Source organism: Pseudomonas sp. B21-010 (assembly GCF_024749325.1).
Taxonomy (GTDB): Bacteria; Pseudomonadota; Gammaproteobacteria; order Pseudomonadales; family Pseudomonadaceae; genus Aquipseudomonas; species Aquipseudomonas kilonensis.
The window spans coordinates 3,725,016-3,782,686 of sequence record NZ_CP087198.1; the positions used below are offsets into that span (position 1 = coordinate 3,725,016).

Annotated in this window: 48 protein-coding genes (2 of these 48 cut by a window edge); 29 read left to right on the plus strand and 19 right to left on the minus strand. The window is 55.9% G+C overall.

What is annotated here, in order from left to right:
* Positions 1-533, plus strand: partial view of a glutathione-dependent disulfide-bond oxidoreductase gene (gene yghU, locus LOY50_RS16240; protein ID WP_258688386.1) — the 3' portion only. Its footprint begins 307 nt before the window's first position; only the last 533 of its 840 coding nucleotides appear in the window; the start codon falls outside the window, past its left edge; its stop codon occupies positions 531-533.
* Between the two features lie 87 nt (positions 534-620).
* Here the strand turns inward: yghU and LOY50_RS16245 are convergent, their stop codons facing one another.
* Positions 621-986 (minus strand): histone-like nucleoid-structuring protein, MvaT/MvaU family, encoded by a 366-nt coding sequence (locus LOY50_RS16245; RefSeq protein ID WP_258688387.1) that lies wholly within the window; start codon positions 984-986, stop codon positions 621-623.
* 206 nt (positions 987-1,192) lie between these two features.
* On the minus strand, positions 1,193-1,897 hold the full coding sequence (locus LOY50_RS16250) for a hypothetical protein (RefSeq protein ID WP_258688389.1): 705 nt from the start codon (positions 1,895-1,897) through the stop codon (positions 1,193-1,195).
* Between the two features lie 662 nt (positions 1,898-2,559).
* On the opposite strand from LOY50_RS16250, the gene LOY50_RS29150 reads away from it, so the two are divergent.
* From LOY50_RS29150 to LOY50_RS16275, 6 genes are all read left to right on the plus strand, one after another.
* Complete coding sequence (locus LOY50_RS29150; RefSeq protein ID WP_406590864.1) at positions 2,560-3,351, plus strand: competence protein CoiA; 792 nt, start codon at positions 2,560-2,562, stop codon at positions 3,349-3,351.
* Between the two features lie 174 nt (positions 3,352-3,525).
* Positions 3,526-3,846: a His-Xaa-Ser system protein HxsD gene (gene hxsD / locus LOY50_RS16255; RefSeq protein WP_258688391.1), complete on the plus strand. Its 321-nt coding sequence runs from the start codon at positions 3,526-3,528 to the stop codon at positions 3,844-3,846.
* A gap of 5 nt (positions 3,847-3,851) precedes the next feature.
* Positions 3,852-5,333, plus strand: coding sequence for a His-Xaa-Ser system radical SAM maturase HxsB (gene hxsB / locus LOY50_RS16260; RefSeq protein ID WP_258688394.1), 1,482 nt, complete (start codon positions 3,852-3,854; stop codon positions 5,331-5,333).
* Positions 5,334-5,335: 2 nt separating this feature from the next.
* Positions 5,336-6,574, plus strand: coding sequence for a His-Xaa-Ser system radical SAM maturase HxsC (gene hxsC, locus LOY50_RS16265; protein ID WP_258688396.1), 1,239 nt, complete (start codon positions 5,336-5,338; stop codon positions 6,572-6,574).
* Positions 6,561-7,175, plus strand: a complete 615-nt coding sequence (hxsA, locus tag LOY50_RS16270) for a His-Xaa-Ser repeat protein HxsA (protein WP_258688398.1) — start codon at positions 6,561-6,563, stop codon at positions 7,173-7,175. The genes hxsC and hxsA overlap by 14 nt, the downstream gene beginning before the upstream one ends.
* 206 nt (positions 7,176-7,381) lie before the next feature.
* Positions 7,382-8,047, plus strand: coding sequence for a toll/interleukin-1 receptor domain-containing protein (locus LOY50_RS16275; RefSeq protein ID WP_258688399.1), 666 nt, complete (start codon positions 7,382-7,384; stop codon positions 8,045-8,047).
* A 511-nt stretch (positions 8,048-8,558) separates the two neighbouring features.
* Here LOY50_RS16275 and LOY50_RS16280 read toward each other — a convergent pair.
* Entirely contained in the window at positions 8,559-8,828 is a 270-nt protein-coding gene (locus LOY50_RS16280) for a hypothetical protein (RefSeq protein WP_258688401.1), read from the minus strand.
* Between the two features lie 246 nt (positions 8,829-9,074).
* On the opposite strand from LOY50_RS16280, the gene LOY50_RS16285 reads away from it, so the two are divergent.
* Together LOY50_RS16285 and LOY50_RS16290 are read left to right on the plus strand one after the other, a co-directional pair.
* Complete coding sequence (locus LOY50_RS16285; RefSeq protein ID WP_258688402.1) at positions 9,075-9,353, plus strand: hypothetical protein; 279 nt, start codon at positions 9,075-9,077, stop codon at positions 9,351-9,353.
* Complete coding sequence (locus LOY50_RS16290; RefSeq protein WP_258688404.1) at positions 9,350-10,249, plus strand: nucleotide-binding protein; 900 nt, start codon at positions 9,350-9,352, stop codon at positions 10,247-10,249. The genes LOY50_RS16285 and LOY50_RS16290 overlap by 4 nt, the downstream gene beginning before the upstream one ends.
* 84 nt (positions 10,250-10,333) lie before the next feature.
* On the opposite strand, the gene LOY50_RS16295 is transcribed toward LOY50_RS16290, so the two are convergent.
* A complete protein-coding gene (locus LOY50_RS16295; RefSeq protein WP_258688405.1) occupies positions 10,334-10,990 on the minus strand; it encodes a hypothetical protein in 657 nt (218 codons plus the stop codon).
* A 495-nt stretch (positions 10,991-11,485) separates the two neighbouring features.
* Entirely contained in the window at positions 11,486-14,035 is a 2,550-nt protein-coding gene (locus LOY50_RS16300; protein ID WP_258688407.1) for an AAA family ATPase, read from the minus strand.
* A gap of 271 nt (positions 14,036-14,306) precedes the next feature.
* Between LOY50_RS16300 and LOY50_RS16305 the strand changes: the two genes are divergently transcribed.
* Positions 14,307-17,561: an SNF2-related protein gene (locus LOY50_RS16305; protein WP_258688408.1), complete on the plus strand. Its 3,255-nt coding sequence runs from the start codon at positions 14,307-14,309 to the stop codon at positions 17,559-17,561.
* Between the two features lie 94 nt (positions 17,562-17,655).
* On the opposite strand, the gene LOY50_RS16310 is transcribed toward LOY50_RS16305, so the two are convergent.
* The 5 genes from LOY50_RS16310 to LOY50_RS16330 all read right to left on the minus strand — a co-directional run bounded on the left by LOY50_RS16310 (position 17,656) and on the right by LOY50_RS16330 (position 25,684).
* Entirely contained in the window at positions 17,656-18,477 is an 822-nt protein-coding gene (locus tag LOY50_RS16310; protein WP_258688410.1) for an abortive infection family protein, read from the minus strand.
* Between the two features lie 79 nt (positions 18,478-18,556).
* Positions 18,557-18,763: a hypothetical protein gene (locus tag LOY50_RS16315; protein WP_258688411.1), complete on the minus strand. Its 207-nt coding sequence runs from the start codon at positions 18,761-18,763 to the stop codon at positions 18,557-18,559.
* Positions 18,764-18,843: 80 nt separating this feature from the next.
* Entirely contained in the window at positions 18,844-23,187 is a 4,344-nt protein-coding gene (locus LOY50_RS16320; protein ID WP_258688412.1) for a hypothetical protein, read from the minus strand.
* A gap of 175 nt (positions 23,188-23,362) precedes the next feature.
* Positions 23,363-23,821: a hypothetical protein gene (locus LOY50_RS16325; protein WP_258688413.1), complete on the minus strand. Its 459-nt coding sequence runs from the start codon at positions 23,819-23,821 to the stop codon at positions 23,363-23,365.
* Positions 23,822-24,517: 696 nt separating this feature from the next.
* Positions 24,518-25,684, minus strand: coding sequence for an AAA family ATPase (locus LOY50_RS16330; protein WP_258688414.1), 1,167 nt, complete (start codon positions 25,682-25,684; stop codon positions 24,518-24,520).
* Between the two features lie 454 nt (positions 25,685-26,138).
* Between LOY50_RS16330 and LOY50_RS16335 the strand changes: the two genes are divergently transcribed.
* The gene (locus tag LOY50_RS16335) at positions 26,139-26,666 is read left to right on the plus strand and encodes a hypothetical protein (RefSeq protein ID WP_258688415.1); all 528 of its coding nucleotides are present in this window, start codon (positions 26,139-26,141) and stop codon (positions 26,664-26,666) included.
* 998 nt (positions 26,667-27,664) lie between these two features.
* On the opposite strand, the gene rnhA is transcribed toward LOY50_RS16335, so the two are convergent.
* Both rnhA and LOY50_RS16345 read right to left on the minus strand, forming a co-directional pair.
* Positions 27,665-28,117 carry a ribonuclease HI gene (gene rnhA, locus LOY50_RS16340; protein ID WP_003180633.1) on the minus strand — a complete coding sequence of 151 codons (453 nt, stop codon included), beginning with the start codon at positions 28,115-28,117 and terminating at the stop codon, positions 27,665-27,667.
* An 88-nt stretch (positions 28,118-28,205) separates the two neighbouring features.
* Complete coding sequence (locus LOY50_RS16345) at positions 28,206-28,964, minus strand: class I SAM-dependent methyltransferase (protein WP_214512740.1); 759 nt, start codon at positions 28,962-28,964, stop codon at positions 28,206-28,208.
* A gap of 65 nt (positions 28,965-29,029) precedes the next feature.
* Here LOY50_RS16345 and gloB point away from each other — a divergent pair, with 65 nt between their 5' ends.
* The 10 genes from gloB to LOY50_RS16395 all read left to right on the plus strand — a co-directional run bounded on the left by gloB (position 29,030) and on the right by LOY50_RS16395 (position 41,225).
* Entirely contained in the window at positions 29,030-29,797 is a 768-nt protein-coding gene (gene gloB / locus LOY50_RS16350) for a hydroxyacylglutathione hydrolase (protein WP_258688417.1), read from the plus strand.
* Positions 29,798-29,896: 99 nt separating this feature from the next.
* Complete coding sequence (locus tag LOY50_RS16355) at positions 29,897-31,348, plus strand: transglycosylase SLT domain-containing protein (protein ID WP_258688419.1); 1,452 nt, start codon at positions 29,897-29,899, stop codon at positions 31,346-31,348.
* A gap of 239 nt (positions 31,349-31,587) precedes the next feature.
* Positions 31,588-33,420, plus strand: a complete 1,833-nt coding sequence (locus LOY50_RS16360; protein ID WP_408980812.1) for an extracellular solute-binding protein — start codon at positions 31,588-31,590, stop codon at positions 33,418-33,420.
* On the plus strand, positions 33,417-35,270 hold the full coding sequence (locus LOY50_RS16365; RefSeq protein ID WP_258688420.1) for an extracellular solute-binding protein: 1,854 nt from the start codon (positions 33,417-33,419) through the stop codon (positions 35,268-35,270). The genes LOY50_RS16360 and LOY50_RS16365 overlap by 4 nt, the downstream gene beginning before the upstream one ends.
* Positions 35,271-35,274: 4 nt before the next feature.
* Positions 35,275-36,348, plus strand: a complete 1,074-nt coding sequence (locus LOY50_RS16370) for a microcin C ABC transporter permease YejB (protein ID WP_092198160.1) — start codon at positions 35,275-35,277, stop codon at positions 36,346-36,348.
* Position 36,349: 1 nt separating this feature from the next.
* On the plus strand, positions 36,350-37,369 hold the full coding sequence (locus tag LOY50_RS16375) for an ABC transporter permease (protein ID WP_046062782.1): 1,020 nt from the start codon (positions 36,350-36,352) through the stop codon (positions 37,367-37,369).
* A gap of 1 nt (position 37,370) precedes the next feature.
* Entirely contained in the window at positions 37,371-38,981 is a 1,611-nt protein-coding gene (locus LOY50_RS16380) for an ABC transporter ATP-binding protein (protein ID WP_003202738.1), read from the plus strand.
* 19 nt (positions 38,982-39,000) lie between these two features.
* Entirely contained in the window at positions 39,001-39,795 is a 795-nt protein-coding gene (gene fabI / locus LOY50_RS16385; RefSeq protein ID WP_003202751.1) for an enoyl-ACP reductase FabI, read from the plus strand.
* Between the two features lie 291 nt (positions 39,796-40,086).
* On the plus strand, positions 40,087-40,392 hold the full coding sequence (locus LOY50_RS16390) for a transposase (RefSeq protein ID WP_038858942.1): 306 nt from the start codon (positions 40,087-40,089) through the stop codon (positions 40,390-40,392).
* Positions 40,389-41,225, plus strand: a complete 837-nt coding sequence (locus LOY50_RS16395) for an IS3 family transposase (RefSeq protein ID WP_258688422.1) — start codon at positions 40,389-40,391, stop codon at positions 41,223-41,225. Before LOY50_RS16390 ends, LOY50_RS16395 begins: the two co-directional genes overlap by 4 nt.
* A 140-nt stretch (positions 41,226-41,365) precedes the next feature.
* Here LOY50_RS16395 and LOY50_RS16400 read toward each other — a convergent pair whose 3' ends face one another.
* A complete protein-coding gene (locus tag LOY50_RS16400; protein WP_253475642.1) occupies positions 41,366-42,328 on the minus strand; it encodes a diguanylate cyclase in 963 nt (320 codons plus the stop codon).
* A gap of 138 nt (positions 42,329-42,466) precedes the next feature.
* On the opposite strand from LOY50_RS16400, the gene LOY50_RS16405 reads away from it, so the two are divergent.
* Positions 42,467-43,291 carry an AraC family transcriptional regulator gene (locus LOY50_RS16405; protein WP_214512747.1) on the plus strand — a complete coding sequence of 275 codons (825 nt, stop codon included), beginning with the start codon at positions 42,467-42,469 and terminating at the stop codon, positions 43,289-43,291.
* An 85-nt stretch (positions 43,292-43,376) separates the two neighbouring features.
* Here the strand turns inward: LOY50_RS16405 and LOY50_RS16410 are convergent, their stop codons facing one another.
* Positions 43,377-43,964, minus strand: a complete 588-nt coding sequence (locus LOY50_RS16410) for a LysE family translocator (protein WP_253475645.1) — start codon at positions 43,962-43,964, stop codon at positions 43,377-43,379.
* A 142-nt stretch (positions 43,965-44,106) separates the two neighbouring features.
* Between LOY50_RS16410 and LOY50_RS16415 the strand changes: the two genes are divergently transcribed.
* Positions 44,107-45,561, plus strand: coding sequence for a TrkH family potassium uptake protein (locus tag LOY50_RS16415; RefSeq protein ID WP_258688425.1), 1,455 nt, complete (start codon positions 44,107-44,109; stop codon positions 45,559-45,561).
* A 77-nt stretch (positions 45,562-45,638) separates the two neighbouring features.
* Here LOY50_RS16415 and LOY50_RS16420 read toward each other — a convergent pair whose 3' ends face one another.
* A complete protein-coding gene (locus LOY50_RS16420; RefSeq protein ID WP_253475651.1) occupies positions 45,639-46,139 on the minus strand; it encodes a hypothetical protein in 501 nt (166 codons plus the stop codon).
* A gap of 145 nt (positions 46,140-46,284) precedes the next feature.
* Here LOY50_RS16420 and LOY50_RS16425 point away from each other — a divergent pair, with 145 nt between their 5' ends.
* The 3 genes from LOY50_RS16425 (at position 46,285) to LOY50_RS16435 (ending at position 48,672) form a co-directional block, all read left to right on the plus strand.
* Complete coding sequence (locus LOY50_RS16425; RefSeq protein ID WP_258688428.1) at positions 46,285-47,367, plus strand: bifunctional transcriptional activator/DNA repair enzyme AdaA; 1,083 nt, start codon at positions 46,285-46,287, stop codon at positions 47,365-47,367.
* 23 nt (positions 47,368-47,390) lie between these two features.
* Positions 47,391-48,008 (plus strand): DNA-3-methyladenine glycosylase, encoded by a 618-nt coding sequence (locus LOY50_RS16430; RefSeq protein ID WP_258688429.1) that lies wholly within the window; start codon positions 47,391-47,393, stop codon positions 48,006-48,008.
* A 175-nt stretch (positions 48,009-48,183) separates the two neighbouring features.
* Positions 48,184-48,672 carry a GFA family protein gene (locus LOY50_RS16435; protein ID WP_253475661.1) on the plus strand — a complete coding sequence of 163 codons (489 nt, stop codon included), beginning with the start codon at positions 48,184-48,186 and terminating at the stop codon, positions 48,670-48,672.
* A 149-nt stretch (positions 48,673-48,821) separates the two neighbouring features.
* Here LOY50_RS16435 and LOY50_RS16440 read toward each other — a convergent pair whose 3' ends face one another.
* The gene (locus LOY50_RS16440) at positions 48,822-49,427 is read right to left on the minus strand and encodes a tRNA-(ms[2]io[6]A)-hydroxylase (protein ID WP_253475664.1); all 606 of its coding nucleotides are present in this window, start codon (positions 49,425-49,427) and stop codon (positions 48,822-48,824) included.
* Positions 49,428-49,605: 178 nt separating this feature from the next.
* Between LOY50_RS16440 and LOY50_RS16445 the strand changes: the two genes are divergently transcribed.
* Complete coding sequence (locus tag LOY50_RS16445; protein WP_253475667.1) at positions 49,606-50,469, plus strand: universal stress protein; 864 nt, start codon at positions 49,606-49,608, stop codon at positions 50,467-50,469.
* A gap of 163 nt (positions 50,470-50,632) precedes the next feature.
* Here the strand turns inward: LOY50_RS16445 and LOY50_RS16450 are convergent, their stop codons facing one another.
* Complete coding sequence (locus LOY50_RS16450) at positions 50,633-51,103, minus strand: DUF1289 domain-containing protein (RefSeq protein WP_214512754.1); 471 nt, start codon at positions 51,101-51,103, stop codon at positions 50,633-50,635.
* 408 nt (positions 51,104-51,511) lie between these two features.
* On the opposite strand from LOY50_RS16450, the gene acnB reads away from it, so the two are divergent.
* Positions 51,512-54,121, plus strand: coding sequence for a bifunctional aconitate hydratase 2/2-methylisocitrate dehydratase (gene acnB, locus LOY50_RS16455; protein ID WP_253478577.1), 2,610 nt, complete (start codon positions 51,512-51,514; stop codon positions 54,119-54,121).
* A gap of 630 nt (positions 54,122-54,751) precedes the next feature.
* On the opposite strand, the gene LOY50_RS16460 is transcribed toward acnB, so the two are convergent.
* Both LOY50_RS16460 and LOY50_RS16465 read right to left on the minus strand, forming a co-directional pair.
* The gene (locus LOY50_RS16460; protein WP_258691284.1) at positions 54,752-54,895 is read right to left on the minus strand and encodes a hypothetical protein; all 144 of its coding nucleotides are present in this window, start codon (positions 54,893-54,895) and stop codon (positions 54,752-54,754) included.
* Between the two features lie 175 nt (positions 54,896-55,070).
* The gene (locus tag LOY50_RS16465; RefSeq protein ID WP_214513030.1) at positions 55,071-56,351 is read right to left on the minus strand and encodes a serine/threonine transporter; all 1,281 of its coding nucleotides are present in this window, start codon (positions 56,349-56,351) and stop codon (positions 55,071-55,073) included.
* 967 nt (positions 56,352-57,318) lie between these two features.
* On the opposite strand from LOY50_RS16465, the gene LOY50_RS16470 reads away from it, so the two are divergent.
* Positions 57,319-57,671, plus strand: the 5' portion of a protein-coding gene (locus LOY50_RS16470; RefSeq protein WP_253475673.1) for a 2-hydroxyacid dehydrogenase. Its footprint extends 601 nt past the window's final position; only the first 353 of its 954 coding nucleotides appear in the window; it begins with the start codon at positions 57,319-57,321; its stop codon lies beyond the right edge, outside the window.

Sequence of the window (57,671 nt, forward strand, 5' to 3'; positions counted from 1 at the left end):
CACTGCTGGATCGCAGTGCAGAGCCAGCCATCCGCGTGTTTGAGTCCGGTTCGATCCTGCTTTATCTAGCAGAAAAGTTCGGCGCCTTCCTGCCCACGGATCTCGCGGGACGTACTGAAACCCTGAACTGGTTGTTTTGGCAAATGGGAGCGGCGCCCTATTTAGGTGGCGGCTTCGGGCACTTCTACGCCTATGCACCAGAGAAGCTCGAATACCCGATCAACCGCTTTACGATGGAGGCCAAGCGGCAGCTTGATGTCCTCGACCGCCGCCTTGCTGAAACGCCCTACCTCGCCGGGAATCGCTACACCGTCGCCGATATCGCGGTCTGGCCCTGGTATGGCCAACTGGTGCGGGACAACGTGTACTCAGCCGCCGAATTTCTTTCTGCGCACGAATACACTCATGTGCAGCGCTGGGCGGAGGAAATCGCTAAGCGCCCCGCGGTAATCCGTGGGCAGCGAGTTAACCGTACGTGGGGCGATGAAGAGACCCAGGTGCCAGAACGGCATGAGGCCAACGACTTGGGCTAGTTCCGTGGCACTCCCTGTCTCTTCAGCTGGAATACGACACCAACGCAAAGGGCCTTTAAAAGGCCCTTTGTTGTACTCAAATCAAACTCACTTGGTCAGCCAAGATTCGACCGTAGCGGAGCCATGTTGAGCTTTCCACTCCTTCAGAGTCTTGTGGTTACCGCCTTTGGTTTCGACGACTTTGCCAGTGTGAGGGTTTTTATAGACCTTTACTTGGCGAGGCTTGCGGGTAGGAGATTTAACCCCGGACGCTGGTGCACGACGGGCACTGTGCGGATCAAGCAAAGTAATGACGTTAGGCAAGCTATAACCATACTCAGCGAGCAAAGCGCGCAGCTTCGATTCGAATTCAATTTCGCGCTTTAAGCCAGCATCGCCCTTCAGCGCTTCGAGAGCCTGGAGTTGCTCTGCCAGGTGCTTTTCGAGTTGACGGAATTCAGCGAGTTTAGACATGGGGAATCTCTAAGTGATTAGACCTTTTACGCTACACCAAAAACAACGATTTACATAAAGTAAAATTTCCATCCATGCACAAAAGGTCCCCCTCCGAGTACCGCGCTTTTATTTCAATCCCACTTGTTTATGTGCCAAAGGGACAAACGCCCTTTGGCTGGGCCTTAGTGGTCGACGCTAATCCCACGTGCCTCCATGCGAATGGCTCACTTCCAGGTGAGCATGGATATACCAACTCCTACTGACGCAGCTCCCCAAGCTCCACCCATTGCAGCGGCGGCTCCAGCGGGACCTGCAACTCCAATCATGATCACAGTCAAACCAGCATCGCCGACAATAATTGACATCCCCCTGAAATTTTTAGCCCTAATGGCGGCCTGCTCATTCGCGATCCGGGCTTCCGACGCCGCCGTTTCAGTAACCTTTAGCTCCGCTGCGCTATCACAGAGCTGCTTCTTAAATTTTTCAGTGAGTTCGAGTATTTCCGTGGCTTTAATTCCCCTTGTGACGGAGCCCCGATGATCTCTCATTGCCGATAACAGAGACTCCACTGCTTTATTGTCCAAACCGGCATCCAAAAGGGCCTGTTTCTCCACAGGAACAAATGATAGGTCAAAGAGGTTTTCCTGTTCCGCCCATGCTTTTCGTAAAGCCAAGGATTCGTCACTGTGCTTTTCGAGATGATCAATGGCGAGAGTGAAATTGGGATCCTTGACGAGGCGCGTTAGCGCGGCACACCCTTCACTATTGATTTCAATCAAAGTACCTCTATCGAGAACAGGTGATTTTGATGTAAGTATCTCGATTCGATTAGTTGCGTTTGTCATATAAGGGAATGGGTATGATACACCTTCCGCTGCGGCGTTCGTAGCGAAGAGAAAGAGGAGGGAATAGATGATTTTCGATTTCATTTTGATATCCAAGAGCGCTATGGCTCAATTGTCGTTTTGGGTACGCGCACCATGGTGTTTTTGACTCAATCGGCAGTCTCACTAACGCCACTTACTGGAAGTAATCGAGCAACTATGGATATTCAAAAAACAAAGATAAAATCAGCCAATAGCTTAAGAACCCACTTGAACGGTCCGATGGCCCTACGCATTTTTTGTAAAAAATCCATATAAAGGTGCACTATAGCTACCACCTAAATTTCTCATCAAGTTGACATGAAGCGTAGCAGCTAAAATCATCCTGTTAGACCAAACTAAAAATTCAATAATAATTATTCTTAATAAGCCTCAAATTCCATATCACCACTTCACCAACTTGTTACAGCTGCTTAACACTTGCATTGACATTCAGACTCCAAGATTGGTCCTACTTAAGCATCCCGATTCTCTAGCACTTTTCGTTGCAACCTCTGAGCCGTGCCGGCTTCGCAGGGTAAGCTCATTGATATCCCTAGAAAGCGCCCTGTAGATCCGGTAGGCGTTTGGCAACGCTTCCAATTTCTCTCGCATGCACGCTGCTAAGCCCCTTAAAGAAAAATTAGCAACCTAGCCGTTGGTCGAAACGTGCTTCCTGTACAACACTAGGCCTAACCACCTTTGGGCAATTCGGGAGATTTACTGATATGGAAATCGCTCTGGCGGATGGCGTCCGAGTGCTCCCCTCGCCCGGTTTGCAAGGGAGGTGCCAAGCTTGTGGTGCGCCTATGACCGCAAAATGCGGCGAGCAGAACGTCTGGCACTGGGCTCACAAAGGACGGCGTGTATGTGATCCGTGGTGGGAAAATGAAGGTGAGTGGCACCGTGCCTGGAAGCGATACTTCCCTGAGGATTACCATGAAGTCGTGCAACACGACCTCACAGGTGAGAAACACATCGCCGACGTCAAATTGCCTAGCGGCCTCGTGATCGAGCTACAACATTCAGCCATGTCACCCGAAGAAATGCGTAGTCGGGAGGATTTCTACGGCAACATGGTCTGGATCGTAGATGCAGAACCTTTTAGAAAAAACCTACACATCTTTTACCCCCTCCCTGACCCCGCCGAGCCTTTTGCCGCGGACCTTTCATTCGTATCCCCTCTCCCGGAGTGGCGCGACCACCAACGTCGAAGTGACACAGGCTTTGGCCCACTTATGTTCTTCCGGCGCTCGGAACGAGTGGAAGGCACAAACATGCAACTTCTCCATTTCGGACCTGAAATCGCCGAGCACTTTCCTGCGACATATAGAGGGCATCATATGTACCTCTGGATGAGACCCCGGGATGTTTGGTATCAAACCTCTAAGCCTACATACCTAGACTTAGGGAATGACCTCCTCGCCTTGCTTGGTCCTTACGGGCCTTGGGAAGACACCATCATGTGTTTGCAGCTCATTGCTAAGCAGGACCTGATCACGGATTTATCAAGCCGATAGTCGAGTTACGAATGGCGTTTAACGAGGACCAGCAAGCAATAACACAGCACGCTCAGTATCATTTCCCGCGCTGACAAAGGGGAAACCGCCAATCTTAAGCCCTCGGCTAATATTTGGTTACAAATAGTGGCATTAAGCCGCTCAGGCGGTCATCATCCTCCCACCGAAATGTGAATGGATTCGAAAAAAATGGGCTGGGAAGTCACGGTTTCCGTCGACAGCGAGATCTATCCGCTTAGCGTTGTGCAAAGATCCGCTTACGCACTTGCTCAGAATCTGATGATACAAATCAGGCAAGCAGAAAATCTGATTCATCTCGACGCTGCCCCGACCTTGTTGGCAGGTGGAACGGGATCTGTCACATCGGCGCAGCACGCTCGGGAATTAATTCTCCGCAGCCTTAACGACTTTTCATTGCGTGCACAAATTCAACACGAGACCTCAGGTTTGCGGGAGCTACTCGCGGCAGCGGCGCTTCGCGGTGCTGGGGTGTGAGCGCAATGTTGATCGCCAAAGATTCAAGCTATCGATTGCTGCCGTTTCGATTTGCTCGCCTTGACGACAATGACACCGAAAGTATTCTGCTGACCGCCGAAACAGGCGAATACCTTTTCGTCTCTGAAAAGCAGCTAAAGGACCTTGTTCACAAGACCGTGAAATCAGGCTCCGCTCACTACAAAGACCTCCTTGCCCGACACTTTATCTTCGAACCGGACGGACACAACCCTATTCCTGAGATAGCGGCTCAATACCGCAGTCGTAAAAGCTTCGTGCTTGATGGGCCGGCGCTACACATATTTGTTGTCACGCTGCGCTGTAACCACACGTGCCAGTACTGCCAAGTTTCACGAGCCCCACTGGGAGGCGCCGGACATGACATGTCAGCAGAGCATGCAGAGCTGGCGGTCGAGCGATTGTTCGAATCACCCTCCCCCGTAATCACAGTTGAATTTCAAGGTGGTGAGCCCCTATTGGCGTTTGATCGCGTCCGTCAAATTGTCGATCTGGTGGAAGCCCGGAATGTCGCTGAACAGCGAAGCATTCAGTACGTGATCACAACGACGCTTCACCACCTGAATGAGGACGTCCTGGATTTCGCGGAACTACACAACATCCAGTTTTCGACATCCCTCGACGGCCCCGCATTTCTACACAACGCCAATCGACCAACTTCTACGAAAGACTCATATGAACGAACGGTCGAAGGAATAGAGCGTGTGCGAACAAGGCTCGGTCACGATGCAGTATCGGCGTTAACGACAATCACCTCGAAAAGCTTGGATCACGCGAAGGCAATCATCGATGAATACGTTGCTCTTGGGTTCAGTAGCATCTCTTTGCGCCCCCTAAGCCCGTACGGATTCGCCAAGACATCCGCGAAACGTCTGGACTATTCGATGTCCAAGTTCATCGATTTCTACATGGAAGCTTTGTCTTATCTGGTGAAGCTAAATGGTCAAGGGACGTTCATTTCAGAGGGCTACTCATCGCTCCTCCTGAACAACATTCTTACCCCGTTTGCATCTGGCTATGTTGACCTGCGTTCGCCCCTCGGCGCTGGGCTAGGAACTCTCGTCTACAACTACGACGGTGATGTTTACCCTTCGGACGAATCCCGCATGTTTCTCGAAATGGGGGAAGACGGATTCAAGCTCGGCAGCGTAACGCAGCCTTTGAAGAAGCTGCTTCAATCTCCAGTGATCGAGATGTTGCTATCCGCGGGGGTAGCTGAAGCATTACCTGGATGCTCGGATTGCGCACTGGTTCCCTACTGCGGTGCTGATCCGATCGAGCATTTCGCTCGCCATGGCGATCCAATCAGTCACCGCTCTTTCAGCAGTTTCTGTGAGAAAAATACCGCACTGCTCACTCATCTATTCCGCTTGCTGCGTGATGGTGACAACGAGACGCAAAAGATTTTGATGTCATGGCTAGCACGCCGCTCACTCAGCGACCTCCCCTCTGCCGGCTACAGGGGCTGACCATGCTACGTCTAGACACTCAGTTTGAAATCCAAAACGTCGCTACCCCCAAACTGTTTAAAGTCATCACACCTGAAGAGTTTGTCTCCAAAGGTACCGCCAGTTGCGCTGGAGAAGCATCTTTTGATGACCTGATGTTGTGGTTGGACGAATCGTCCACCGGCAACCTCGATCAGTGGCTATCAGTGCCAGTCGGAGGTTTTTTACTACCGCGTAACTCGCGCGAATTTGATCATGTCAGCGCAGCCCTGCTGACGAATCCAAAAGATCTGCTAGTGGTGCAACCGGGCGACGTCATTGTCGTGAGTCCTGGTTCGAATGTCGTGCGCGTCCTTTTCCGCCGTGGTGCAAATAGCAACCTTCTGTTCATGACGGATCGTTGCAATAGCTTGTGTTTGATGTGCTCTCAGCCTCCCAAGGATGTCGACGACCGTTGGCACATCGACGAAAATCTGAAGCTGATCGACCTGATTGACCAAGGCACTGAACAACTGGGAGTTAGCGGTGGAGAGCCCACGCTTTACAGAGACGGCCTGCTTGCAATCATCGAGCACGCAAAAAGAGTCCTACCAGAAAAATCCATACACATACTCAGCAACGGCCGGCTACTGAGTGATCCCACCTGGATCGGCGACCTCCAACGAGTGAATCATCCTAATCTCACGTGGGGCATTCCTCTGTACGCGGATAACGCTGCGGACCATGACAATGTTGTCCAAGCCGCAGGAGCATTCAGCGAAACAATAGCGGGCATCTACAACCTTCAGCGAGCCGGACAGAAAATAGAAATTCGCATGGTGTTCAGCAAATTAACCACTGGCCGACTTCCAGAATGGGCGCATTTTGTTTTTCGAAACCTGCCATTCGTGCACCACGTTGCGCTGATGGGAATCGAAAATACGGGGCTCGCTAAGAAGAATTACGACCAGCTATGGATCGACCCAGCTGACTACCAGATAGAGCTTAATAAAGCCGCATTTTTCCTCGATATCCGCGGTATCGCAGTTTCGATTTATAACCTACCGCTTTGCGTGCTGGATCCGGTGTTGGGACGCTTCTATCGGCAGAGCATTTCGGACTGGAAGAATCTATTCATCGATGCCTGCCAGACCTGCGTGGCTGCGCACGCTTGTGCAGGTTTTTTCAAATCTCATTCAACGAAATGGCAGAGCCGTACTATCCACCCGCTCTCCCTAGACGACCTGAAAGAAATGCAAGGAGCACCTCATGAAACTGTCTGATCGCTGGAAGCTTTTCATCGGCCAATCCATCGCCATAATGCCCATGATCGGCAGTCCAATGGCTGACGCCAATCAGGCGCAGCTGGCCTCAGCTGATTGGCTGCCGAATCCGAACAGTGCTCCGCCTGCATTCAAGAACACGCTAAACGCGAAAGACGCGATTAACGTCTACGCAGCCCATCGTTCTCACAGCTCGCATAGCTCGCACAGCTCCCACTACAGCGGCTCCAGTGGCTACAGCGCGCCGCGGGCCTATAGCGCTCCAAGTACGAACTACTACACACCACCAGCAAGCACGGGGAGCAGTTATCGTTCAGCATCTCCAAGCACCGCGACAGTTCCCTCTGGGTCTGGGTCGACTACAAGATCCAGCGCCTACAGCGCTACACCTACAAAGCCAGCGGCCAATGATCTATCGATGCTTGTCCGCCGCGTTCAATTGGCTTTGATGGTCAAACAGTATTATTCAGGGCCAATTGACGGAGTTCTGGGCAATAGCACCAGAGGTTCATTGATGGCTTTCCAGGTGGACTCTGGAATCATCAGCAGCGGCAAGATGGATACACCAACACTGAACGCCTTGGGAATTGCGATCCCATGACGGTATTCGGCTAAGGATCGAAATTTCAACGTTTATTTCGCGGCTTCCTCAGAGCAGGAAAACGTCAATCGCTGAAATCCCCGAAGCTGAGTCCGCATCCATTACCCAGCGGTCAATAGACACCCGCATTCCCGCGGGAAAGCCAAAATTTAAAGCTCTCCGCTCTCACCTGCTTTCATTCACCATCACAGGATTGAACACACGATATGACGAAGGTCGGAAAGGTATTTTTGTCTCATGCCAGTAAAGACAAACCGTTTGTTGATCGCTTAGCTAGTGACCTTGAAAAGCACTCAATTCCTGTGTGGTATGACAAATTCGACCTGAAAATAGGTGAAAGCGTCCCTGGAAAAATTAATAAAGGGATCGCTGACGCTCAGTACTTCGCCATCGTTCTGTCCCCGGCCGCTATCAATTCAAAGTGGGTAATCGAAGAATTGAACGCTGGGCTTATGAAACAGGTCGCGAACGACGGAATCTTCCTACTTCCAATCCTGCTGGAAGACTGCTCAATCCCTCCCCTTTTGGCTCATAGAAAATACGCTGACTTCCGAAACGGGTATGACGAAGCTTTAAATGAGCTGCTGTCTCTTTGGGAGAAAGACAAAGCAGCGTGCGTAATAGCTGGCAAAGATACTGTCTTAGCTTGGCCAGACATCGAAATGTCGGATGCTGAATTTGTTTATGTGCATTCAACTCGGTTCGATAAGTTTCTTCGGATGAGCTGCTCTCTGACATGGACAGTAGATCAGACCATTGACTACCTCACTGAGACGCTTTCACTGCCTTGGAATCAAGAAAATCCTACACTCGGAATGAAATGGAGCTTTTCCTATGGCCTTCGCTTGAACGGCAAGGGACTTTCCCTATGAGATACGTTGGCTGGTGCTGGCATCAATTTGGGAGATGTGCTTCAAATTAGCATAAGCGGGACTTATGAAGACTTGTATGAAAAAGAACTCAAGGAAATGTGGGCCGGCGATAAGATATACATGATGACCACGCAAATGCTGCAAAGGAGAGAATGGCTCCAAGCAGAGGTCGCGGCTAGGAAAAGAATGACACGCGATGATTTAAAGAAAATCGCTGATTCGTGCTTTGCTCACGTCGACACTTAAACTGCGGAGCTTCGCCGTCCTTGACACTTTAAGATCAGACGTTTCCCCACTTGCTGGATCGTAAGTGACCGCTCATCTTCGATCCGGCACCCTGCTCAGGGGTATTCGATAATCGGGCTCGCATGTTCGAAAAGCCAGAAAGAACCTCATCCTACCCGCCCCTCCCCTTGGCTGAATTCCGGCAAGGCCGGCTATGGTAATTGAGGGTTGAGGACCAGTTATTGAAAAAGCCCGCATGTGCGGGCTCTCTGAGGATCAACATAGCTCAAGCCCTGTTCCGATCCTGCGCCTTCTTAAGCTCTCTCATCATCTGCACGTTGAGTTGCTGAGCAATATCCAACTGAGCCTGCATCCGCTCAAGCACAGGAGTTACCTGATTCAAAACCGCAATGCCACCAGCATTGAAGACTGCTTCGGCGCCGCCCTTCTCGGCTAGATGCAGATTCCGTGCTGCACCACCGGAGCACGGCTTTCCCGTTTTCGGATTGATTATTCGTGTAGTCCAGCCGGCTTCATAATCGCTAGGGTTCTTCATACCAACCTCCCTTCACGTGGATTACCAACGGCTCACAAAGGTTGCGTCACGCTGGGTCATTTTCAGCATAGTCCAGGTGCGATCAGCGGGTGGGCAGCCTGTGACGACACAGATGGAATCTTGCCACCGAGCACTCGCCTGGATCGACCATCAGCCAAATCTGCGGGCGGCGTGTTCCGCGGACGCTTACGATGTGGGACGATCAACCTTTGCCAAAATGCCATCATTACGGATATGGAGAGCGTCATGATCAAAGGGCTAGATAAACTACAACGCGACTTGAAGCAGGTGGAGGCAGCGTTTCGGGAGTTAGACGGCAATCTCTGTACGGTAAATTATGACCCCTTCGATCCAGCAAGCATCGAACAGGCGATACAAAAAGTCAGAGACACCATTGACCAGCGCGTCGGCCAGTACGCCTCCAACCCCTTCGTTGGTCCTCTGATCGAAGAAATGAAAGAAAGTTATCGCACACAGATAATCGAGAAGGCGGCAGAGAAACGTCTGGCAGGAGATGAAGAATGAGTTCCTCTGATATTTTCACGCAGATCAACAACTGCGTATTGGACCTACAGTTATCCCAGCTCCAAACATATGAAGCACCACTGAAAAAACTCGTACGGCTGCTGTCCAGTGAGGACCTTGAACCAATCAACACCGCTCTCAAAAAAGATGCCGACCTTGAGGCCTTCTTGGAGGAAAGCGAAGGCACTGGCGGAAGCTTCGCGGGGAGTTACCGGCTCGCCTGGCCCGATGATGACAAACTCAAGCTAGGATTGACGATACTGTTATTTGAGAAGCTCGCTGAAGATCCAGATTACACGTTGAATTTTGCTCATCATTACTTTAGTAACGGCAGCAAGAAATTAATCTCCGGCCTCCATGCTTTCGTGACACAAGTGGTTGTTCCGTTTGCAAGAGATTACAAGGCTCACGTCAAACTCAGCAAAGCTTCACTGACCAAATCACCTATTTCGTCCAATAAAGTTTTCATCGTCCATGGTCACGACGATGGCGCTAAGCACATGCTTGCGCGGTTTCTCGACCGATTAGGGCTAGAGTCAATCGTACTTCAAGAGCAGCCTGATCGCGGTCAGACGATCATCGAGAAATTTGAACGATCGTCGGACGTGGGTTATGCGGTTGTTTTGCTGACGCCAGACGACATGGGCAGCGCAGTAAAAGAAGATGCGCCATCGGCCCGTGCACGGCAAAACGTTATCTTCGAGCTTGGATATTTTGCCGGCAAACTGGGGCGTGGCCGGGTGTGCCTACTTCGAAAGGGAGAGGTCGAGATACCGTCCGATCTATTCGGTGTCGTGTACACAGAGCTAGACCCGCACGAGGGATGGCAAAAAAGGCTAGTAATTGAGATGAAAGAGGCAGGATTAGAGTTCGATGCCTCCAAACTCTTCTCCTAACCTTTCGACTTGATTCAATCGTAATCCTTGCCTAGGTTACATTTCGACTTGCAGTGCGCTCACAGCAAGTCGATTGAAACTTCGTCAGGGGATCAATATTGGACTGTTGGTTGGTTCAAGGGATCCGTCAATTAGCTTTCTAAGAATAAGAGTCCAATGGTCAGAATCTTTTTCCTTCATGCTCATGACAATTTGGGGATTCTGAAGATCGTTGATTTTCATGTGCAACCCCCTTTCTTCAACTCTCTCGGCGATCGCTTTAAGGTTATCCGTGAGTGTCTCTTGGGCGATAGCCAGATCTCTCCCATAATACTTAGTCGTGGTCATTCCAGGATCGTAGAAATAATATTCGATAATATCCGACGTTTTGAATATTACCGGAGACACGATCTCCATTGTCGGGAGTACTTTTAGATACGAAATCATTCTTTTTCGAGCGTCTACAGCAATTGAGCCATTCGCATGGTAGTAATAGTAGTCAACATTATTCAGGGATGACATCGTTTTCGCATAGACGTTATTAAGCACTCCATTTATCATTGCTATCCTTTTGTCTACTGTTTTTTTAATTAAAAAAGCTGGAATTGCGAATCCTAAACCAATACCTATCAGAGCGCTTCCTGAAAAGTACCAAGCTACAGACATAATGATGCAGAACACAACGAACCAGAATGTGATATTTGGAGCTAATATCATCGTGTAGATTTGTTTTTTTGAAATTTCGTCGGTGATTGTTTTCACAATAGCGCCTTACTTTCGAGGTCTTAATGGCAGTGCTTTGGTCAAATATTGAACTAGTCCATACATACATCGCGGCATCTCAAGGGAGATCATAGTGTCGTCGATCTACGTTTTACTGACCTGCCGTGCCGATGGACTTCGCACCATGCATGGCAGATTGCCACTAAAATCAATTTAGCGAAAGAGAGCGCTTCGTGATTTGAGCGATCCAAAACATAAGTTTTGCAATGCGACAGGTTCGAACACCTATCTGGCTTGCGGCTGCGGGCCGATTTCTGCTTCTCGTGACAGGCACAAAACGGCCATTAGCGGACATCCGCCAATGACCTGATCACTTCTATGCCCAGGCGCCCAGCACGCTAAGTTCAGGTCAGGTCGCCCGCACAGCCGTGCAAGCTAGCTCTGGGTACTAATTCCTCTTGGCCGCGACCTTTCTGATGCGGTTGACTGCCCAATAGACAAGGCCGCACTGCCCTCTGCTAAAAGCGTAGCGCGTTAGGTGCGCCGTCCCTCAACTGCATTCTTTATCGATTTAATCTCATCGTACCAAGTGCCAAATTGGTAGATGGATTTGGTGGAGTAATAGTTGCGCACATCATCATGCTCAAGCGGGCTCAGATTAGCGTATAAATCCTTAAGCCTGTCCGCCTCTGCCGGAAGCAATGGCACCAACTTCACGAAGTCCTTAAAGTTGGAAACCTGCAACGTTCTGATTTTGTACTGATGACGTTGCTCATTGAATACATAGGAGTTCGTTAACCTCTCCACCAAGCGTCTTAGCAGAGCAGAAAGCTTGGATTTTTCATCAGGACTGATCTCGACTTGTGGGCCAATGTAGGTATCAATTTGCCCACATAACTCCTCCCATTTCTCTACGTACTCAGATACCGTCGCACAGTCTTCCAGCACCTGCACGGAGAAGGCGCCACTCAGGCCTGAACCATTTAACGTATTCTGGAGGTTCGCAAAGAAGTCCCAATTGTGTGTCAATACGATCAGTTGCGACTGTGCATTATCCTTCGCGTAGTCACGCAGGCGCTCACAAAAATTAGAGATATAGTTGTAGTCAAAGCTCGTGACTGGATCATCCAGAATCAGGACTTGGTGCGGTGCGACGCTCGCCTCACACATGAACAAGGCAAGTGCGTGAACCTTAAGCTCCCCTTCACTCAGCACGCGATGCACCAGCTCATCTCCGATTTTCGGAAGAACTATCGCATCAGCTCCTTGGTTGGCCAAGCGGACACCAATTTGCTCCAGCGAGGCACCACATAGACGGCGATACTCTCCATCCAAATACGGTACAAACGAACCTAGAACGAGCGCTGTGTGCGCATCCTTCTTTCGCGCGGTCAGCGCGGACAGGCGTGATGTGAAGTTATAGGACTCCACCACATTGGCGACGCCAGCAAAAGAAATCGCGTTTTGGCAAATCGGCTCGATTTGAGGGCGCACGGAAGATGCGGTTTCATCGATGCTCAGCACACCAATTTCTGTTGTGAGCTTTGAAATCTCCTCGTTCAGCGCTTGCAACCCATTCGACGCTAACGTCAAAGCTGAGTCAGCCTTGTTGTACTCTGTATTAACCGCTTCGATATAAGCATTCAGCTCGGCGTAACGAGAGTAAGCATCAAGCGCAGCCTGATCAATTAGAGGTGCCTGCAATGAGGCTTTGACTGAGGTGATCAGATCCGAGGCTGCATGCAAGAAATCGGCATTCAACACATTCGAATATTGTGAGTAATTTATCTCTGCGAAGCCCTCGATCATTCTTTTCTTGGAGTGCTCAGCCTGCTGTTTAGTATTTAGAGCGTTTAGCTCCGTTTGAACCGTTGAAATCAAGTGATTATGGAAGGCTAGGAAGAGTGCCTTAGCATCATTCTCTAATGTCTGACGGCACAGCGGGCAGTTTTCGGCAGGAACAAATGGCCGCAACGCAGCAGCTGCGGAGAGAAGCTTCTGCTGGCCTGCCACATCCAGGTCTTTGGAAAATACAGCACCTGCAAGCTCAATGCTTGCAGCCTGCTTTTGCTGGATTGAAAGCAGAATCTGAGTGTAGGCAGAGTATGAAAAACCTCCGCACTGCTGAACGAAGTTTGCCAATGATTGTTTTACTTGGCCTAGCAGGCTTTTCCTCAGAGTGAGGGCTTGTTGCCCCTCCGCGCTCGTCGCACCCTTAAGCTGCTCTATCCGTGCCTGCTTTTCTGCCTTTTGCAAGCGCTTTTCTTCACCAAAGTTCACCGTCCCTATCCAAGAAAGCATTGGCTCGCAATTGGTTGCACTCCAATCCTTAAATACCCCAGTATTTGTATCTATAACTGCATGAGCGGCCAGCTTAATTTCGGCAATCTTCCTATCGGCATCCTGCCGGTACTCCGCAATTTTAGATCCGCCGTAAGCCTGAAACTGCTTCAAATACTCACGTGCATAATCGAAGCACTCTAATCGGAACGCACTCAACTCTACGACAGCTTCTGGTGAGATAGAGCTATTGACGTGTTTGTATGCAACTGCGGAGTCAAAATATTTCAGAGCCTGAGCCTGGCCACCAAAACCGTCCAGCTCTGTCCAATTTTGTACAGAACCGCCCCGTAGCTTATAGCTAAAGGACGGAAGAACCTTGCTAGAAGAACGAACATTATTCAGGGGCTCTTTCGGCTTCTCAGGATTTGCCAGGATTTTAAATGCCTGGCATATGCTCGATTTCCCGGCGCCATTCCGACCAAACACTAGTGTTATACGCTTCGATAGATCCAACCTTAGCATGCCGCCTAATTTCTTAAATCCGGAGAAGTCCGACAGACTCTCCAGATGAAACGGTTGGATTGCGTCGCGTGCATTTGCTTTCAGCACCGGAGGAGTAGCTGCCGCAGGTGAAAAGGTTTCCAGCCCGCAAAACAGCCTCCAGAGGCGCTCAAGCTCGTCTGGAGATAGGTTGCCTCCGTCTGAGTTGATTGCGGCTTCACACACCGCGTGAAACCAAGCTTCTTTGACCGAATCTCGGTGAGCTAAAAGATAACCTGTTGCATCGCTATGCGCAGCCATTTTGACCTCCCTTTCCTGATGACTCAGCCACTATATGAGCACATTGCCATTAGCGCTATGACTCGCAGTGTAGTGGTCTGATGAAACCCGACTCCCATTTAAGCGAGAATTCTCGCCAGATAACCGCTTCGAGGGGACTATATGAATGACTGCAAAGGGTCGACTCCGGCCCTTCGCGCCAGACAACGTTCGACCAAATGCAGCCAGTTCACAACGATTCTCGCCGGCCAGCCTAATCTTCGTTGTCAGACACGTTGACATCGAGGCGGCAATGCAAGGCTCATTATTCGATCAGGAGCAGAATCCATTCGATGGAAACCTGCCCCTTCAATCAAGAATGCCCTTGAATTTGGGCGGGCGTAACGTTCACGACGTGGTCTTTGGTGACCTCTGCAACCAATGGGATGCGTTGGTAGTCACTGGATACAGCGGTTTAGAGCAGCTCATCCAATTGATAACCGCACGTGGAAAGGCGCTTAACCCGATGCGCCTCATCCTTGGTTCTGATCCGGTGACGGTGCGAAACCCGCGACTCAACCTCAAGGGCTATGATTTTTCTGCGGAAATACGAGCCTACTGGCTCGAACGTGGAATTTCTTTAGCGTTAAGCGGGCAAGTTTTGCACTGCATTGAGCTTGTACGGGCTGGCCATGTTCACATCCGCTATCCCACAGGTAGCCGACGGCTGCACGCCAAAATTTACTGTTCCGCGGGAGCCGTAACTTTGGGGTCAAGCAATTTCACTTCGCCGGGTTTGTATACCCAGCTTGAAGGGAATATGCGGTTCACTTCAGGAGATCGAGCCCGATTCAATGAGGGATGGCGAGTCGCTGAATTCTACTGGAGCCAAGGTAAGAATGCTGAGAACGCCTTCGTCGCGTTGTTAGAGCAGCTTCTAAAGTTCGTCACTTGGCAAGAAGCTTTGGCGAGGGCTAGCGCCGAACTGCTTGAGAGTGAATGGGCTAATCACTATCTGGAATCTATGATTGAAATCGAGCCTGCTAACCTTTGGCCATCGCAACGCCAAGGCATAGGGCAAGCCCTGTACCTGCTCGACACCCTTGGTGCTGTTCTAGTTGCGGATGCAACTGGGTCTGGGAAGACCCGCCTGGGGGCTCACCTTCTCCGGGCGATGCATGATCGAAATTGGTCTTCAGCCAAAGCCCGCAAAGGCGCAATGCTTTTGATATGCCCGCCCTTAGTCAGGAAAAATTGGGATCGGGAAACGGCCAAGTGCGGTGTCAACGTCACCATAGTTTCCCATGGCTTGCTAAGCAGGATGAGCAAGCAAGATACCTCCAACCTCGCCATTCGATTGTCGTCGGCACAAACACTCGCCGTGGACGAAGCTCACAATTTTCACAATCAGATGTCCAAGCGGACACGGAGCCTCAAGCACCATCTGGCGGACCAGGTGGTGCTGTTTACCGCAACCCCTATCAATCGTACGCGCGCGGATCTACTGCGCTTGATTGACATTCTGGGCGCCGATAATTTCGAGGATGAAGTGCTAACTGTCTTTGAGAGATTGAGCAAAGGCGGTGCAGGCTTGACAGATATTCACGCCAAAGATCTGGAAGCACTCCAATTAGCAATCGCCAGCTTCACCCTGCGCCGCACCAAATCGCAGCTCAATGCAATGGTTGATCTCGACCCTGAAGCCTACCGGCTTCCAGGAGGCCACGTGTGTCGTTATCCGAAACAGATCTCTACGAGCTATCTGTTGGATGAACCCGCACTGGACAGGGAGTTGGCGCAAGAAATTCGCGAGCTAGCGCTTCAACTCAAAGGGATTTCACATTTTCAAAAGCCGTTAGTGCTCTCGGAAAGCTTTAGACAGAACGGCGTCACCCCGGATGTTTACATGATCATTCGCCTAAAGGCGGCCCGCTCATCGGCTCTTTTTCATGTGATGTCCAGCTTACGATCATCACGCCTGGCGCTTTACCGGCACATTGAAGGAGTCCACGCGGCCTGTCTCAGAATGGGGTTGAGCGATTCTATTAAAGGGGGGGATGACGATACGGGGAATATGCTGCAACGCGTTGCCAAGCTCGCCGGCAGGATCCCAGAAAATCATCTTGGGATCACTCTGCCCTACTGGCTTTCGGACAGTTCGGAACATGGGCGCGCCTGCGAGGAAGAATGCTCAATATATGCGGCCATTCGCGACAAGCTTGAGAGGATGAGCGGCCATCGCGAAGCGTACAAGGTCAACCTCTTGGTAGAGCTTCTCGCTCGGCATGATCAGATTCTGGCATTCGACCATTATCCCCTGACGCTGAAATACTTCGAACACCTTTTGACGAAAGCTCGCCCTGAGCAAAAGACCTTCGACGTGGTTTTGGGCATTGGCGGTGACCCACGAAGCCATGAGCACATACAAATGCTCCTAAATCCAGAGGGGCAATCTGTGGGACGGTTGATAGTCCTGTGCAGTGATGCCATGTCAGAAGGAGTAAATCTCCAGCGTGCATCGACTCTTGTCCACTTGGACATGCCCAGCGTTGTACGAGTCGCCGAGCAACGCGTAGGACGCATTGATCGGATGGACAGTCGCCATACGGAAATTGAATCGCGGTGGCCTAGAGATGGCGCCGAGTTTGCTTTGAGATCAGATGAGACGTTTTTCCGCCGAATAGATGAAGTAGACAGTTTAATCGGGGGAAATTTGTTGCTTCCGGAAGACATGCGCACCCAGAAAGAAGACCGCATCATTACGCCGGAGGAACTAGAAGAACAAAGGCTTGCCCGGGAATCCAGATATTGGGATGGAATCGAAGATGCATTTGCCCCAGTCCGAGGGCTTGTATCTGGCCCCAATGCACTCGTTTTACCTGCTCTGTACGAGCAATATCGTTGTGAGACGAGCAAGGTGTTGTCTAGGGTGAGCGTCGTCCGCGCGACCAAACCTTGGGTGTTTCTTTGTCTAGCCGGAGAGCGTGCGCGTGCACCCCGATGGATTTTGCTACCGAACCTGGCTGATCCACCAGTTATAGAGTTGCGTGAAATCGCCAGACAACTGCGTGACCGTCTGCCGAATGAAGTGCAGACCCTCGACCCAACCCGAGCAGCAATGGGCGAGCTGCAAAAGTTTTTGAACTGTCTATGCGAGATGGAGAAGCTACTTTTGCCGAAACGCAAGCAGCGAGCGCTAAAGCAATTTCATTGGGCAGTGAAAATGTGGGCGCGCGATCGACACTGGGTAACCTCAACGGATCAGGCCGATCAAATTAAAAAACTATTGGAATTATTTGAGGGGGTCGCAGGAGAGCTAACACCAGATTGGGCGCATTTGGCTGAGCTTTGGCTTGAACTGATGCGTCCCCGGAGCGCCGAAATTCTAGAAAAGAAGGGGCGTCGAGCCTCGATGATGCGACTTCGCGACCTTGAGCCAGGCCTTAAAAGTCACCCCATCGAAGTAGACGTGCTGCTGAAAAAACTGAATGGAGTCGAGCTACGAAGACGTTGGGAAGAGCGCATTGTCGCTTGCATTTTGGGCTATGGATTGGCGAGTGCGGACTGAAAGAGTAGCCATAGACGCTATTAGACATTGGATATTGATCCATCTACTTCTGGAGGATGTACGTCTATGTTCAACATAAAAATGCTCCTTCTAATCAAAGGTGATCAAGCATAAGGCTAGCAATATTCCCCATGGACTCGATCGCAAACCGAGACTGGCTACGAGTTACGGTACTAAGCCAAGGCCGCCCATGACCTGTCCCTTCCTTGTTACGCAGCGCATTGAGAGCGCATCCCAGGTCATAGGCCGCTCGCTCGACGCGCTTTTTCACTGGTTCATCTTTCTCTGCGGGGTTCATAGGGGTTGCGAAGTCCAGCGCCGTGAACGCCTGGCCCAGAAGTGTCGGAAAATTCGAGTGACTAGGGTAATTGCCCCACTTCTCAACCAACACATGGGCCGCCGTAGCCTCCAATAGATCTTTCGCTATACCTGCCAACAGCGGGCTGTCCAATGCTCCCCGTCGCGCTCTATCGGCGTAAGCAGCTAGAGCAGCTGTTAGCTCTCGGCCCTTCATCGCTTCGAGGACCCGGGGTGCCAGATTACCCTCTGTGGACAGGTCCCAACCATTGTTCGCAATCGTGGCAACGAGATTCGCTATCGCTTCGGAGCCACAGTAGTTCGAGGATTGAGATCGAAATCCACCTTTACCTTGAACATTGGATATCAGGGCCGAGACAAAGGCCTCACCGCTTTTCTGGTTGTTGATCATCGCCCAATTCAGCGCACCACGAATGCGCTTAGCTTTGCCAACAGGCCTACCACCGGGGACCTGTTGCTCGCCTCCCGAGAGGTGATACTGAGCAAACAACACATCGAGGTCGTAGTGCGTAGGATCGCGCTTTTCTGTCTGAGAATCGTCTACCAGAAGCGCTAACGCCACAATGACGTCATCGGTCAGCGGTGGATTGTCGGCCATTCCTTTTCCATCCCTTCAAAGAAACGAAGCTGATTTCGCGATTAGCATTCACTGCCAATAAGCATGCTGAACAGGATACTCAGATTTGACTGCCTCGAAGCCTGGCCAGCCCCTGATTGATGAAGCCCGCGTTCTCTCCGATCGTTGACAGCGCTCCTCGAATATTTCCGCCGACCTCCTCCAACCCACTTTGCTCGGCATGAAGCGTAAGCTCCATTAGCGCTGCTTCCAGGGCAAGCTGGTTCTGACTGTCTAATACGCTATGCAGGGAATATTCGTCGCTCATGAGTAGGCTCCTTCCACATCACTTAGGTTTACCAAATACTGCCGGACTGTAGATATCTGCTGGCGCACGTCGCTACTGACTCACTTAACCAATCCTCCAGCGCCGGTAGAAAGGCGTGGGCGCAGATCAAGCACCTTAATTAGCAACCTGACACTGTTGCCCATCTCGGTCATAACTTTAGACGCTTCGGATTCAAGCAGCGCTCGCAATCCATCAATGTCTATTAATTCGCCAGTTTCCGGGTTCTCCCATTTCCGGTCGCTTGCTACAGTCACCAGAAGACAGCCAGATCGACAGCTCTCCGCCGCCATGTACCGCGTGACGAGCTGATTTTTTATCGTGTCGCGCAGTACCCGACCCGACCAGTTATTTTCTCCGACTTTGAGTTCAATTGTTGCCTGCTGTCCTGATATGGCCCGCATACGGATATCCGTTTCTTTTTCGTCAGCAGTGGCTCCTTCTTGATCGACTGTGTAGACATGATTGGATGCGTCTCTTAATGCCCGAGCAATCTCCCGCCGCATCACTTTCTCCTCTCCGATCAACACCCAAGCATCGCGGGGCGAAACATCCTGGAGTAACAAATCATCAATGTCCTCGAACCGGTCGACGAGCACGGCGAACATGTCGTCGCCGGTGGTAGGTGGTGCCTCGCCGTAGCGGTTCAGAGTCACCACCTCTGATTCTGTGAGCACCGCGCCATCAACTTCTTCTGCCGATTTCTCGCGCGCAAGTAGCGCCAGGCGATCACGGAAATGAGCGAAAAGCGGGTCTGCGATCATCTCGAGTTTCACCGCCCAAGCTTCCGCACCTTGAGTGTCGAGTATTGCATTAAGGAGCGAATTTCGTGCGTCTTGAGCATCGTCTCTAGGGCCTGGTGAAAAGGTACCTCGATGGGTAATGTCGTCGGTGGGACGCACATAACGATATGCAAGCCGCAGCAACCGCAGGAGTAGTTGCGGGGTGAAGCCAGCTGTTTTCAGATCGACACGCAGACTAGCGAAACGGCTGCCAAACAAAGTACTGAAAGCATTGATAGCGGGTCCCGTTGGCGCAGGCTGAAGCGGCGCTAGGAAAACCTCCAGAGCATGTGTTCCTGCACTAGGGTCGAGCCGCATTAATGTAGTTAACCAAACCTGTCTGATGGAGCCGTGGGTGGTAATGTTGAGCTGCTGCGCAGCCAAAATGCGAATCTTGTCCCGTGTATTGTCGCCGCCGTACTGGAGTAGAATTTTCAGTACGCGCTCGAGTCGACCTAACGCACCAGTTTCATCTTCTCCAACACAAGGATTGCTGACAAAAGTATCGAGCCACGTGAGCAATCGCCGCACAAACAATTGCACGACGACAGCTGGGGCATAGCTCAAGTCCTGGAGCAGCATTGCAAATGAATTTGTCGTAGCGGCTTCATCGAGTTCAGCAGACAAATCGGGACCAAGGGTCTCTTCGACCGCTTCTGGAAACTCCCGAGCTAGGGATTCGAACCATGCGGGAAATCCGTTGCACTCAATTCGAGCGTAACGAGTGGCCAATTTCGCCTCATCAATCGAAAGCTTTTGCGCCCAGTTAGGGTCCTCGGCTTCTGCGGCTATCGCGGCCAGTCCGAGCTGCCACCTAATAAGAAACACACCCTTTTGCCCCTCCGGCCTTTCGTAACGAAGCGTAGGATTATCGCCACGCCACATCGAGCGCATGCTGGCACGTAATCTATCGGCGATTGCTTTACCGAAGTGGCTCTCAACAAAACGCCGATCCCAACCAGATGTACGGCTCTCGCTTCCAGAGCGCTGCATCGCCTGCCAGAGATTCCAAGCGGTATTCCCTTCGCGGTCAGGCTTAAAGGCAACATCAGGTTGCTCAGCTACCTCACGCCAGAATGTCACCCAGCTCGCATGTCGCTGTGCCTGACTCTCCTCATTGGCTACGCGGTGCTGATTCAGTTCTGCTTCTAGCTTGAGCATTTCCGGATCGAGTTCCGGGGTAACAAGCTGTTGGTCGATAAGAGCGATCAACTCTGGCGCATCGAGAACGTACTGCTTCAGGCTTTCGATGTGGTCACGGGAATCGCCCACACCGTCCCATAGCCCTCGCATACAGGCATGCAGCATCATTGTGCGGTCCGACAACCGGCGATCAGAGTCAGCCAAAGTGCGTCGTACCCAACCTGCATCCTGGACGTAATTTAATTGGAGAGGTCCGCGGAATGAAACTTGGCAAAATCGCGCCCAAGGATCGGCGCGTGAATGAAGACTCTCGTTGAACGCGTCATCAGCCCAGAAAACGGTCTCACGATGTTCTGACTCCAGATCCGCTAGTGCCCTTCGCAGCTTATTCAATGGCTCCTCATGAACGTGATCATCTGGCGTAAGACGCAGGGCGATCGTGGAAGAGCGAAACACCTCCACGCGGTACTCGCTCTCTTGAATAAGTCTTAAGCAAACCGCTGCGAGCGTTGAAAGCAAATATGGGCGCTTACTGACTAGATGCGGCCACTCATCACCCCAAGCCAAATCCTCCGTGACCAAGTCGGTCAGACCTTCGCGCAGCGCCTCCAGATAGCCTGAAGGAAATTGAAGCTCTGCAAAGCTGTACGGTAACGACCACTCCTGCTCGAACTCCTTGCTGGATGACTCTGAAAAGCCCCTCAAAATCCCACAGAGTCGAGCAGGCGCGAAAAATAGAGGGAGTAATTTGACTATGGCTCCATACACAATTTCATCAGGCCATAGCGCCTGCGCCTCTTCCATCGACTGTGCTAAGAGTTCTACCCGGGCGTCACCAAGACGAGCCAGTGTCGTAATTGCATCAAGACGCTCGCTTGCCCTAGCAGATACATCGATTGCGACTGCATGGACGATATCTGCACACGCGGGCATAGGCCCTGCGCCGATGAGATCAATCAACAGCTCACGAACTTCGGGATTCTCAATGCCCCTCCCCCATAGTTCTAAAACCAATGGTTCTAACTCTGGTCTGGCAAAACGATGAATCTGCACCTGCGGAGCTTGTAGTCCACGCCATCCTCCAGAGCCGTAATGCGTAACGTATGCCCTCAATGCGTCCTCGCACTGAGACTGCGTCAGCGATTCCGGGTCAGCGTGATTCAGCAGAACGCTGGGATCGCGGTCACGGATTTCGGAAAAAATAGTCGACTGTGATGCAGCTAGCCATGCCGCGACCGGACGCATTGTTGGGCGGATGACTTTGTTGTTCTGTTGAGTCTCAGCGAAGAGCAAACGCTTTACTGCTTTGATTGGCACTCCCTGGCTCATACGCAGGTTGAGATATTGAGCTGCAAGAAACTCGAGGACCGAGCGGTGATGGAATCGAACTCGCCCGTAACTCGCAAACCCGAATAGCGCTCGCTCTAGCAATGTTTCCCGCTCTTGTGGAGTCCAGTCATGTAGCACCACTTCGGGATTCAGTGCTCCGCCTGGCTCACCACCACGATCCGCCTCCACACTAAGGCGTATGGTCAACTTCCGTGTAAGCAGCGCAGCAAGCGCAAGCCGGCTTGCTCCATCCAGTGCCCTATCGGGTGAGAGTTGCGCAGGCTCTCTTCGATCAGTACGCGGCTTGAGTTTGACGTGGATATTTTGCGCCACTTGCTCTCGATGGGTGCGAATACGGCGGTACTCTCGCCAGTCAGAGCAAAGCTCAACAAGATCTTGCGGTCGTCGTGCAAAATCCTCCGCGTTGCGCTTACGTATATCCGAAAGTAACGCATCAGCATCATCGACACCCTCAATAATCGCCATCTCACGAATTTGCTGGTCGGAGAGGGGCATCAACGCGACGTTACGCCATGCCGGCGGCACCACCTCCTTTTTGGAAGGACGACGAACGCGGCCCGACGCAATGTCTGCAAAATCATCTCGGCTCGGCGCCAGTTCTACCCGGTCAGGTACGGGTAAATGCCGCTCGATAATCTTCTGATCCACAGCGACCGGTCGGGTGGTTATGACAATCCGCACTCTTCCAAGCTGACTACCAATAGCCTTGCCCAACCGCCTGAGAGCGACCTCAAACGAGCCGAGCGTCAGCTTCAACTCATCAATCGAGTCAAGAAAAAAAGTGGCTACTTCGGACTGGGCAGCTAGCCAAGCGTCAAGCCGCTCCTCTTCCTCTCGTGACAGCAAATCCAACAGGTTGTTTGCGGCAAGCTGAGATAGATCTAGATAGAAAGCCGGCTCTCCTTTCTCCCACAGCACCTGCTGCTGTGCTCGACACTCATAAGTCTTCCCTGCACCGGCTTCCGAGATGATCAGAATACGTTGCGATTCCAGCAGCGTTTCCCATCCCACATCTTTTGCCCAGCCCAATCGTGACAGCATTGATGCCTGCTCGACGTCGGCGATCTCCTCCTGAGATAAATTGCGGAAGGTACGCTGAATACGACGGGGATCTGTTTGTGGTGATTGCATCAGCGACCTATATCCTTATCTGTTGAGCCCGCACAGTTTTTGCCAGGCTTTTTACGATGCATTGATACTAGCTGTTGAACGAAACTACTATCGTCAGGCGCCGGGGCGCAATCTGAACCCCATCGAGCTGCGCCTCCAGATTGAAAAAACCGCGTAGATAGCGGGTTTCGGAGATTTATAAACTAATAGATATTTTTACGTTTTCTGGTTTAACACCGTAGGTCCAAGCCAGCCTTTCAGCAGCAGCAACCGCGGTTAAAGGCTCCTGAGCAGATACGTCGTCACCTCCACATACATCCACTCCAAGCTTTATCAACGCATCCACGTCGACGTGACTTTCATTTTTCATCCGCAGTTCTTGCATATTCAAAGTTTGCACAATTTTTGGCCAAGCTTCCCACAATGAAACTGCACGCTCCAATATAACCTTCACAGAACGCCTATCTTCATGAGACGGTGCCACAACATAGCTTTCAACCGTCAACAACCATTGAGGAATCTCATTATCTCCGAGGACCAATATATATTTATGAGAAAGCCCAGCGTACCCTTCCATGTCTATGTGAATTTCACGACTGGAAGTGATCGTTTGAAAATGGCGAGGTGCATTCCTAACGATTTTTATAAGATCCATACAAAGTCCTTATGAGTAGATTGATTAACCGCAAGCAAACATATTTGTTGGTACCTTGCGAAAATGGCAAAGTAACCAACGAAAGTTACTGAATGGAATGTGGTTCCTCGGGAGTCCACTGTAGCTCACGCTCAATTCGATCACGATACTCTGTGCGGATTTTTCTAGGAGCGAACCGAATGTAGTTTTCAGCACGCGCCCTGCTTTCCCCTTCAAGTTGGCGTAGATACGTAACTACAGCATCCGCAGTCGGAGTCACCCTTCCCCCTTGGAATTTTGGCGGTAAAGCAGTCCAGATTACGTGGTCAATATCTCGGGAAGCAGCCCATTGTACGAGCCCTGGTATGGTGTCAGGTTCAGAAGCCCCCGCCGACCAGCTTCCAATATCCCTAGAAACGTTCTTATCAGGGATGCCCTCGCGATCTGCCAGATTTGCTGAAGCGGAGGACAGACTGTCAGTCCCCATAAGAATCCAGCACGATTGAACTGGCGACACGCCCTCCACCATCACAAGTGTGATCCTTCCATCAAGGGATTGGCGTGCGAACTCAACACATACATTTGGTCCATCATCAAACCATTGGCTGTCGACTCGGAGATCTCTTTGATCCCACACAAGCGACCCCCAACCGAGGCATGCGATTTTTGTCATGACACCTCCATGCGAGTTTTGGGCGGACTGCCCGATCCAGGATACTAATCCGATAGATCTTTCAGCAAAGCCTTTACCTCTCGGACTAGTCTCCTAATTTCATCCGCAGGTGGAGAGTCCGGAGCAACGTTGACGACGGAGTTAAAATAACACCATCCCTCCATGAACGTACGCTCGGAATTGAACCGCGCGATTTCGACTCTGTGTGAATTTGTAAGATACGTACTGAGCAAAGGAATTCTGGTATTCTTTACAAACTGAGCATTGCGACTGTAGTGGTGGTACGTTTCGAGTTCGTCTGCCTTCACAAGCGCTGAGATTTTTCTGACACTTTCTTCATCAGCAAAGTCTTCCGAATCCAGTACAGCATATGCACTGTCGCTGGGTGCGGCCGGAGTGTAGTTCGTCATAAGGCCAAAAACTTTTTCTGAGATAGCCCCGCCATTCAACTCGACGAACCTATCGCGTATCTTTTCCGCGCTATTGATTGAACTGACGCACAAGGCATCAACAAGAACAATAATCAATGTCGAAAGCAGAAACGTTTCTTCGGGTCTCCGGTTAAGATCGACAAAAATGTAGTCGTACTGATTAATGAGATCCTGCCATAAACATTCCGTATTCTTTTTTGACTCCAGGCGGCGGATTGCCGAATCGTACATTGGATCATTTCCTGCCGGGCTAAGACCCTTGGTATCAAAAATTACTCCATCACTTCTAAGCTCTTCTTCGATAACCCGAACCTCGTAAGAGTAAAGACGAACGTTAGCCTCATCGTAAAAATCGACTCCAATCTCTTCTCTGAACCGACGTACGCTAGGAGGCCTCTCCGACCGATTGTGGCTGCGAAAAACAACGTCATTAGTGACCACTGCAACTCGATACCCCTCATTAGCTAGTAGTGCCGCAGCAGCAACCGTTATGGGTGATTTACCAACCCCACCCTTGTAAGTTGTAAAACTTACAACCTTACAATTTTTATACAAAAGTCGACCATCGTCGGAGATGGGCGGGTACGCCAATTCATGCCGAATGCAGAAATGTGAAAGGGTGCTTTCCGATATGTCCCTGTGTGACGGTGCTCCATACGGTGCTTCGTATCCCTTCCAAGTTCTATACTTTACTCGTACAGAATCCGCTGCTTGCTGGGCAGTCAAACCCAGGCGTTTTCGAAGATCTCTTAATTGAGCCGGCGTGATTGCTGCGTCCATCAGAAGCTCCCAGATTTTTCCTAATCATAGTTTGGAAGAGCTAAGCTTGGCAGAAGGTGCATTGCACCCCGCGTAGCCTTTTCAGATTTCGCCCTGGCGACGCCGGTCGAATTTTCATGCCCCCCCTACAACCTAGCAACCGCCTTAAAATGTAAATGCAGCCCACTACGCAGGCACAATTGAAATCGTATCCATCATCCAACATCGGCTGCTATCAACCACAGCTTGAATAAGAACAGACATGCAATACCCAACCCAAAGAACCCGAAGAAATTACCTTCGAAAAAATAAATGAATACCCAATTTCAAATGAGTTCTAATCAAATTCATCTTGTAAGGACATTCACTTGCGCAGCAAAAAAGCAACACAAGCGCAAGCCATATAAAAATAATACGGAAAGTGCTATATACTAGATAAACATAATAATAATAATAATAATAATATGGAACAACTATGAAACGAGCAATCCACTGCGGCGCAAAACCGGAACACGCTTCATATGATGAGCAGGTTGTGATTCTTATGGGCTACCCACTCAAGATCACGTTCACGATAGAACCCCCAGATGACCATGTCCAGCTAAAAAACCCGCTCTCACCTTCTGTAAGGCCGTCCCAAATAGCCGCGCGCATTGAAACATCAAAAGGCTTCATATTTAGTGATTTTTTGATGACATCAGAAATCAAAGATAATAGCTGCGTTATATTGACCAATTACAACTATGCTGATTCAGCACTGCTGGACCACCAACCAGTTTCCTTCATAAAGCAAATTAGAATGCGGAAGGAACGAAGAAAAGGTGGAGTGCAACTTCCAGACACCTTAAATCGTTTTCACCACTGGCTTGCATCTCAAATCTCTGAGAATTTGATGCTGACAGGCTACCTTTCAAACTTACATGAAGGTGCCAAAATCAATTTTATAAGATTGGAAAAACCACCTAAAACCCAAAAAAACCGTGAGAACTGCGTTGATAGTTAACGAGCACAGGTAAGCGGCTCGGGAGTACTACCGGACGTCATATGTATGCATCACATGAACGGTGTTCGATGGAGGGGATCAAACAGCCGAAAGGCCAAAATGCGCGGCCAGAATGATTCGGGGGGGGGGGGGGGGGGGGGGTGAAAATTCGAGGAGTTTTATAGATATTTGGGCAGAAAGCTGAAGCATCCGCGACAGATGCTTCATGACTTAGAAAAGCCAAGAAAAGCGTCGATGAGTTTAGTAGGAGGCCTATCAAGAAATTTTCCTGATAAAAATTTAGACAGGCAACGGGAGAATCTTTGGCTCCAGCGCACCCTCCGCACTTTCGATCTAAATTATTTCGTCAAAACAAGAAAGCAACGTATTTGAAAGCACCTCAAATCGAACGCGGGCATGGGGGTACATGAGGTAGAAGAAAGGTAGCAGCACCAAGCGCCAAGCTAAACCAATTGCAGGTCATGTACGTAAACTGAGTCACCGACAGGCCAAAAATTTCAGCAAGCCCCGTACAACAGATAATTTAGTGAAAAAAAATTATCGTTAAATCAATGAATTAGCCTGATCAAAACTACAGAGAAAAAAGTGTAAACGGAAATGGGCAAAAAACGGCCTGGGTTTACACTTTAGGCGGAAATTTTCCAAAAATGAAAACAAGAGTGATAAAAACTCTATTTACGCCAAAGGGTTAAGATTGACGCAGTACGTTTACACTCTAGGTGAGTGGGCAGAAATGGATTACAGATCTGTTGGCCATCAGTGTTCAGCTCTCAGCGGGCAGTCTTGCAAAAGCGCGGATGTTAACACGCCCTTGTCGCAAGGGGATTTACCTGGGACCCAGGCTCTTGGAAGCAAGTGATGAACGAGAGCAAACACTGTGGGAGCAAAGCTTGCTCGCGATGAAGATCATGCGGTCTTTCAGGAAAACCAGGGCGCCTGTATCGCGAGCAAGCTTTGCTCCCACACAAGCGCCCTCGCCACAGGGACGCATCCGAGAATCAAGCCTGCTTGTAGCCCCGCACCTCATCGACCCCACGATTGGCCAACTGGTCGGCCCGTTCGTTGCCGTGGTGGCCGATGTGGCCGCGCACCCATTTCCAGGTGACGTTGTGGCGGTTGACCTGTTCATCCAGCAGCTTCCAGAGGTCGGCGTTTTTTACCGGCTCCTTCGCCGCCGTCTTCCAGCCGCGTTTCTTCCAGTTCGCCATCCACTCGTTGATGCCTTTCATCACGTACTGCGAGTCGGTCACCAACAACACATCGCAGGACCGCTTGAGCTCTTCCAGGCCTCGGATGGCGCCCATCAGCTCCATGCGATTGTTGGTGGTATTGGCTTCGCCGCCCCAAAGTTCCTTCTCCACGCCCTTGCACACCAGCAACGCGCCCCAGCCGCCTGGACCGGGGTTGCCCTTGCAGGCGCCATCAGTGAAGAGTTCTACGCTATCGCTCATGCCAATCTATCCAGAAAAAATGCAAAAGCCCGCCGATCGGGCCCGACAACACCCGCAGCCCAATGCTGGCAAGAACCATCGAAAAAGGTTACGGCTCGATGTGGCGACGATTGACCTTGGCCATTGGCAAGGGAATCAACTTGCCCATCGGCTCGCGTCGCACCTGGCGCACCGGGCGCAGCCCGACCGCGATCTTGCGTGCCACCAACAGGTAGAAACCGCCACCGGACAGCTGCCAGTCACCGGCCTTGCGCTCCCAGCCAGCCAGGCGCGCCTGCCACTTGGGCGACGCAAGCGGCGGACGATAGCACCCGAAGCGGCGTTTCTCCAGCGCAAAGCCCAGCAGGTTCAGCCAGTCGCCGACCCTCGACGCCGAGATGCAGCGGGCCTGGCGCAAGGCGTCGTGGGCAAACACATGACGCAAGCCCCAGGCGCTCCAGGGGTTGATGCCGATGATCAACAGGTGCCCACCGGGGCGCACGCTGCTGGCGGCTTCACGCAACAGACCGTGGGGCGACAGGCAGAAATCCAGGCCGTGCTGCATGACCACCACGTCGGCGGCATGTTCGCTCAATGGCCAGGCCTGCTCCTCGCAGACGATTTCCACCCCGGGCAACGGCGCCCCCAGGCGCACGTTGCGCTGGACTTGCGGCGCCGACGGCGGCGTTTGCGCCGAAGGGCCGTAGTGCACCAGATAGCCGCCGAAGAACCGGCCCAACTCGTCTTCGAGCATGCGCCGTTCTTCTTCCAGCAAAAATTGCCCGACAGGGCCGGACAGCCATTCACGGGCGGCGCTGATCAACGCCAGCCAGTCAGGATCAGCCTGAGCGAACGCTTCATCGGTCATTGCATTCTCCAACGCGTCAGGAAGTTCTAAGATGCGCCTTTGTTTTCCGCTTGGCGAATTCCACGATGATACAGATCAGTGCCCTGCCCGCATTCACCGATAACTACATCTGGTTGTTACAGGACCACGCCACCCAGCGCTGCGCCGTGGTCGACCCAGGTGACGCCGCTCCAGTGCAGGCCTGGCTCGAGGCCCATCCGGGCTGGGTCCTGAGCGACATCCTGATCACCCACCATCACCATGATCATGTCGGCGGCGTCCAGGCGCTGAAGAATGCGACGAACGCCACCGTTTACGGCCCGGCCAGCGAAAACATCCCGGCGCGCGACCAGGCCCTGCATGACAACGACAAGGTCAGCGTGCTCGGCTGGGACTTCGATGTCTACGCCGTGCCCGGCCATACCCTGGGGCACATTGCCTACTACCACCATGGCCTGCTGTTCTGTGGCGACACCCTGTTCGCCGCCGGTTGCGGCCGGCTCTTCGAAGGCACCCCTGCGCAAATGCACCATTCGCTCAGTCGCCTCGCCGCCCTGCCTGAAGATACGCTGGTCTACTGCACCCATGAATATACCCTCGGCAACCTGAAGTTCGCGGCCGCCGTGGAGCCCGGCAATCCGGACGTCGCCGCCCGCCTGGAAAAAGTCGGCCGGCAACGCAGCGAAGGCATCATGACGCTGCCCTCGACCCTGGCCCAGGAAAAACTCACCAATCCGTTCCTGCGCACGACTGAAACATCCGTTAAACAAAAAGCAGACGAACGGAACGGCCAGCGAAACCAGACGCCGAGTGAGGTTTTTGCGGCCTTGAGGGCTTGGAAAGATACGTTCTAAGGCAGCTATCGATTGATACAAAAATTCTGAAAGGTTGACCTGTTGGGGTGCGCTTCCTAGAATCGGCCGACATTTTTGCCCGGAACTTACTTCCAGCCAATGTCGTCATCTATACGCAGGTCCGTCCAGTCAGACACATTGACCCGCTTGGCTCAAGCCATCGCGGTGGCTGTGTCCGCCACATTGGCGGGCTGCCAGAGCACGAGCCAGCTGCCGCAGACCGACGCGGCGCACACACCGAATATCGCCGCTCGCGCCAAACAGAAGCCGGTATGGCTCACTGAGAAACCCAGCCCTCAAGTACCCCAGGACGTCTGGGAGCGCATGCGCCAGGGCTTCCAGCTGCAGGAAACGGCCGGCGTCAACCCGCGTATCGAGCAACAGCGCCTGTGGTTCGCCAGCAACCCTTCCGTCATGGAAAGCGCCGGTGAGCGCGGCAGCCTGTACATCCACTACATCGTCGAACGCCTCGAAGAGCGCAACATGCCGCTGGAGCTGGCGTTGCTGCCGGTGATCGAGAGTGCCTACAACCCCATGGCCTATTCCCGGGCCAACGCAGTGGGCCTGTGGCAGTTCATCCCGTCCACGGGGCGTTACTTCAACCTGCGCCAGACCCGCTTCTATGATGGGCGTCGCGACATCACCGCCTCCACCACGGCCGCCCTGGACTACCTGACGCGCCTGCACGACATGTTCAACGGCGACTGGTTGCTGGCGCTGGCGGCCTACAACGCCGGCGAGGGTACGGTCAGCCGCGCCATCGAGCGCAACGAGAAGCTTGGCCTGCCCACCGACTACTGGAACCTGCCGCTGCCCAGCGAGACCCAGGCCTATGTGCCGAAGTTGCTGGCGCTGTCCCAGGTGGTGCTCTCGCCCGATGCCTATGGCGTGAACCTCAACCCGATCGCCAACGAACCCTATTTCCAGGTCGTCGAGATCAACCAGCGCATGGACCTGTCCAAGGTCGCGGCGGTGGCCAACATCGACGAAGACGAGCTGTTCCAGCTCAACCCGGCCTTCAAGCAACGCACCACCATCGACGGCCCCCAGCACCTGCTGGTGCCCACGTCCAAGGCCCAGTTGCTGACCGCCAGCCTGTCGACCATGCGTCCTGAAGAGTTGATCAGCCAGCGCACGCTCAAGCCGGTTTTTGAATCGGCCGACGACAGCGACGACGTGGAAGGCGCCTCGCGCACCTACCGTGTCAAGCGCGGCGAAAACCTCGCCCAGATCGCCAAGGCCAACAACGTCCAGACCAAAGACCTGCAACGCTGGAACAAACTCAGCGGCAACAAGCTCAAGGTCGGCCAGACCCTGGTGATGCAGGACGCCAAGGCCAGCAAGGCCACTGGCAAGCGCATCAGTACCGTGGTGGCCGCCAACAGCAAGGACCAGAAGAAGCAGACCCAATACAAGGTCAAGCAAGGTGATTCGCTGTACGTCGTCGCCAAGCGCTTCAACGTGGAAATGCAGCACCTCAAGCGCTGGAACCCGCGGATGGGCAAGGCGCTCAAGCCTGGGCAGATGCTGACGGTCTATTCCCCGCACTGAGATGACCGGGGAGCTTTGTGTGGTGAGGGGACTCATCTGTGGGAGCAAGGCTTGCCCGCGATGGCCGCACCGCGGTTTAACAGTTGAACCGCGATATCGTTCATCGTGGGCAAGCCTTGCTCCCACAGGTATCCGCTTAGCTGACTGGCACCCCCTCTAAACCCCACCTTTTTCCTGCCGATACAAGCTGTTACTGTACAGGCCATAAAAGCCCAAGCCGCCTGGATCGGATCTCAGACTTGATACGTCCCCTCCTCTTGCTCCTGATCAGCCTGGCCTTGAGCTCTCCCGCCAGCGCAGCCATCAGCGAAAGCCATGGCTATGCGCAGTTCGGCACGCTCAAGTACCCGGCCAGATTCACCCACTTCGACTGGGTCAACCCGCAAGCGCCCAAGGGTGGTGTCTTGCGAGTCATGGCATTCGGCACCTTCGATACGCTCAACCCCTACACGTTCAAGGGCAGCAGCCCGGTTTCCACGCCCAATTTCCTGCAATACGGCATCAATGAGCTGAACGAACCACTGATGGTCGGCACAGGCCAGTACGCACCGTCCGGTGATGAGCCGACGTCGAGCTATGGCCTGATCGCCCAGTCGGTGGAGTACAGCGAGGACCGCAGCTGGGTGGTGTTCAACCTGCGCCCCGAAGCGCGCTTTCATGATGGCGTGCCTATCACCGCCTATGACGTGGCGTTCTCCTACAGGACGCTGCTCAAGGAAGGCCATCCGCAATACCGCACCAACCTGCAGGAGGTGCTGCGGGTCGACATTCTCAATCCGCTGAGAATCCGCTTTGTCTTCAAGCGCGCGGGCAATCCGCTGCTGATCCTGCGCCTGGGGGAACTGCCGGTGTTGCCCCAGCATTACTGGAAAGACCGCGATTTCAAGGCGACGACCTTCGAACCGCCCCTGGGCAGCGGGCCGTATCGCATCACCAAAGTGCAACCAGGCCGCCAGCTGGTGTTCGAACGGGTCAAGGATTACTGGGGCAAGGACCTGCCGGTCAATCGCGGCAAGTACAACTACGACCGCATGGACGTGGAGTTCTATCGTGACAGCGAAGTTGCCTTCGAAGCCTTCAAGGCTGGCGAGTTCGATATCTACATCGAACACCAGGCCAAGAACTGGGCCAATGGCTATGACTTTCCGGCGATCAAGCGTGGCGACATAATCAAGGCACAGATTCCCCACCAGATCCCGACCCAGACCCAAGGCCTGTTCATGAACACCCGGCGCGGCACGTTTGCCGAGGTCAAGGTACGTGAAGCCCTGGGGCTGATGTTCGATTTCGAGTGGACCAACCGCACCCTGTTCAGTGGCGCCTACAAGCGCACCCTCAGTTATTACCCCAACAGCGAGTTTTCCGCCACCGGCCTGCCGGTGGGCCATGAATGGCTGCTGCTCAAGCCGTACCGGGAACAATTGCCGCCCAAACTGCTCACCGACCCCTTCAGCTTGCCCAAGACCGACGGTCGCGGCATTCCCCGGGAAACCCTGCGCAAAGCCTTGGGGTTATTGAAGGAAGCCGGTTGGAGCCTCAACGGCCAACGCCTGCTGAACGCCGACAGCCAGCCCCTGAGCTTCGAAATCCTGCTGGTGAACCCGAACCTGGAGCGCATCCTGCAACCCTACGTCGAGAACCTCGCCAGCATCGGCATCCAGGCCCGGCTGCGCACGGTGGACCGTGCCCAGTACAAGCAGCGCCTGGACCAGTTCGACTTCGACATGATCCTGCTGACCTTGAACCAGACCCTCAGCCCGGGCCTCGAGCAATGGCAGTACTTCCACTCCAGCCAGGTCGGGGTCAAGGGCAGCAAGAACTACTCCGGAATCGCCAACCCAGTGGTCGACCATCTGCTGGAAAAGCTGCTCGCCGCCCAGACCCGCGACGAACAGGTCGCCGCCGGCAAGGCCCTGGATCGCGTGCTGCTGTGGCAGCACTACTGCATTCCCAACTGGTATCTCAATTATCATCGCCTGGCGTACCGCAACCGGTTCGCCTTCGTCACCACGCCGCCCTACACCCTGGGCCTGAGCGCATGGTGGCTGAAATCTTCGGAGAAAGATCAATGAAGCCTTTACGCGCCCTGCTCCTGCAGGCCAGCAGCCTGTTATTCGCCGGGCTGGCCTGTGCCGCGCCGCAGCATGCCGTGACCTTGTACAACGAGCCGCCGAAGTACCCGGCCAACTTCAAGCATTTCGACTACGTCAACCCGGACGCGCCCAAAGGCGGAATCTTCCGCCAGGGCGGTTTTGGGGGCTTCGACAGCCTCAACCCGTTCATCAGCAAAGGCGTGCCGGCCGATGACATCGGCCTGATCTACGACACCCTGGCCAAACAGGGCCTGGACGAACCGTTCACCGAATATGGCCTGATCGCCGAAAAAATCGAGAAAGCCCCGGACAATGGCTGGGTGCGTTTCTACCTGCGTCCCGAAGCCCGCTTCAACGACGGTCACCCGGTACGCGCAGAGGATGTGGTCTTCAGCTTCCAGACCCTGACCAAGGACGGCGCGCCGATGTTTCGCGGCTATTACAACGACGTCGCCGACGTCATCGCCGAAGACCCGCTCAAGGTTTTGTTCAAATTCAAGCACACCAATAATCGTGAACTGCCGTTGATCCTCGGCCAACTGCCAGTATTGCCAAAACACTGGTGGGCCGAGCGCGACTTCAGCAAGGGCAACCTGGAGATCCCGCTGGGCAGCGGCCCCTACAAAGTCGCTGAAGTGAAGGCCGGACGTTCGATCCGCTATGAGCGGGTGAAGGACTACTGGGGCAAGGACCTGCCGGTCAATCGCGGCTTCTATAATTTCGACGTACTGGCTACCGACTACTACCGCGACAACACCGTCGCGGTCGAGGCCCTGAAAGCCGGGCAGTTCGATTTCTGGCTGGAAATGACCGCCAAGAACTGGGCCAACGCCTACAACATCCCGGCCGTGACCGAAGGCCGGTTGATCAAGGAACAGATCCCCAACGGCAACCCCACCGGCATGCAAGGCTTTGTCTACAACCTGCGCCGGCCGATCTTCCAGGACGTACGGGTGCGCAAGGCCTTGAGCCTGCTGCTGGACTTCGAGTGGACCAACAAGCAGCTGTTCAACGGTGCCTACGCCCGCACCCGCAGCTATTTCGAGAATTCGGAAATGGCCGCCACCGGCCTGCCCGGCGAAGACGAGTTGAAGATCCTCGAGCCCCTGCGCGGCAAGATTCCCGAACAGGTCTTCACCGACGCCTTCCAGCCGTCGATGTGCGACGGCAGCGGCATGATCCGCGACCAGCAGCGCAAGGCCTACCAATTGCTGCAAGAGGCCGGCTGGCGCATCGTCGACGACAAGATGGTCGACGCCCAGGGCAAACCGGTGGTGCTGGAGTTCCTGCTGGCCCAGACCGAGTTCGAGCGGATACTGCTGCCGTTCAAACGTAACCTGAGCGACCTGGGCATCGAGCTGATCATCCGTCGGGTCGACGTCTCCCAATTCGTCAACCGCGTACGCTCCCGGGACTTTGACCTGGTGGTGGGCAGCTTCCCGCAATCCAGCTCACCGGGTAATGAACAGCGCGAGTTCTGGATGTCGGCCGCCGCCGACAAACCCGGTAGCCGCAACACCATGGGCCTCAAGGACCCGGCCGTGGACCAGTTGGTGGAACAGCTGATCAACGCCGATTCGCGCAAGAGCCTGGTGGCCCATGCCCGGGCGCTGGACCGGGTTTTGCAGTGGGGCTACTACGTGATCCCGAACTGGCACATCAAGACCTGGCGCGTGGCCTACTGGAACCACATCGGCCATCCGAAAATCACGCCGACCTATGACATCGGCACCACCACCTGGTGGGTCAAGCCAGAGGTCAAGCCGGCCGATGAAGTAGAGAAGCAGGTCATCGAGCAGCAAATCGCCGCCCCTGCGAGCGTGGAGTAACGAAATGCTGGCTTATATTTTTCGGCGACTGCTGCTGATCATCCCGACCCTGTTCGGCATTCTGCTGATCAACTTCGTCATCATCCAGGCCGCACCCGGCGGGCCGGTGGAACAGATGATCGCCAAGCTCGAGGGTTTCGAGGGCGCCACCAGCCGCATTGCCGGCGGCGGTGCCGAAGTGTCCGTGGCAGGCTCCTCCTACCGCGGCGCGCAGGGCCTGGACCCGGGGCTGGTCAAGGAAATCGAGCGTATGTACGGCTTCGACAAGTCGGCGCCCGAACGCCTGTGGATCATGATCAAGAACTACGCCCACCTGGACTTCGGCGACAGTTTCTTCCGCGACGCCAAGGTTATCGACCTGATCAAGGAAAAGATGCCGGTGTCCATCTCCCTCGGGTTGTGGAGCACGCTGATCATGTACCTGGTGTCGATCCCGCTGGGGATCGCCAAGGCCACGCGGCACGGCAGCCATTTCGACGTCTGGACCAGCTCGGCCATCATCGTCGGCTACGCGATCCCGTCATTCCTGTTCGCCATCCTGCTGATCGTGGTGTTTGCCGGCGGCAGCTATTTCGACTGGTTCCCCTTGCGTGGGCTGACCTCCAACAACTTCGACGAATTGAGCATGGGCGGCAAGATCCTCGATTACTTCTGGCACCTGGCCTTGCCCGTGACCGCCCTGGTGATCGGCAACTTCGCCACCATGACCCTGCTGACCAAGAACAGCTTCCTCGACGAAATCAACAAGCAATACGTGGTCACCGCCAAGGCCAAGGGCCTGACCCGCCATCGGGTGCTCTACGGCCATGTATTCCGCAACGCCATGCTGCTGGTGATCGCCGGTTTCCCTTCGGCATTCATCGGGATTTTCTTTACCGGCTCCCTGCTGGTGGAAGTGATCTTCTCCCTCGACGGCCTGGGCCTGATGAGTTTCGAAGCGGCGATCAACCGCGACTATCCGGTGGTGTTCGGCACCCTGTTCATCTTCACCTTGCTGGGGCTGGTGGTGAAGCTGATCGGCGATTTGACCTACACCTTTGTCGATCCGCGCATCGACTTCGAAAGCCGGGAGCATTGAGATGAACCTGTCCCCTCTCAATCGCCGTCGCTTCGAGTTGTTCAAGGCCAACAAGCGAGGCTGGTGGTCGCTGTGGCTGTTCCTGATCCTGTTCGGGCTGAGCCTGGGCGCCGAGTTGATCGCCAACGACAAGCCGCTGGTGGTGCATTACGACGACGGCTGGTACTTCCCGGCCCTCAAGCGCTACCCGGAAACCACGTTCGGCGGCGAGTTCCCGCTGGAAGCCAACTACAAGAGCCCCTACATCCGCGAACTGCTGGCGGCCAAGGACGCATGGGTGCTGTGGGCACCGATTCCGTTCAGCTACCAGAGCATCAACTACGACCTGAAGGTCCCGGCCCCGGCGCCGCCCTCTTCCGTGAACTGGCTGGGCACTGACGACCAGGGTCGCGATGTCCTGGCCCGGGTCATCTACGGCTTCCGCATCTCGGTCCTGTTTGCCCTGACGCTGACCGTGCTCAGCTCGATCATCGGCGTGATCGCCGGCGCCCTGCAGGGCTTCTATGGCGGCTGGGTGGACCTGGCCGGCCAACGCTTCCTGGAAATCTGGTCCGGGTTGCCGGTGCTGTACCTGCTGATCATCCTGGCCAGTTTCGTCCAGCCCAATTTCTGGTGGCTGCTGGGCATCATGTTGCTGTTTTCCTGGATGAGCCTGGTGGATGTGGTCCGTGCCGAATTCCTGCGCGGGCGCAACCTGGAATACGTGCGCGCCGCCCGGGCGCTGGGCATGCAGAACGGCGCGATCATGTTCCGCCACATCCTGCCCAACGCCATGGTCTCGACCATGACCTTCATGCCGTTCATCCTCACCGGCGCCATCGGCACCCTCACCGCCCTGGATTTCCTCGGCTTTGGCCTGCCGCCCGGCGCGCCGTCCCTGGGTGAGCTGGTGGCCCAGGGCAAATCCAACCTCCAGGCGCCATGGTTGGGCATCAGCGCGTTCGCCGTGCTGGCCCTGATGTTGAGCCTGTTGGTGTTCATCGGCGAGTCCGCTCGCGATGCCTTCGATCCGAGGAAGTGAAATGAACCAGGACAACCTGATCGAAGTGCGTGACCTGGCAGTAGAGTTCATTGTCGGCGAACGCCGCCAGCGCGTGGTCGAGGGGGTCAGCTTCGATATCAAGCGCGGCGAAACCCTGGCCCTGGTGGGTGAAAGCGGCTCGGGCAAATCGGTCACCGCCCATTCGATCCTGCGGTTGCTGCCCTACCCGCTGGCCCATCACCCCACCGGGACCATCCAGTACGCCGGCCAGAATTTGCTGGGTTTGAAGGAAAAAACCATCCGTCATATCCGCGGCAACCGGATCGCGATGATCTTCCAGGAACCGATGACGTCCCTCAACCCGCTGCACTCCATTGAAAAACAGATCAATGAAGTGCTCGGCATCCATAAGGGCCTGAGCGGCAAGGTCGCGACCCGCAGGACCCTTGAGTTGCTGGAGCTGGTCGGCATTCCCGAGCCCCACAAGCGCCTCAAGGCCCTGCCCCACGAGCTGTCCGGCGGCCAGCGCCAGCGGGTGATGATCGCCATGGCCTTGGCCAACGAGCCGGAACTGCTGATCGCCGACGAGCCGACCACCGCGCTGGACGTCACCGTCCAGCTGAAAATCCTCCAATTGCTCAAGGAATTGCAGGCACGATTGGGCATGTCGCTGCTGCTGATCAGCCACGATTTGAACCTGGTGCGAAGAATTGCGCATCGCGTATGTGTCATGCAGCGCGGTTGCATCGTCGAACAGGCATCGTGCGAAGAGTTGTTCCGCGCACCGCAGCATCCGTACACTCGGGAACTGCTGGGCGCTGAACCCAGCGGCACCCCGGCGAGCAACGTCGTCGGCCCGCCGCTGTTGCAGGTCGAGGACCTGAAAGTCTGGTTCCCGATCAAGAAAGGCCTATTCAAACGCACGGTAGACTACATCAAGGCCGTGGACGGTATCCGCTTCAGCCTGCCCCAGGGCCAGACCCTGGGCATCGTCGGCGAAAGCGGTTCCGGCAAATCCACCCTGGGGCTGGCAATCCTGCGGTTGATCGGCAGCCAGGGCGGGATCCGCTTCGAAGGCAAGCAGCTGGACAGCCTGACGCAGCAACAAGTCCGGCCGCTACGCCGGGAGATGCAGGTGGTGTTTCAGGACCCATTTGGCAGCCTGAGCCCACGGATGTGTGTGAGCCAGATCGTCGGCGAAGGCCTGCGGATCCACAAGATCGGCACCGAAGCCGAACAGGAACAAGCGATAATCGCGGCATTGAAGGAGGTAGGCCTGGACCCGGAAACCCGGAACCGCTACCCCCATGAATTTTCCGGAGGGCAACGGCAGCGTATCGCCATTGCCCGGGCCCTGGTGCTCAAGCCGGCGTTGATTCTGTTGGATGAACCGACGTCGGCCCTGGACCGTACCGTGCAACGCCAAGTGGTGGAGCTGTTGCGGTCGTTGCAAACCAAGTACAACCTGACGTACCTGTTTATCAGCCATGACCTGGCTGTCGTCAAAGCGCTGAGCCACCAGTTGATGGTGGTCAAGCATGGCCAAGTGGTCGAACAAGGTGATGCCCGCAGCATATTCGCCGCGCCGCAGCACCCCTATACACAGCAGTTGCTGGAGGCCGCCTTCCTGGCCCCAACAACTGCCGAATAACCTGAAAGAGGAGCAACACATGGGTTTTCTCGCCGGTAAGCGCGTACTGATCGTCGGTGTCGCCAGCAAGCTGTCCATCGCATCCGGCATCGCCGCCGCCATGCATCGCGAGGGCGCTGAGCTTGCCTTCACTTATCAGAACGACAAGCTCAAGGGTCGTGTCGAAGAGTTCGCACAAGGCTGGGGTTCGAGCCCTGAGCTGTGCTTCCCGTGCGACGTGGCCAGCGATGAAGAAATCGCCAAGGTCTTCGAAGAACTGAGCAAGAAGTGGGACGGCCTGGACTGCATCGTGCACTCCGTGGGCTTCGCCCCGGGCGACCAACTGGACGGCGACTTCACCGAAGCCACCACCCGTGAAGGTTTCCGCATTGCCCACGACATCAGCGCCTACAGCTTCGTGGCCCTGGCCAAGGCCGGTCGCGAAATGATGAAAGGCCGCAACGGCAGCCTGCTGACCCTGTCGTACCTGGGCGCCGAGCGCACCATGCCGAACTACAACGTCATGGGCATGGCCAAGGCCTCCCTGGAAGCCGGCGTCCGTTACCTGGCCGGTTCCCTGGGCCCGGACGGCACCCGCGTCAACTGCGTCTCGGCAGGTCCGATCCGCACCCTCGCTGCTTCCGGCATCAAGAACTTCCGCAAGATGCTGGCCGCCAACGAAGCGCAAACCCCGCTGCGTCGCAACGTCACCATCGAAGAAGTCGGCAACGCCGGCGCCTTCCTGTGCTCGGACCTGGCGTCGGGCATCAGCGGTGAAATCATGTACGTGGACGGCGGCTTCAACACCACCGCCATGGGCAACATCGAAGAGTAATCTTCACGTTGCAGCAAAAACGCCGCTTGCCCTGGAAAGGCCAAGCGGCGTTTTTTTTATGCTCTCACTACAAATCCCTTGTGGGAGCGAGCTTGCTCGCGAAAGCGGTGGGTCTGCTGGCATTGATATTGACTGTGCCTACGCCTTCGCGAGCAAGCTCGCTCCCACATTGATTGTGCTGAGCCTCGGTTTTTCGACCAACATAGATCCCCTGTGGGAGCGAGCTTGAACTGGCCTAATAATTCCGGACACCTCTTAAGGGCGATATGATTTCGCCAATTTGGAGGTTCCATGAAAGAAAGAAGAGTCTTTTCCCGCGAGTTCAAACATCGTGCGGCCAGCATGGTGATTGATGACAACTGTTCAGTACAGGAAGTCTGCGCATCGCTGGACATCAGTGCTACCGCGTTACGACGGTGGGTGGACCAGGTTCGCAAGGAACAAAAAGGTCAGCCAGTTCAAGGCACCAAGGCCATTACTGAGGATCAACGGCAGATTCAGGATCTGAAAGCCAAGATCAAACGCATGGAAATGGAAGCCGAAATCTTAAAAAAGGCTACCGCTCTCTTGATGTCGGATCCCGATCGTTTTCGATGATCGCGGAGCTAAGAGAGTCATTCCCGACCGCCATCCTGTGTCGCGTTTTCGATGTGAAGCGCAGCAGCTTTTACGAGTGGCTACAGCGGCTCTCGCGGCCTAAGATCGAGCGCGAAGAACTCAAGGGGAAGGTGGTTGAACTGCACAGCGAAAGCCGGGAAGCCATGGGGTCCAGAACGATCAGCAAGCATCTGAAGGCCCAAAACATAGCGGTCGGCAGAAGCCTTGTTAGAACACTGATGAGGGAAGCCAACATTGTCAGTAAACAACGCCAGCCTCACCCATTCAGGTCCAAAGGAGTTGAAGCATTTGTCGCACCCAATCTGCTCAAGCGTAATTTCAAGCCGACCGTGGTCAATCAGGTCTGGTGTGGCGACGTTACAAGCTTGATGGTGGGTAAACGCTGGGTTCATCTGGCCATCGTTATCGACTTGTTTGCTCGCCGGGTCATTGGTTGGGCATTTTCGCTGATCAATGACGCCAACCTGGTCAGCAAGGCGTTACGCATGGCGATAGAGCTTCGAACATGCCCACCTGGATTGATGTTTCATTCGGATCAGGGCTGTCAGTACACCAGCCGCAAGTTTCAAGAAGAGTTGATGCGCAATGGCATTTTGCAAAGCATGAGTCATCGCGGGCAGTGCTGGGACAATGCTCCAACAGAACGTTTTTTCGGCACCCTGAAGTCAGAATGGGTCCCTCGCAACGGTTACAGCACGAGCGAGGAAGCACAAACCGATATGGTGCGCTTCTTCATGTACTACAACCGCACCAGGCTCCACAGCTACAACGACTACCTATCGCCAATAGCCATGGAGCAAAAAGCAGCATAAACACCGTAACTGGTGTCCGGATTTACTTGACCAGTTCAGCTTGCTCGCGATGGCGGTGGGTCTGCTGGCATTGATATTGACTGTGCCTACGCCTTCGCGAGCAAGCTCGCTCCCACATTGGATCTGGGGGTTGGCTTGTACTAGCTGCGTAACGCCTGTTTCTGCGTGTACATCGCCGCATCCGCGTCCGCCAGTAGCGTGTCGATCGACTGATGACGCTGGGGGTCGTACTCGATCTGGCCGACACTGAAACGAATGTCATAGCCACGCTGCAACATCGCATTGCGCTCATCGAGGATTTCCTTGAGCCGCGCCATGATTGCCGCTATCTCGACATGGGAAGAACCGGTGAGCAACGCCACGAATTCGTCGCCGCCGAGGCGGCCGATCACATCACTTTCGCGAAAGGCGATACGCAGCACATCGGCGAAGGTTTTCAGCGCGTTGTCGCCCTCGGCGTGCCCATAACGGTCGTTGATCGGCTTGAAGTCATTGAGATCGAAGAACAGCAGCGTCGCCGGTCGCGACAAACGATCACACACATTCAAGGCATGCTGGGCCAACGTCCTGAAGCCACGTCGATTGGATAACAGCGTGAGCTCGTCCATGCTCGCCATCTGCACCGCGACCATTTCCTGTTCGGCCATGCGGGCCAAGTCGCGCAGCAATTCGCGCTCTTCGTCATTGAGCTTGCGCGGCCGGGTGTCGAGCAGGCACAACGTGCCAAGCTTGCTGCCGTCCTCCAACCCCAGCGGATGTCCCGCATAGAAGCGAATGCCAGGCTTGTCCGTGACCAGTGGGTTATCGTGGAAGCGTTCGTCCTGTTCCGCGTCGCAGATCTCCAGGATCTGATCCTGCAAAATCGCATGCCCACAGAAGGAAATCTCCCGCGGGGTTTCGCTGGCGTCCAGGCCGGCGCTGGACTTGAACCATTGCCGGTTGGCGTCCACCAGGGACACCAGCGCGATGGGCACGTCAAACAGGCGTCGGGCAAGACGGGTCAGGCGGTCAAACCGCTCTTCGGGTGCGGTATCCAGCAGCTTGAGCGAGTGCAGATTCTTGAGGCGATCGGCTTCGTCGTCCGGTTTGCGTGGCGCAAGCATCGGAAACTCCATTGGCAGGACTTCATGAAGTCTAGCCCAGGACCCCAACCCTTCAAACCGAACGGGCTAAATCCGACGGGCATTTGCCGGTCAGGACTAATACACTGCCACTCAGGTTCAAGACGAGGACGCTGACCGATGAAGCACGCCCCCCATGACGACGCCCCACGCTTCTGGCGCGACGCGGCCCTGCCCTTCATCGAAGCCCGGGCCATCGGCGATGGGCGCAAGGTCTGCTATTCGCGCCATTCCCATGACCACTTTTCCATCGGTGCGATCACCGCTGGGCGCAGCACCTACCTTCACGAACGATCGAAATTCCAGGTGGAAAGTGGCACGGTGGTGCTGATGAACCCGGGCGACGTCCACGCGTGCAACCCGATCGACGATCAGCCGTGGTCCTACGTGATGCTGTACGTCGACACCCAGTGGCTCAGGGACTTGCAGCGCCGTATCGGCTTTGACGAAAGCCTGGATTTCCAGGGCTTCGCCACCACGCACAGCCGCGACGTGGAACTGTTTACCGCGCTGGAAAAACTGTATGGGCAATTGGTAGACGAGCAACTCGACGCTGGCGACAAGCACGCCGCCGCCGAGGCGTTTTTCATTGACCTGCAACAACGGCTCAACCCTGCCGGTCGCCCGGATCGTGGCAGCCATCCGGGCCTGATGCGTGCGGCGCAGTTTATCCACGACCATTGCAGTGAAGCCTTGAAGCTCGAAGACATCTGCACCGCCGCGCAACTGTCGCCGTCCTACCTGAGCCGAGCCTTCAAGCGCCATTACGGGATGACGCCCCACGCCTTCCTGGTCAACCGCCGAATCCAGTTTGCCCGGCGCCAATTGCGCGAAGGCAAGCTGATCGCCGACGTAGCGCTGGACAGCGGGTTTGCCGACCAGGCGCATTTCCAGCGTGCCTTCAAGCAACACCTGGCGGCCACGCCCGGGCAATATCGAGGCTGATACCGCACCACCACATTGTTTGAACCGGGGGCCCTCGCCACAACAGCTCTTCCTTCTCAAAAACCAGGGTTGCCGCCACTTCAGCTCAAGGCAACAGCAGATACACCGCACTGGCCACCAACAACACCGCCATCGTCCGATTGAACAGGCGCATGGTCGCCGGATTACCCAGCCAGGTGCGCAGGAAACTCCCGGCGTAGGCCCAGCAGCCCACCGAGACGTAGCAGATCACCAGGTAGATCGCCGCAAACTGCCACACCAGCCGCGCCTCACCATCGGCCACGAATGCCCCCATTCCGGCCACGCAGGCCAGCCACGCCTTGGGGTTGAGCCATTGCATCAACGCGCCATAGAACATCGAAGGCGCCCGCCCCTCGTCCTCGCCACCCAGGTGCCCGCTGTCCATCGCCAGTTTCCAGGCCATGAACAACAGAAACCCCACGCCGCCCAGTTGCACCACCCGTGTGAGGCCAGGCCAGCGCTGCAACACTTCATGCAACCCCAGCCCCATCAGCACCAGCAGCAAGACGAACCCCAGGGTTGCACCGCCCACATGGCGCAACGTCGCACGAAACCCGTACCGCGCCCCGGAGCTGAGGGCGACGATATTGACCGGGCCAGGTGTAATGGAGGCGACCAGGGCAAACGCCGCCATGGAAAGAATCAAACTCATCGCATACCTTCTTCTTATCTGTGAGGTGGCGATCAAGGTAAATTGCCAATCGCGAGCGGTATTGAACAAAACTGCCCAAGGGGCTACCCATCAGCCCACCACAAAAACAATACTGTGCGGCTTATTCATCCAGGCGTGTTCTATGTCCATTGCGGTAGTGCGGTTTATTGGCTTCATCCTCGGTATTTTCCTGATCACCCTGGCTGCCAGCATGGCAATCCCGCTTGTGACGCTGGTGATGTACGAGCGCAACGATGACCTCTCGGCGTTTTTGTGGTCGAGCCTGATCACCTTCGTCTGCGGCATCGCGCTGGTGGCGCGTGGTCGGCCAGCAAACACCCAGATGCGCCCGCGGGACATGTACCTGCTGACCACCGCCAGTTGGGTCATCGTCTGCAGCTTCGCCGCCCTGCCCATGGTACTGATCCACCACATCAGCTACACCGATGCCTTTTTCGAGACCATGTCGGGCATCACCACCACCGGCTCGACCATCCTGACCGGCCTGGACACTGCCTCCCCCGGCCTGTTGATCTGGCGCTCGATGTTGCACTGGCTCGGCGGGATCGGCTTCATCGGCATGGCAGTGGCGATCCTGCCATTGCTGCGGGTCGGCGGCATGCGGCTGTTCCAGACCGAGTCGTCGGACTGGTCAGAGAAAGTCACGCCGCGCTCCCATGTCGCGGCGAACTACATCCTGTGGATCTATGTCGGCTTGACCGCTCTCGCCACCCTGGCCTTGTGGCTGGCCGGCATGACGCCCTTCGAAGCGATCAACCACGCGATGTCGTTGATTTCCACGGGTGGCTTTTCCACATCGGATGCTTCCCTGGGGCATTGGCCCCAACCGGCCATTCACTGGGTGTCGGTGGTCGTCATGATGGCAGGTTCGCTGCCCTTCACCTTGTATGTCGCTACCTTGCGCGGCCACAAACGTGCATTGCTCAAGGACCAGCAAGTCAGGGGATTCGTCGGTTTCCTGGTCATCACCTGGCTCATCGTGGGGACCTGGCTGAGCCTGAACAGCGACTACAGCTGGTGGAATTCGGTCCGTATCGTGGCCGTCAACGTGACGTCGGTGGTCACCACCACGGGCGTGGCGCTGGGCGACTACACCCTATGGGGCAGCTTTGCCTTGCTGCTGTTCTTCTATTTGACGTTCGTTGGCGGTTGCTCGGGATCGACGGCCGGTGGGCTGAAGATCTTCCGCTTCCAGGTAGCCGGCGAGTTGCTGATGGGCAGCCTGAAACAACTGATCCATCCCCGGGCGGTGATCCAGAAAAAATACAACAATCACCCCATCGACGAAGAGATCGTCCGCTCGCTGCTGACCTTTTCGTTCTTCTTCACCATCACCATTGGCGCTATCGCCCTGGGGCTGGCGCTGATCGGCCTGGACTGGACCACCGCCCTGACCGGCGCGGCCACCGCCGTGTGCAACGTGGGCCCCGGGCTGGGCACGATCATCGGGCCAGCCGGCAACTTCTCGACCTTGCCGGATGCGGCGAAGTGGCTGCTGACCATAGGCATGCTGCTGGGTCGGCTGGAAATCCTGACGGTGCTGGTGTTGTTCACACCCGTGTTCTGGAAGTATTGAACGCGTCGGGTCAGGCAAGACAGACAAACAAAAAAGCCGCGACGCCATGCACAGGCGCCGCGGCTTTTTTCAAGCGATCAGCGGTCGTTCTTGATCGAAGAGCTGGTCGCGTTGGTCAGGCCCTTGGTGTTGTGGGTACCTGGTGTAGCGGTGGAAATCGCCGATGCCTTGGTCAGGCCACGGGTATCACGGTCCTTGGCGATGCTCGAGGTCAGCGAAGCCTTGCTGGTGCGGTCGGTGCGAGTGGTACCAGTGTGCTTGCCGCTCAGGCCATGATCGCGGGTGCGAGTACCGGTGTGGTCGCTGGCCAATCCTTTGCCAAGGCCGCTGGAATCACCAGACTTGTCATGGCCCTGCCCACCACCGGTGCCGCCACCAATGCCACCACCGTGGCCACCGCCATTGCCACCACCATTACCGCCGCCGTTTCCTCCACCATTGCCACCACCACCTCCATTGCCACCGCCTGCGGCATAGCTCGAACCGATAGGCGACAACTCAGCAGGCAGCAAAGCCGAGGCACCGAACGCCAAGGCGCAGACAGCAACGGCGATGAGAGATTTCTTATGCTTGGACATGATGTCTCCGAAAGACAAAAACAACGGTTGAACCTTTAAGACTCGCAGGTTCAATTTTTGTTCGTGACCGTCCGACCAAGTGAACGGAAATTCACTGTCGATTTTTCGGTGGAGTCGTTCCGGGCACGGTTCTATGCTTTGGCCCATGAACCTACATGACTCGCTGCTTCCGCCCCATGCCGAGATGGTCCGCGCCATGCTCGAACGAGACACCGCCTACGAGGGGGTGTTCTTCACTGCGGTCAAGACCACCGGTATTTTCTGTCGCCCCGGTTGCACCGCGCGCAAACCGAAACCGGAGAACGTGGAGTTCTTCGCCCATGCCGACGAAGCCATGTCCGCCGGTTACCGGGCCTGCCTGCGCTGCAAGCCCCTGGACGCCGCCGCCATCGCGCCAGACTGGATCCAGGCCCTGCTCAAAGCCGTGGACGCCGAACCCGATCTGCGCTGGACCGATGCCCTGCTGCTGGAACAAGGTATCGAGCCGCTGAAATTGCGCCGCTGGTTCAAGCAACATTTCGGCATGACCTTTCACGCCTATCTGCGCACCCGCCGCCTGGGCATTGCCTTGGGCGGCATCAAGGACGGCAGCTCCATCGACAATGCCGCATTCGACTCCGGCTATGAATCGTTGAGCGGGTTTCGTGACGCTTTCGTGAAATCCTTCCACATCACCCCGGGTCGTGCGGCCCTCAGCGAGCCCTTGCTGTTCACCCGCCTGACTACGCCATTGGGGCCGATGCTGGCCATGGCCGAACGACGAGGCCTGGTGCTGCTGGAATTCCTTGACCGCCCGGCCCTGACCAAGGAACTGGAAGAGCTGCAGCAACGCTACGGCTACACGGTTGCGCCCGGGCACAACGCTCATTTGCAACAGATCGAAACCGAACTGGCCGACTATTTCGCCGGCAAGCTCACGGCATTCAACGTCCCGCTGCACATGCCCGGCAGCGCCTTCGCCGTGCGAGTCTGGGCTGAACTGCAAAAGATTCCCTACGGCGAAACCCGCAGCTACGGCGGCATCGCCACGGCGCTGGGCAGCCCTGGCGCCAGCCGCGCCGTAGGCCTGGCCAACGGGCAGAATCGCTTGGCCATCGTCATTCCCTGCCACCGAGTGATCGGCGCAGATGGCTCGTTGACCGGCTATGGTGGCGGACAGCCGCGCAAGGCATTTCTGCTACGGCTGGAGAAAGCCGCGGTGCAGGTTTCGCTGCCCCTGGCGTTTTGAGCGCCCCGGAGAACAAATACCCGATGCCTGTGCCCTACCACGACGCCAGCGCCTTGCTGGCAAGCCTCGACGAAGACTGGCGACGTCACGTCGAGGCGACCGGCCCTTGCCTGCTGCAACCCAAGCCGACCCGCGACCCCTATGAAGCCTTGGTGCGGGCGATTGCCTACCAGCAACTGCACGCCAAGGCAGGCGATGCAATCCTCGGTCGGCTGCTGGCGTTGTTCCCGGCGCAAACCTTCCCCAATCCCGGGCAGATCCTGGCGACAGACGTTGCGCAGTTGCGCGGCTGTGGGTTTTCCGCCAGCAAGGTCGCGACGATCCAGGGCATCGCCCAAGCGGCCCTGGACGGAGTGGTGCCGGATTACGCCACGGCGCGGGCGATGGAGGATGAAACGTTGATCGAACGCCTGGTCAGCTTGCGTGGCGTCGGGCGTTGGACCGTGGAGATGCTGCTGATCTACAGCCTGGAGCGACCAGACATCCTGCCAGCCGATGATTTTGGCGTACGTGAAGGTTATCGACGGCTCAAGGGGTTGGAGCAACAGCCAAGCCGCAAGCAGATGGTTGAGATCGGCCTGGCATGGAGCCCTTATCGGACGGTGGCGGCGTGGTATTTGTGGCGGGTGCCCGGCCGCTAGACCGTGTCATCGTTCATCGCGAGCGAGCTCCCACATTGGACTCCGGGAAACCACATATCCCCTGTGGGAGCGAGCTCGCTCGCGATGACGTCCGCACATCAAACATAAATTCAACTGCCTAGAAATACTAACCGTCTAGTCTGTCATGAACATTCCAATCCCATTGGAGGTTCCCATGCAACTCGAAGGATCCTGCCACTGCGGCGCGGTGTCATTCACCCTCGACAGTGCTCACCCCTACCCTTATCAGCGCTGCTACTGCTCGATCTGCCGCAAGACCCAGGGCGGCGGCGGTTTTGCGATCAACCTGGGGGGCGATGCCCAGAGCCTGAAGGTGCGCGGTCGCAAGCACATCTCGATCTACCACGCACGACTCAAGGACGAAGGCGATAAACGCGCCCACCGCAGCAGTGCCGAACGGCATTTCTGTTCCTTGTGCGGTTCGGGGCTATGGCTGTTCAGCCCCGAATGGCCGGAGCTGATTCACCCCTTTGCCTCGGCCATCGACACACCGCTGCCGGTACCGCCGGAGCACACCCACCTGATGCTGGGTTCCAGGGCGCCGTGGGTGGAAGTCGAGGCGCATCCGGGCGACCAGCAGTTCGAGGTTTATCCCGAGGAGTCGATTGCTCAGTGGCATGAACGCCTGGGGCTGAGCGTTTGAGAGGCTGCGCTGCATAAGGCCTCATCGCGAGCAAGCTCGCTCCCACAGGGGATTTCCTGTGTTCACATTATTTGTGTTCACTGAAGATCAAATGTGGGAGCGAGCTTGCTCCGGGCGGCGTTCCGACGATGGCGTCAGGACAAACAGCGCTATACCGCAGGCACACCACTGTGGAACCGAAACTCCACATCCGGCGACTCGATCAGCTCCCGCTCGGCCTCACGGACCCTGTCGATCACCTGGACAATGTCCTTGGCGTCACCGTACTGGTAAGCCAGTTTCAGGTAGCCCTGGAAATGCCGGGCTTCGCTTTTCAGCAAACCGAAATAGAACTTGCCCAGTTCTTCATCCAGATGCGGCACCAAGGCCTCGAAACGCTCGCAACTGCGGGCCTCGATGAAGGCGCCAACCACCAGGGTGTCCACCAGCTTGACCGGTTCGTGGCTGCGAACCACCTTGCGCAGCCCCGAGGCATAACGCCCGGCTGAGAGCTGGCGCAAACCGATCTTGCGCTTTTTCATCAAGCGCATGACCTGCTCGTGATGTACCAGCTCTTCCCGGGCCAGGCGCGACATCAGATTGATCAGGTCGACGTGGGAATGGTATTTGGCGATCAGGCTCAGGGCAGTGCTGGCCGCCTTGAACTCGCAGTTCTTGTGGTCGATCAGCAACGTTTCCTGGTCAGCCAACGCGGCCTGGACCCAGGCATCGGGGGTGCGGCAACCAAGGAATTCGTGAATTTCGGGAAGATTCATGGGGCTCACGGGAAAAGGTAGTCGAGCGAAGGGCGCCGATTATACCGGCCTGCCCCCAGACCACCAGCCACCGCCGTTGATATGCATCAAGTCGAAGACTCACCCACAGCAACTAGACTGCCCCACAACAACTATAGTTGAGCAACGCCAGCCTTTTCATTGCAGGAGAACGCCGATCATGCAAGCCATTCGCAGCATCCTGGTGGTTATTGAGCCCGAACATTCGGAAAGCCTGGCGCTCAAGCGCGCCAAACTGATCGCCGGAGTGACCCAGGCCCACCTGCACCTGCTGGTGTGCGACAAAAAGCATGACCATGCCGGTCTGCTCAGCGTGCTCAAGGCCGCTCTGCTGGCCGACGGCTACAGCGTCACCACCGAGCAGGCCTGGAACGAAAGCCTCCACGACACCATCATCGACGTGCAGCAGGCGGAAGGCTGCGGGCTGGTGATCAAGCAGCACTTCCCCGACAGCCCGCTGAAAAAAGCCCTGCTGACCCCGGCGGACTGGAAGCTGCTACGCCACTGCCCAACCCCGGTGCTGCTGGTGAAAACCGCCGGCTCCTGGAAAGACAAGGTGATCCTGGCGGCCGTCGACGTTGGCAATGCCGACGGCGAGCATCGCCACCTGCACTCCACCATCATCGATCATGGCTATGACATCGCCCTCCTCGCCAAGGCGCACCTGCATGTGATCAGCGCCCACCCCTCGCCGATGCTCTCGTCCGCCGACCCGACGTTCCAGCTCAAGGAAACCATCGAAGCCCGTTATCGCGAACAATGCCGGGCGTTCCAGGCCGAATTCGACATCGATGAGCAGCACCTGCATATCGAAGAAGGCCCGGCGGACGTCTTGATTCCGTACATGGCGCACAAGCTGCAGGCGGCGGTGACGGTGATCGGCACCGTGGCCCGCTCGGGGCTGTCCGGGGTGCTGATCGGCAACACCGCCGAGGCTGTGCTCGATACGCTGGAAAGCGATGTGCTGGTGCTCAAGCCGCAGGAGGTCGAGGACCATCTGGTGGAGTTGGCGGTCAAGGAATAAACAGACCCTGGCTATAGGCTCTTGTGGCGAGGGAGCTTGCTCCCGCTGGGTTGCGAAGCGACCCTCGCTCTTAATCTTAAAAGTTTCTGGTTCTGAAAAATCCAGGCGTCTGCTGCGCAGCCGAGCGGGAGCAAGCTCCCTCGCCACAAAGGCTCTCGGCCTGTCAGCCGCCGAACGCATCCTTCAGGAACCCCGGCGCGATATAACGCTGGTAATGGGCTTCGGACAGAAGGAAAAACTCCCGATCAATGGCATCGCGCAGATCCGGCAGTTCCCAGTCGCGAAACTCCGGCATCAGCACCATGCCGTAGGCTTCCAGGTTGTTGATCACCCGTGCGCCGCGGGCAATCAGTTGATAGGCCCAGCAATATTCCGACTGGTGCGGCACAAAGCGGATCTTGCGCGACTCCAGTTGCTGGCGCAGCAATACCGGGTCGAAAACCTCCAGCTTGGCCACCATCACCTGCACCAACAGCTGCTCGAGCCGCATCCACACCGCGCGTTTTTCGTCCTCGTTGTAGCCGTTCCAGTGAATCACTTCATGGTGGAACCGCTTGCAGCCACGGCACACCAGGTCACCGTAGACAGTGGAGCAAAGGCCGACGCAGGGGGTCTTGATGAGCTGGTTGGGCATAAGGAAACGCACACGCAAAAGCAGGACAGGCCGGCATGTTAGCCCTTTGTCTAAGATTGATCACCCCTCAAACTTCCAGGCCCAACTTACCTTTAATTTTTTTTTCCCGTAGAATCAGCCAGCCTTTTAAGGCGCCAATGTCCGTTAGAAGCTGTTTTCAAAGCGTCACGAGCACAGTCGTTCCTTCAGAGCGGTGTTGGCGAAGGGTCTTTCCAGCGGGGAAAGCCCAACGCCAACCCTCATCAGCTCCCCGTTCTGCAGGCGTAAAACTTTGAAAGCAGCTTCTGTGAGGAACGTGCGGAAACTCTGGCCTGGCGGCTCAAAAAGCCGCCGACGCGCATGAGTACCGTGGGTTCCTGGATGAGCGTCCCGGACACCCATTTGGGACCACTGATGAGGGTAATAACTGTGCTTGAAGCCTACCGCAAACATATCGAAGAGCGCGCAGCCCTGGGTATCGTTCCCCAGCCGCTTAACGCCGAACAAACCGCAGGCCTGATCGAGCTGCTGAAAAATCCTCCGGCTGGCGAAGAAGCTTTCCTCGTTGACCTGATCACCAATCGCGTTCCGCCTGGAGTCGACGAGGCTGCCTACGTCAAGGCCGGCTTCCTGTCCGCCCTGGCCAAGGGCCAGGCCCAATCCCCTCTGCTGGACAACAAGCGTGCCGTTGAACTGCTCGGCACCATGCAGGGCGGCTATAACATCGTGACCCTGGTGGAGCTGCTGGACGACGCCGAGCTGGCGCCGGTAGCCGCCGAAGAACTCAAGCACACCCTGCTGATGTTCGATGCCTTCCACGACGTGGCTGAAAAAGCCAAGAACGGCAACGTTCACGCCAAGGCCGTGCTGCAATCCTGGGCTGACGGCGAGTGGTTCAAGAAGCGCCCGGTGCTGGCCGACAAGATCAGCCTGCGCGTGTTCAAGGTCACCGGCGAAACCAACACCGACGACCTGTCCCCTGCTCCAGACGCCTGGTCGCGTCCTGACATCCCGCTGCACGCCCTGGCCATGCTGAAAATGGCCCGTGACGGCATCGTTCCGGACGAGCAAGGCAAGACCGGCCCGATGAAGCAGATCGAAGAAATGCGCGGCCAAGGCTTCCCGATCGCCTACGTCGGTGACGTGGTCGGTACCGGTTCCTCGCGTAAATCGGCGACCAACTCGGTGCTGTGGTTCTTCGGCGACGACATTCCTTATGTGCCGAACAAGCGCGCTGGCGGTTTCTGCTTCGGCAGCAAAATCGCTCCGATCTTCTACAACACCATGGAAGATGCCGGCGCACTGCCAATCGAGTTCGACGTTTCGAACATGAACATGGGCGACGTGATCGACCTGTACCCGCATGCAGGCAAAGTCTGCAAGCACGGTACCGACGAAGTCATCACCACCTTCGAAATGAAGACCCCTGTGCTGTTGGACGAAGTCCGTGCCGGCGGTCGTATTCCGCTGATCATTGGCCGTGGCCTGACCGAGAAGGCTCGCGCCGAGCTGGGCCTGCCAGCGTTCGACCTGTTCAAGAAGCCTGAAGCCCCCGCTGAAAGCACCAAGGGTTTCACCCTGGCGCAGAAGATGGTCGGCAAGGCTTGCGGTCTGGCAGAAGGCCAAGGCGTACGTCCTGGTACCTACTGCGAACCGAAAATGACCACCGTGGGTTCCCAGGACACCACCGGTCCAATGACCCGTGACGAACTGAAAGACCTGGCGTGCCTGGGCTTCTCGGCTGACCTGGTGATGCAGTCCTTCTGCCACACCGCGGCCTATCCAAAGCCGATCGACGTCACCACCCACCACACCCTGCCTGACTTCATCATGACCCGCGGCGGCGTTTCCCTGCGTCCGGGCGACGGCATCATCCACTCGTGGCTGAACCGCATGCTGCTGCCAGACACCGTGGGCACCGGTGGCGACTCGCACACCCGTTTCCCGATGGGCATCTCGTTCCCAGCCGGTTCCGGCCTGGTCGCGTTCGCCGCAGCCACCGGCGTCATGCCGCTGGACATGCCGGAATCGATCCTGGTGCGCTTCAAGGGCAAAATGAAACCTGGCATCACCCTGCGTGACCTGGTTCATGCCATTCCGTACTTCGCCATCCAGAACGGTCTGTTGACCGTCGAGAAGAAAGGCAAGAAAAACGCCTTCTCCGGCCGCATCCTGGAAATCGAAGGCCTGGAAGGCTTGACCCTGGAACAGGCTTTCGAACTATCCGACGCCTCGGCCGAGCGTTCGGCTGCCGGTTGCACCATCAAGCTGTCGAAAGAGTCGATCACCGAGTACCTGCAATCCAACGTCACCCTGCTGCGCTGGATGATCGGCGAAGGCTACGGTGATGCACGTACCCTGGAACGTCGCGCCCAAGCGATGGAAGCCTGGATCGCCAACCCGCAACTGATGGAAGCCGATGCCGACGCCGAATACGCCGAAGTCATCGAAATCGACCTGGCCGACATCAGCGAGCCTGTGCTCTGCGCGCCGAACGATCCGGACGACGCCCGTCTGCTGTCCAGCGTTGCTGGCGAGAAGATCGACGAAGTGTTCATCGGTTCGTGCATGACCAACATTGGTCACTTCCGCGCTGCCGGCAAGCTGCTGGAGCAGGTCAAGGGCCAGCTGCCAACCCGTCTGTGGCTGTCGCCGCCGACCAAGATGGACGCTCACCAGCTCACCGAAGAAGGCTACTACGGCATCTACGGCAAGGCCGGTGCACGGATGGAAATGCCAGGCTGCTCGCTGTGCATGGGTAACCAGGCACGCGTCGAGCCGAACGCCACCGTGGTGTCGACTTCGACCCGTAACTTCCCGAACCGTCTGGGTGACGGCGCGAACGTCTACCTGGCTTCGGCCGAACTGGCGTCCGTTGCGTCCATCCTGGGTCGCCTGCCGACCGTCGAGGAGTACATGGAATACGCCGGCAAGATCGACAGCATGGCAGCGGACGTGTACCGCTACCTGAGCTTCGACCAGATCGCCGAGTTCCGTGAAGCGGCTGCAAACGCCAACATCCCGGTCGTTCAAGCCTAAAGCTTAAAACGCCCGACTGAAAACGCCGCCCTTCTTGCTAGGGGCGGCGTTTTTTTTTTGCCTGTCTATTTCGGGGAATGCCTTTTTGTTGGGGACATATCCGTTGCTGCGGTAACGGCGGCTTAGGGTTCCGCTCTTACAGCGGGTCACTTTTGGAAGAGCGCCAAAAGTAACCAAAAGCGCTTTGCCCCACCACTCGGCACCTCGCCTAGGCTCGGTGTGCCCTCACTCCGGCATTGCTCCGTGGGCCGCCGCGAAGGGCCATCCATGGCCCAGCGCGGCTACCTCGGCATCCATGCCGAGGTGCCCACTGCGCAATGCCTGCGTTCGGCCAGCGTGGTTTAACGGGGCGTCGAGATCAAGATCAAGATCCAAAGCAAGAGCAAGAGCAAGAGCAAGAGCGGGATACATGCCAGCATCTATGTGGCTGAGCCTCCGCTATCGCGAGCAAGCTCGCTCCCACAGGGGATCTTCAGCAAACACAAAACCCATATACACCGCAAAACCTGTGGGAGCGAGCTTGCTCGCGATGAGGCCGGCACATCCAACATCACCGTAAACTGACACATCGCCTTCGCGAGCAAGCCCGCTCCCACAGGAAAAACACGGTCCCACAAAGAACCAGGTCGGCTATAAGGCCGCCTCGGCGTGGACGTTGATCTCGGGCGCCCCGTTAACCACGCTGGCCGAACGCAGGCATTGTGGAGTGGGCATCCCGGCATGGATGCCGGGATAGCCGCGCTGGGCCATGGATGGCCCTTCGCGGCGGCCCACGGAGCAATGCCGGAGTGAGGGCACACCGAGCCTAGGCGAGGTGCCAAGTGGTGGGGCAGAAGCGCTTTGGTTACTTTCGCGCTTTTCGAAAGTGACCCGCCGTCAGGGCGGAACCCTAAGCCGCCGTTACCGCAGAAACGGATATACACACCAACCTAGCCCCCCCAATAAAGGCCTAAGCCAAGAGGGAATAAACCAAAGCCGTAATCGCCACCAAACCCACCAACGTAACGAAGACATTCGAAGCCTGGCCGCGATAACGGGCCATGGCCGGAACTTTGCGAATGGCATACATCGGCATCAAAAACAGGATAGCTGCGATAACCGGCCCCCCCAAGGTTTCGATCATGCCCAGGATGCTCGGGTTGAGGGTAGCGACGATCCAGCACACCACCAGCATGAACGCCGCGGTGAGGCGGTCCAGGGTCTTGGGCGCCGGGCGGCGGCCGCTCTTGACGATCAAGCCCTTGAGGCCTTCGCTGGCGCCGATGTAGTGCCCCAGGAACGACTTGGAGATGGCGACAAACGCAATCAACGGCGCGGCAAAGGCGATGGTCGGGTTGCTGAAGTGGTTGGCCAGGTACGACAGGATCGACAGGTTCTGCGCCTTGGCTTCGGCCAGTTGCGCCGGGCTCAGGGTCAGCACGCAGCTGAATACGAAGAACAGCACCATCACCACCATCAACACGTGGGCGCGCGACAGGATCTGCGAACTGCGCTCCTCGGCGTTGCCGCCGTAGCGGCGTTTCTGGTCCACCGCAAAGGCCGAGATGATCGGTGAATGGTTGAACGAGAACACCATCACCGGGATCGCCAGCCACAAGGTATGCAGCAGCGCCGAAGGTTCAGGCGGCGTGGAGGCCGTGGTCAGGATGCCGCCGCTCCAGTGAGGAATCAGGAACACCGCCAGGAACAGCAGCGCAACGATGAACGGGTAGACCATCAGGCTCATGGCCTTGACGATCGCCTGCTCGCCACAACGGACCACCGCCAGCAGGCCCAGGATCAGCACCAGGGACAGCACAGCCCGAGGAGGCGGCTGGATATGCAACTGATGCTCCAGGAAACTGCCCACCGTGTTGGTCAACGCCACGCTGTAGATCAGCAGGATCGGGAAAATGGCAAAGAAGTACAGCAGCGTGATCAGCGCACCGGCCTTGAGGCCGAAATGTTCTTCCACCACCTCGGTGATGTCCGCGCCGTCGCGACCGGATAACACGAAACGGGTCAGGCCCCGGTGGGCATAGAACGTCATGGGGAACGCCAGCACCGCCAGGATCAGCAACGGCCAGAAGCCGCCCAGGCCCGCATTGATGGGTAAAAACAGAGTACCTGCACCGATGGCGGTGCCAAACAGGCCCAGCATCCACGTGGTGTCCTGGCGACTCCACTGGCTGAGGGTGGCTGGGACTGTCGTTTCAAAGCGCTCTTCGACGCTATTGGCCTGATCATTCATCCGGGCGGATCTCCGTATTCCGGTCACATGCACCCGGCCAGGACGAGTCGGAAAAGCCCGACAGGCAGCGCCCTGGCCGAAACAGGGGCGCGATTGTCCGGGATTCGCGAGCAGAAGCAAAGGCTTAGCTGAGGAGCGGTTATGCGTATCAGATCGCCGCCATAGAATTATCCCTGCATTCCCTGTGGGAGCTTGCTCGCGATAGCGGAGGGTCAGCTTGCATCAGCGCTGAATGTACCGCCGCCTTCGCGAGCAAGCTCGCTCCCACAATGGGATCGGGGTACAGCCGGAGAAACAGGTCGGCTATAAAGCCGTCTCGCGAGCAAGCTTTGCTCCCACAGGTCCTGCTCAAACAGATCTGATGGGTGTACGACCGGGAGAACCAGGTCGGCTATAAAGCCGCCTTCGCGAGCAAGCTTTGCTCCCACAGGTCCTGCTCAAACAGATCTGATGGGTGTACGACCGGGAGAACCAGGTCGGCTATAAAGCCGCCTCGCGAGCAAGCTTTGCTCCCACAGGTCCTGATCAAACAGATCTGATGGGTGTACGACCGGGAGAGCCAGGCCGGCTACTAGGCCGCCTCGGCGTGGACGTTGATCTCGGGCGCCCCGTTAACCACGATGGCCGAACGCAGGCATTGTGGAGTGGGCAACCCGGCATGGATGCCGGGTTAGCCGCGCTGGGCCATGGATGGCCCTTCGCGGCGGCCCACGGAGCAATGCCGGAGTGAGGGCATGCCGAGCCTAGGCGAGGCACCAAGTGGTGGGGCAAAAGCGTTTTGCTTACTTTTGCGCTTTTCAAAAGTGAGCCGCCGTCAGGGCGGAACCCTAAGCGGCCGTTACCGCAGAAATGGATATGTACTCACTACTACGACCGAAATGCACATAAAAAGCCAAGCCCCCCTGCCCCCGGCTCCTACAATCAGGTTGAATACTTGAAATCGCCCCAGCGCCCACAGGAGCCCAGCATGACCGCAACCGTTCTGGTACTGGTTGAAACCGTCAATGAATGCCTGCCTATTCTCGAGAAGCAGGGTTACCATCTGGAATTGGCGCCCACGCCTGCCGAACGCAAGACGGCGATTTTCGAACACGGTGAACGCTTCAGCGCAGTGCTGACCCGCGGCCCCCTGGGCCTGACGGAGGAAGAGATCGCCGCCCTGCCCAACCTGAAAATCATCTGCGTGATCGGTGCCGGTTACGAACAAGTAGACCTGCAGGCCGCACGCCATCGGGGCATCGTGGTCACCAACGGCGCCGGGGTCAACGCGTCGTCGGTGGCTGACCATGCCATGGCGCTGTTGCTGGCGTTGGTGCGCGA

What these genes read in the sequence shown, in the direction of transcription:
- LOY50_RS16245 (WP_258688387.1), bottom strand. Translation starts at nt 986, where the DNA reads ATGTCTAAACTCGCTGAATTCCGTCAACTCGAAAAGCACCTGGCAGAG.
- LOY50_RS16250 (WP_258688389.1), bottom strand. Translation starts at nt 1,897, where the DNA reads ATGAAATCGAAAATCATCTATTCCCTCCTCTTTCTCTTCGCTACGAAC.
- LOY50_RS29150 (WP_406590864.1), top strand. Translation starts at nt 2,560, where the DNA reads ATGGAAATCGCTCTGGCGGATGGCGTCCGAGTGCTCCCCTCGCCCGGT.
- hxsD (WP_258688391.1), top strand. Translation starts at nt 3,526, where the DNA reads ATGGATTCGAAAAAAATGGGCTGGGAAGTCACGGTTTCCGTCGACAGC.
- hxsB (WP_258688394.1), top strand. Translation starts at nt 3,852, where the DNA reads ATGTTGATCGCCAAAGATTCAAGCTATCGATTGCTGCCGTTTCGATTT.
- hxsC (WP_258688396.1), top strand. Translation starts at nt 5,336, where the DNA reads ATGCTACGTCTAGACACTCAGTTTGAAATCCAAAACGTCGCTACCCCC.
- hxsA (WP_258688398.1), top strand. Translation starts at nt 6,561, where the DNA reads ATGAAACTGTCTGATCGCTGGAAGCTTTTCATCGGCCAATCCATCGCC.
- LOY50_RS16275 (WP_258688399.1), top strand. Translation starts at nt 7,382, where the DNA reads ATGACGAAGGTCGGAAAGGTATTTTTGTCTCATGCCAGTAAAGACAAA.
- LOY50_RS16280 (WP_258688401.1), bottom strand. Translation starts at nt 8,828, where the DNA reads ATGAAGAACCCTAGCGATTATGAAGCCGGCTGGACTACACGAATAATC.
- LOY50_RS16285 (WP_258688402.1), top strand. Translation starts at nt 9,075, where the DNA reads ATGATCAAAGGGCTAGATAAACTACAACGCGACTTGAAGCAGGTGGAG.
- LOY50_RS16290 (WP_258688404.1), top strand. Translation starts at nt 9,350, where the DNA reads ATGAGTTCCTCTGATATTTTCACGCAGATCAACAACTGCGTATTGGAC.
- LOY50_RS16300 (WP_258688407.1), bottom strand. Translation starts at nt 14,035, where the DNA reads ATGGCTGCGCATAGCGATGCAACAGGTTATCTTTTAGCTCACCGAGAT.
- LOY50_RS16305 (WP_258688408.1), top strand. Translation starts at nt 14,307, where the DNA reads ATGCAAGGCTCATTATTCGATCAGGAGCAGAATCCATTCGATGGAAAC.
- LOY50_RS16310 (WP_258688410.1), bottom strand. Translation starts at nt 18,477, where the DNA reads ATGGCCGACAATCCACCGCTGACCGATGACGTCATTGTGGCGTTAGCG.
- LOY50_RS16315 (WP_258688411.1), bottom strand. Translation starts at nt 18,763, where the DNA reads ATGAGCGACGAATATTCCCTGCATAGCGTATTAGACAGTCAGAACCAG.
- LOY50_RS16320 (WP_258688412.1), bottom strand. Translation starts at nt 23,187, where the DNA reads ATGCAATCACCACAAACAGATCCCCGTCGTATTCAGCGTACCTTCCGC.
- LOY50_RS16325 (WP_258688413.1), bottom strand. Translation starts at nt 23,821, where the DNA reads ATGGATCTTATAAAAATCGTTAGGAATGCACCTCGCCATTTTCAAACG.
- LOY50_RS16330 (WP_258688414.1), bottom strand. Translation starts at nt 25,684, where the DNA reads ATGGACGCAGCAATCACGCCGGCTCAATTAAGAGATCTTCGAAAACGC.
- LOY50_RS16335 (WP_258688415.1), top strand. Translation starts at nt 26,139, where the DNA reads ATGAAACGAGCAATCCACTGCGGCGCAAAACCGGAACACGCTTCATAT.
- rnhA (WP_003180633.1), bottom strand. Translation starts at nt 28,117, where the DNA reads ATGAGCGATAGCGTAGAACTCTTCACTGATGGCGCCTGCAAGGGCAAC.
- LOY50_RS16345 (WP_214512740.1), bottom strand. Translation starts at nt 28,964, where the DNA reads ATGACCGATGAAGCGTTCGCTCAGGCTGATCCTGACTGGCTGGCGTTG.
- gloB (WP_258688417.1), top strand. Translation starts at nt 29,030, where the DNA reads ATGATACAGATCAGTGCCCTGCCCGCATTCACCGATAACTACATCTGG.
- LOY50_RS16355 (WP_258688419.1), top strand. Translation starts at nt 29,897, where the DNA reads ATGTCGTCATCTATACGCAGGTCCGTCCAGTCAGACACATTGACCCGC.
- LOY50_RS16365 (WP_258688420.1), top strand. Translation starts at nt 33,417, where the DNA reads ATGAAGCCTTTACGCGCCCTGCTCCTGCAGGCCAGCAGCCTGTTATTC.
- LOY50_RS16370 (WP_092198160.1), top strand. Translation starts at nt 35,275, where the DNA reads ATGCTGGCTTATATTTTTCGGCGACTGCTGCTGATCATCCCGACCCTG.
- LOY50_RS16375 (WP_046062782.1), top strand. Translation starts at nt 36,350, where the DNA reads ATGAACCTGTCCCCTCTCAATCGCCGTCGCTTCGAGTTGTTCAAGGCC.
- LOY50_RS16380 (WP_003202738.1), top strand. Translation starts at nt 37,371, where the DNA reads ATGAACCAGGACAACCTGATCGAAGTGCGTGACCTGGCAGTAGAGTTC.
- fabI (WP_003202751.1), top strand. Translation starts at nt 39,001, where the DNA reads ATGGGTTTTCTCGCCGGTAAGCGCGTACTGATCGTCGGTGTCGCCAGC.
- LOY50_RS16390 (WP_038858942.1), top strand. Translation starts at nt 40,087, where the DNA reads ATGAAAGAAAGAAGAGTCTTTTCCCGCGAGTTCAAACATCGTGCGGCC.
- LOY50_RS16395 (WP_258688422.1), top strand. Translation starts at nt 40,389, where the DNA reads ATGATCGCGGAGCTAAGAGAGTCATTCCCGACCGCCATCCTGTGTCGC.
- LOY50_RS16400 (WP_253475642.1), bottom strand. Translation starts at nt 42,328, where the DNA reads ATGCTTGCGCCACGCAAACCGGACGACGAAGCCGATCGCCTCAAGAAT.
- LOY50_RS16405 (WP_214512747.1), top strand. Translation starts at nt 42,467, where the DNA reads ATGAAGCACGCCCCCCATGACGACGCCCCACGCTTCTGGCGCGACGCG.
- LOY50_RS16410 (WP_253475645.1), bottom strand. Translation starts at nt 43,964, where the DNA reads ATGAGTTTGATTCTTTCCATGGCGGCGTTTGCCCTGGTCGCCTCCATT.
- LOY50_RS16415 (WP_258688425.1), top strand. Translation starts at nt 44,107, where the DNA reads ATGTCCATTGCGGTAGTGCGGTTTATTGGCTTCATCCTCGGTATTTTC.
- LOY50_RS16420 (WP_253475651.1), bottom strand. Translation starts at nt 46,139, where the DNA reads ATGTCCAAGCATAAGAAATCTCTCATCGCCGTTGCTGTCTGCGCCTTG.
- LOY50_RS16425 (WP_258688428.1), top strand. Translation starts at nt 46,285, where the DNA reads ATGAACCTACATGACTCGCTGCTTCCGCCCCATGCCGAGATGGTCCGC.
- LOY50_RS16430 (WP_258688429.1), top strand. Translation starts at nt 47,391, where the DNA reads ATGCCTGTGCCCTACCACGACGCCAGCGCCTTGCTGGCAAGCCTCGAC.
- LOY50_RS16435 (WP_253475661.1), top strand. Translation starts at nt 48,184, where the DNA reads ATGCAACTCGAAGGATCCTGCCACTGCGGCGCGGTGTCATTCACCCTC.
- LOY50_RS16440 (WP_253475664.1), bottom strand. Translation starts at nt 49,427, where the DNA reads ATGAATCTTCCCGAAATTCACGAATTCCTTGGTTGCCGCACCCCCGAT.
- LOY50_RS16445 (WP_253475667.1), top strand. Translation starts at nt 49,606, where the DNA reads ATGCAAGCCATTCGCAGCATCCTGGTGGTTATTGAGCCCGAACATTCG.
- LOY50_RS16450 (WP_214512754.1), bottom strand. Translation starts at nt 51,103, where the DNA reads ATGCCCAACCAGCTCATCAAGACCCCCTGCGTCGGCCTTTGCTCCACT.
- LOY50_RS16465 (WP_214513030.1), bottom strand. Translation starts at nt 56,351, where the DNA reads ATGAATGATCAGGCCAATAGCGTCGAAGAGCGCTTTGAAACGACAGTC.